We start from the raw sequence: 43,279 nt of genomic DNA on the forward strand, positions 1-43,279 counted from the left end.
ATGAGGTGGTAAAATGCAATCGGAATCTAGAATTAAAAAATAATTGCCCTTGGCACGTTGCATACCATAATTTCTAGAATCGCCAGGACCTGTATTCACCTTGGGCAAATACGTTATATTCAGTTGATTTTCAAAATTGCCAATAACTTCCTTGGAATCCAAGGTAGAGCCATCTTCCACTACAACCACTTCAAAAGGGCCTTTATAAGTTTGGTGCAAAAGACTATCCAAGAGTTCTTTAATCTCGTTGGGCCTATTGTATACGGGAACAATAAAAGAATAAACTAAATTCATCACCTGCTTACTAAACAACACGGCCACCCTTATTCTTCAGGATGGCCATTGGGTTGGTATATAGTTCTATTCTGTAAAATGGTCTATTACCTCTTGACTGACCCCGGTATTGGAAAAACCGCCATCGTGGAAAAGGTTTTGCATGGTGACTTTCTTCGTTAGGTCAGAGAACAGAGAAACAGTGTAATCTGCACAATCCTGAGCTGTTGCATTGCCCAAGGGCGACATTTTATCCGCATAGCTTATAAACCCATCGAATCCTTTTACCCCCTGCCCGGCAGTGGTAGGTGTTGGGGATTGTGATATGGTATTTACCCTTACCTGTTTTTCCTTTCCAAAGAAATATCCAAAGCTTCTTGCTACAGATTCTAAATAGGCCTTGTTATCTGCCATATCGTTATAGTCTGGAAAAGTACGCTGGGCAGCCATATAAGTTAGGGCAACGATACTACCCCATGCGTTCATAGCATCTGCCTTATATAGGCTCTGCAATACCTTATGGAATGAGAGTGCGGATACGTCCCAACCTTTGGCCGTGAAATCATATTTTTCATCCGTGTAGGCTCGGCCCTTACGCACATTTACGGACATCCCGATAGAATGTAATACAAAATCCAATTTTCCTCCTAGGATTTCCATGGACTTCTCTACCAGATTGTTCAGGTCTTCTTCACTAGTGGCATCTGCCGGTACGATTTCGGAACCGGTCTTTTCCGCCAATTCTTTTATCTGGCCCATCCTCATTGCAATTGGGGCATTGGTAAGTACAAACGTACCCCCTTCAGCGTGCACGCGTTCTGCCGTCTTCCAAGCAATCGAATTTGCGTCTAGCGCACCAAAAATAATTCCTTTCTTTCCTTTTAATAAATTGTAAGCCATTTGGTTTGTGTTCTTGGTCCCATTTAAATTTGGGATAAATTAATGCCCAAAGATATTTAAAAAAGTAAGAATTAAGCAGACCATGGACATAAGTCGCAACTTTAAGACAAGTTAGCGCCATTTTTAGATGGGCAAATGGCGGGCCTATTAGTTTAAGAGTTGTTTTGCATGTGCTATTGCCGAATCCGATAGTGCTTTTCCTCCCAACATTTCGGCGAGTTCTACCACCCGTTCTTCTTGGGATAAGGGCTTCATTTTAGTGTTGGTAATATTTTCGTGATCTTCCTTGTATACCTTAAAATGATGATCACCTTTGGAAGCCACTTGTGGTAAGTGGGTAATTGAAAAAATTTGCATACTATTACTCATATCGGCCATTATATCTCCCATACGGTTGGAAATCTCTCCAGAAACCCCTGTATCGATCTCATCGAACATCATAGTGGGCAACTGCTCATATTTTGCCAAAATGGATTTAATCGTCAGCATTATCCGAGACAATTCCCCTCCGGATGCTACCTTTTTCAATTCTCCAAATGCCGTTCCCTTATTAGCCGAAAACAAGAAACTGAGGTCGTCTTTGCCATTACGTTTAAAAGTATCCGCAGGACTCAGCTCTATTTTAAAAGAAGCATTGGGCATGCCGAGAGTAGCCAATGTTTCCTCTAACTCTTGCTTTAATTCTGGTATAACGCTCTTTCGTTTAGACCTTAGTATATTGGACATAGCCTCCAATTCTTGCCTCAAAATTGCTAATTCGTTTTCCTTCTCCGTAATATCTACCTCTATATTCTCTACTTTACCAACGGTCGTCTCAAGTTCTTCTTTTATGGACAGTAGGGCTCCAATGTCTTGGACCTTATGTTTTTTCTGAAGGTCGTACAACAATTGTAGTTTGGTATTTACCTCTTCCAAAAGCTGTGGGTTTATGGTTACCTTGTCTTGCAAAAGACCAAGTTCTGCAGAAATATCATCCATTTCTATGAAAACGGATTTTACACGATCGTGCAACGCCTCGTATGTGCTGCCAAACGATGCCAACCTGCTAACTACCTGCTTAAGTTCCGTTAGTGTTCCTAACGCACCCATTTGCTCATCATTAAGTATTTGATGACCTTTGGAAAGCAATTCCATAATGGTTTCCGAATTGTTTAGCAAATCGTATTGGGCTTCCAATTCTTCTTGCATGCCTAGGGTAAGCGAAGCCTCTTCCAATTCTTTTAGTAAAAAGCTATTGTAATCGTGCTCCTTAGTGGCATTTTGCTGAAAATCCAACAACTGTTCCAAGGCGCTACTGGTAACTCTATAATTTATTAGTTTTTCGTTGTAGTCGGCCAATCGCTCCCCATTATTGGCCAGTGCGTCTATTACCTTCAATTGAAAATCGTTATCCGCCAATTGCAGTGTTTGGTGTTGCGAATGTACATCGATCAACCGGTCACCCAGTTGTGAAAGTACTGCCAAAGTAACTGGAGAATCGTTTACAAACGCCCTAGATTTTCCGCTGGGTAGTATCTCGCGCCGAATAATGGTGCTCGATTCATAATCCAAGTCATTTTCATTGAAAAAAGGTTGCAGTTTGTATTTGCCGATCTCAAATTCGGATTCAACAATACATTTTTGTTCCTTGACACGGAGAGATGATAAATCTGCACGTTTTCCCAGTACAAGTGACAATCCACCCAATAAAATGGATTTACCGGCACCAGTTTCGCCCGTAATCACAGTAAAACCATCCGTAAACGAAACGTCTAGATGATCTATAAGGGCATAATTTTTTATTACGATTGAAGTAAGCAATATGTTTTATCTAGTATTGCCGTAAAGATAATTTATATTCCAATGGAAAAGAATGGGGGTCAATAATTTATTTCATTCCAAGTGCTGGAATAAAAAGGAGCAATATTATTGAGCGTTTCCTTAAGTTTTACAATATCTACTTTGGGACCATCGGAAAATACGTTTCTGATTTCCTCGGATTTGGCATCGAAAAACGTTTGTATAAGAAATGCGTTGGGCCTACGCTTAATCAAGGTTTGAAAAAGTCGCATACTTCCGGAGATCACTTGTTTTCCCGTGCTATTATTGTCCGCTAAAATATCCAGGCCTTTTCTATGGTAGTTGTACATGGCTATCCTATACTCCCTGAAGGTATTGGAGAGCAAATTGTCTACCAATTCAAAACGTGTACGCTCCCCCGTAGATTGGCTCCATCCCGTAAAACTACTTCCCTGTGCCTGGGTAACTATTTGTTGAGCCTTTTTATAAAGGTCATTACCACCTTCGAGGGTAAAGGTATCTGCATCCAAGCCTAATATTATGTATACGTAGTAGGTGATTACTCCCACCAAATTTGAGTCGAAAACATTTTCATTGTATACCAGCGGCTGAAATTCTATATATTCAAAATTGAATTGATCGTCCTTGTAATTGAAAATTGGACTTTCATAGGAAGTATTAAAAACTGGCCTGGAAGACTGCAATTGAATGTTGGCCTTAAACCTGCTAGATTCAAATTCCGTAACCGTAATAAACATTCTGGCATTTACCCGTTCGTTTTCCAAATACGTTCTATTTGTCCATCTACTCTTGTTGACAAAATCGTTAAGGGAACGCTCCAAGGTCTTAAAAACTTGCTGATTCGTTTGGCTAACCTGATCGGAATTTACCGTAATTACGCAGTTAAGCTCCTGAGCTCTAATAATCAGAGAGAAAAACAAACAAAAAAAGATTGTAAAAATATTACGCATTGATCCTGCTTATAATTTCATTTAAGATATCCAATGCAACAGCTGCCTTGGTCTTAACATCAAACGTTTTAATATCCAAATTCTTATCTATGAAGGATATTTTATTGGTTGCCTTGCCAAAACCCGCCCCCGCGTCGTTCAACGAATTTAGAACAATGGCATCCAAATTTTTCTTTTTAAGTTTTCCTTTGGCATTTTCCACTTCATTTTCCGTTTCCAAGGCAAAACCAACAAGGAACTGTTTGTTCTTTTGTTCCCCAAGGGAAAAAAGGATGTCTTTGTTTTTAACCAGATCGATGGCCAGCTCGCTTTCTTTTTTCTTTATTTTTTGATCGGCTACGGTTTTTGGTTTGTAATCGGCAACTGCAGCCGCACAGATTGCAATGTCCACATCCCTATAATGCTTGTGAACCTCCTTGTACATTTCGTCTGCCGATACCACCTTAACCAAAGTAATAAAAGAATGTTCTACTGTTAGATTGCTAGGGCCCGATACCAAGATTACTTCCGCGCCTAAATTGGCTGCCACCTTGGCAAGTTCAAAACCCATAAGGCCGGAGGAATGATTGCCAATAAATCTCACCGGGTCTATGGCCTCGTAAGTTGGACCTGCAGTAATCAATACTTTCTTACCACTAAGGGGTAGATCTTGGGATAAAAAATTGTTTAAAAAGGCTACGATATCCTCGGGCTCTGCCATTCTTCCCTCGCCATGCAGGCCGCTTGCCAATTCACCGGTGCCTGCGGGTATCATTAGGTTACCAAAAGATTGTAATTTTTGGAAAGTTGCTTTGGAAGCAGGATGTTTGTACATATCCAAATCCATGGCCGGAGCGAAGAAAACCGGGCATTTAGCGGACATATAGGCTGCAAGCAACAGATTGTCGCAAGTGCCATTGGCCATTTTGGACAAGGTGTTCGCCGTTGCCGGTGCTATAACCATTAAATCTGCCCAAAGGCCAAGTTCTACGTGGTTGTTCCAATCTGTTTGCCCTTCTTCCTCGGTATTCACAAAGGATGATAGTACGGGATTCTTGGAGAGGGTCGCCAAGGTAAGGGCAGAAACAAAAGAACCGGCGCTTTCTGTCAAAATTACCTTGACATTGGCGCCGGATTTTATAAGCAATCGGACAAGAAAGGTGGTTTTGTAAGCGGCAATCCCCCCAGTAATTCCCAAAAGGATATTTTTGTCGCGTAACATTTCCCTATGCGTCTTTCTCCGTATTCCTGTAGTAAATTTTATCCTCTAACCACTCCATTACTGCAAGAGCGTGTGGTTTAGGTAATTTTTCGTAGAATTTTGAAACTTCGATCTGTTCTTTATTTTCAAAGACTTCTTCCAAGCTGTCGCTATAGGTAGCAAACTCTTCAAGCTTTTCTAAAAGTTCCTTTTTAATTTCAGAATTGATCTGCACCGCCCTTTTTGCAGCTATAGATATAGCTTCATAGATGTTATCGGTTTTTTCATCAAACTCGTTCTTGTTGATGGTAACCGTTGAAACCGGGGCATTAGAATTTTTCAAATCATTCATATTCATCTTTCTAAAGATTAATTACTTGTCTTTGTAGCTATTTGGACTTTATTTCTTTCTCAATTTTTTCCAAGAGATTATCTGCTTTTTTGGCGTATTTGGTCTCTGGAAAGTATCTTTTTAATGTATTATAGGCACTTTTGGCCGTTTCCAATCTTTCGGGCTTTTTATCGTCCGTACTGTTCAATGCCAAGTTGGTAGTAGCCTCTACCTTATAATATAGCGCATCTTCCCTATAAATGGATCCAGGATTATCGGACACAAAATTATCCAAGGCCGCTACCGCCGAAACTAACAATGGAAAGTTAAACTCTCCCAATTTGTTGTATTGTTTGGCAATCTCTATAGATTTCTTTTCTTTTTTGGTAGTTAGCTCCTGGGCCATTACGTTGGCTTCGGGGAAAAATTCCGAATCGGGGTAGGTATTAATGAAGTTCTGCAATTTCTGCAAAGCCTTGTCAGTATCTGTCTGATCCAATGAATATTCCGGGGAAAGCATATAATAACTTTTAGCCCCTATAAAGGCCGCTTCCTGTATTTTATCGCTCTTTGGATACGATTTTATAAACCGTTCGAACTGGTAGCCAGAAAAATTATAGTCTTTAATCTTAAAATAGGAATTGGCAAAAAAGAACATTACCCTTTCACCCTGAGGTTTGCCCACATACTTTGGCGCAATCTGCTCGAACAGACGATTTGCCCGCTTAAAATCGCCTTCATTATAAAATTTCTCAGCCAAGTCGTACTTTGGTTTTACATCCTCATTCTTAAGTACTTTCTGGTACTCGCTGCAAGAATGCAAAACAGCTGCCAACAACATAAGGGGAATAAGTTTCCTCATTTTTAAAAACATTTTGCAAAATTAGGGATTATCTATGGATATAAAAAACATTTTTACATACGCTAAGGTAGGCCCAAAGCCCTGAAGGTTACAACTCTTTTAGCTAAGTTTTAACTTATATTCCCTTATCCCTAACTAGGCATGAACAGGATAAAAAGCATGCATAAAGGCAACTATTTGTTCTTTGAGGTCTTTAGAGGCTTCCACTAAGGGTAACCGCACCAACGCATTTGAAAGCCTTAAGGTTTCAAAAACAGCTTTTATGCCAGCAGGGTTGCCTTCTTTGAAAATAAGTTCCATACCCTTAAGAAGCGTATAATGAAGGGCGTATGCTTCTGAAGGATTACCGTTAATCCCCAAACGGATCATACTCGAAAATTCTTTGGGAAGACCTTGTCCCAAAACAGATATAACACCTACTCCCCCAGCCAGTACAGTTGGCAAGGCCGTAAAATCATCGCCAGAGATTACCATAAAATCCTCTGGTTTTTGTCCAATGAGTTCCGCTACTTGCAACATATCTCCGGAAGCTTCCTTAATTGCTATGATGTTTTTACAGTCCGTGGCAAGACGAACAACGGTTTGTGGAAGCATGTTGCTGCCAGTGCGTCCGGGCACGTTATATAAAATAATAGGCTTGGATGAAGCTGCCGAGATGGCTTTAAAGTGTTGATAAATACCTTCCTGGGTGGGTTTGTTGTAGGATGGGGACACAGATAGAATTGCGTCAAAATCGTCTAAATCCAATTGCTGCAATTCCGAAACCACAAGGGCAGTATTGTTTCCGCCCACTCCAAGTACCAACGGAAGTTTTCCGCCATTTGCGGCAACAACGGTATGGATTACCAACTCCTTTTCTTGTTGGCTTAGGGTAACGGATTCGCCCGTGGTGCCCAAAATCACCAGATAATCCATTCCACCATCAATGTTATAATGTACTATGCGTGCCAAGGCATCGGTATCTACCGAATTATCTTCCCTAAATGGGGTTACCAAAGCAACACCTGTACCATGCAACTGCTTCATTTCTTAATTTCATTTAGTACCACCAGATATTTACGTAACTCCTTTTTAAAGGTATTAAAATCGTTCATCGAGGTCTTTAAGATCAAATCATTCAACTTTTCATCTACTTCATCAAAACCTACACGTATCCTTGCCCTGGTCTTAATGCTCATTAATTGCAACAAAAGGTTTTCCTCTGTATAGTAATTGATCAACATATCATATTCCCTACTTAGGAACTCCAAGGCATAACTGTTTTCGATAGCTCCGTTCCAACCCAAATCCTTATCCGAAAACACCGGAGTGGCATAAGGAGAATTCTTGTCATAATAATCCTTATAACCAATGATCCTAACGGCATTGGGCCTTAGGGAAAATTCTTCTACAAGATCATAGAACTTATTGGCATCATCAAACTTGTCCAGATCAACAATACAACCCACAGAAGTAATGCCCTTGCTACGCTGCACTACTTTAGAGGTACTGTCCATTTCCTCCTTCAGGTATTTAAGTCCAGATTTGTACTTAAATTTGTCTTTAATTCCCTTTAAAAACATGTACTTTTACATTTCTACAAATGTAATTAATATCCATGCAAATCTAATACGAAGATAAGAAGGATTATGATTTTAAAAATGCAACAAATTGTTTTATTTGTAACAATTATCGGATTTAGCTCGTGTCAGGAACAGAAATCTTCACTTCATCAAATACACGGGCGGCAGTTAACAATTACGGATTCTATTAAGGGTCTAGACTCCATTACCGCTTTTGTGGCCCCCTACCACAATAGAATTAACCAGGTATTGGACAGTCCGCTGGCATATGCTCCTAGAATGATTACAAAAACCGTAGGGAAATACAATACCACCGCCGGAAACCTTATGGCAGATATTGTGTTGGAAATGGCAAATCCCATTTTTAAGGCCAGAACGGGAAAAGAAATTGATTTTACGGTACTCAACCATGGCGGTATCCGCTCGGTAATTTCAGCAGGTAACGTAACGGCCCGTACGGCATATGAAATAATGCCCTTTGAAAATTTGATCGCCGTAGTTCCTTTAAAAGGGAAATCCGTAAGAGAACTGGTCTCCTTTTTAATTGCTTCGGACAGGGCCCATCCTATTGCCGGTATGCAAATTTTGCTCAACAAGGATGGGGCGCTTAAATCGGTAAATATAAATGGTAGTCCGTTTAACGAAAATAGGACCTATTACGTAGCCACTTCGGATTTCTTGGTCGCCGGGGGGGATAATATGGGTTTTTTTAGTGACAATGCCACGGTTACCGATATAGACTACCTTATACGTAACGCCATAATTGATTATTTTAAAAAAATGGACACTATCGCGCCTGTTATTGATGACCGATTTACAAAACTCAACTAACTATGGATAGAAGATCTTTTATCTCAAATACGGCAGCTTCGGCCTCTTTTTTAGGACTGGGCGGACTCTCCTTAAACTCTTGTATTGGGAGTGCCAAAAAGCAAATTACCATATTACATACCAATGATGTGCATAGCCATATAGACCCATTTTCCGAAGCACATTCGGAGTTTCCCAATTTGGGAGGGTTGGCGCGTAGGGCAAGCTTGGTCCAAAGTATAAGGGAGGAAAACCCCAATACACTTTTGCTCGATGCTGGAGATATTTTTCAGGGTACTCCTTATTTTAATTTTTATGGTGGGGAACTGGAGTTTAAGTTAATGAGTATGCTAAAATATGATGCGGCTACTTTAGGGAACCACGATTTTGACAATGGCATAGACGGCCTCTTTGCACAACTACCACATGCCAAATTTGATCTTATTACCGCAAATTACGATTTTAGTAACACCATCATGGATGGATATACGAAACCCTATAATATCTATACGGTAGATGGTCTTAAGGTAGGTATCTTTGGCCTGGGGATTGCCTTGGATGGCCTTGTTACCAAAAAATTATATAAAGAAACCAAGTACTTGGATCCATACGAAATGAGTCAGGAAATGAGCAGGGTACTCAAGGAACAGGAAAAATGCGACTTGGTGATTTGCTTATCACATTTGGGATATGAATACGAAGACCCAAATAGGGCCAGCGATCTTGCATTGGCGGAAAAAACCGAAAACATAGACCTCATTATTGGTGGGCATACTCATACCTTTTTAGACAAGCCTACCATAAAAAGAAACTTAAAGGGAAAGAATGTGCTGGTAAACCAAGTGGGCTGCTATGGCATTAATCTTGGTAGGATTGATTTTTATTTTGATGGCGAAGAAAAGGTAAATGCAGATGGTGTAGCCATTAGCGTTTAACCCATTACTACATTTACATTTCTAGCGACTTGTAATGAAGGACTATATCATAACCCATACCGAAAAGCAAGATTTGAAGGTAATCTGCTGGATGTTCAATGAAGCCATCGTTTACCAAAAAAGAAACAACTATCCCGTTTGGCCTCCTTACGACTCCAACATACTGGCCAACTATATTGTAAAGAAGGAACAACGCAAAGTTGTAGTTAACGACCAGATTGCCTGCGTATTTAGCGTTTGTTATTCCGACCCTTTAATTTGGAGAGAAATGGACGGGGACCCTTCGGTATACCTGCATCGGCTTGTTGTAAACCCAAACTTTAAAGGGCAACGTAATTTTGAGAAGGTACTGAAATGGACCATCGCACATGCAAAACAACTAAAACTTCGATTTATACGCATGGATACCTGGGCAAATAACCCACCCTTGGTAGACTACTATCTTAGTTTTGGCTTTAAAGTAGTTGAATACTTTACAACCCCAGATGTAGCCGAATTACCCATACAACAGCGAAAGAATGAGGTGGTGTTGCTTGCCATGGAAATTTGAATACCAAATTGCTACGTGATTCTTTTTTGGTTTTTTGGTGCTGTCCAGTTTAGCTTCCCTTCAAGACATAGTTAACCAACTCTTGCCCCTCTTCTTTCAGAGTACTTTTGGGGTATTGCCTGTGGGCCCGTCTATACCAGTATTTTGCATTCCAATCGTCTCCTTCTTTTCTGTGCAGGTAAGCGTGGATCCAATTACCTACAACTCCCGGAATATCTTGTGCTATATTGTGCGATGCCTCCCAGTTATCCTTAGCGTCCCACCACAATGCCCTAAGTTCCGCGGGCCAATCTCCCAACGGTTCGGAACCATCCAAGGTTTCCATAAATTTTTTATAGTTTTTCGGTAACATGCTTGTTTGCTTTGATAAATAAAAATAGGTATTCGTACTAAAATTACCTCCTTTCGTCCAATACGCCTTGATTTACTTCTTTACAATTGTTTATTTACAATGTACAACCGACTAATTTACTCATTAAACACAACCATTATGATTAAAAAATCAATTACGCTCGCAATGATCGGTATAATCGCCATAGGGTCATTGTCACAATTAAAAGCACAAGACGAAGCGGCGGAAAGTCCTATGTGGGAATCTATTATCCTGACTCCTGACAACACCAAACTTAAGATTTTGGGAGAAAATATGAGGAAGCACAACCAAAAATACCATAGCGAAGATGGCCCATACAAAGCCAATGTGTTCAATATAGCTAGTGGACCGAATATTGGAAAATTAGTATGGATGATGGGTCCTCTTAAATATGCACATTTAGATTCCAGACCAGCAGAGGGGGGCCATGACGAAGATTGGAGGGATAACGTAATGCAATACGTGAAGAAAATTCAGAATGGTGAATATTGGAAGGGAGATGTAGCGCTTTCCAATACAGAAATGCTAACCGGGGATGCCTCCGTATATCCTATCCTTTTTGTACGATATTGGGAGTTAAATTTAGAACATGCCCATGGTACCCCAAGATTGTTAAAATTAATCAGTGAAACCATAAAAGGCATGGAAAAAGAGTTTCCATGGGGGGTATACTACAATGAATTTAGACAAGGCACAAAAATCGGAAGACATGTGGCTACCGTGGGATTCTCAAAAAAATGGGCCGAATATGATGTGGACCTAAATTTTAAGAAAACCTTCGAAAAGGTACATGGTGAGGCAGCTTGGGATCCATTCGTAAGGGATATGGATATGCTACTTGATGACTCATGGGACGAAGTCTGGACCTATAACAAAGAACTTAGCGGCAAATAACGGCCTACCAACAAACCAGCACCAACATTAAGACCTCTTCGGGGGTCTTTTTTATACCATAGCCAAAAAGTCGTCCTCGGATATAATCGGTACCCCAAGACCTTCGGCCTTGGTCTTCTTACTAGGCCCCATATTGGCCCCTGCCACTAAATAATTGGTTTTGGAAGATATGGAAGACCCTACCCTACCCCCATTGTCCTCTATCAATTTTTTTAACTCGTTTCGGCTTACCTTTTCAAAAACACCCGAGACCACAAACGTTTGCCCTTTAAGTTTCTCTGTCTGGTTTAGGAGTTTCTCGGCCGAAAGTTCAAACTGAAGACCATACTCCTTTAAACGTGTGATGATTTTCTGGTTTTTTTCGTTTTGAAAAAACTCCACGACACTGAAAGCAATGCGTTCCCCAATTTCATCCACGGCTACCAGTTCTTCGCTAGATGCGCTCATCAATGCATCTATATTTTTATAGGCTTTTGCCAATTTTTTTGCAACGGTTTCACCCACAAATCGTATTCCCAGGGCAAAAAGCACACGCTCGAACGGAATTTTGACAGATGCCGCAATTCCATTGACCAGATTTTCTGCCGATTTTTCCGCCATACGTTCCAAAGGCAGTACTTGTTCTTTGGTCAGTGTATACAGATCCGCGTAGTCTTCTATAAGCCCTTCCTTAAAAAGTAGTTCCACGGTTTCGCCTCCTAGTCCCTCAATATCCATGGCTTTGCGCGAAATAAAATGTTGTATTCTTCCTGTAATCTGAGGCGGACAACCGTAATAGTTGATGCAGTAGTGCTTAGCATCCCCTTCGGTACGTTGTAAAGGGGTGCCACATTCCGGGCATTCAGAAATATATTCAGTAGGGGTAGAATCATCCGGACGTTTGGATAAATCCACAGCAATAATTTTAGGTATAATTTCTCCGCCTTTCTCCACAAAGACCGTATCCCCTTCCCGTATATCGAGCTTGGCAATTTGATCTGCATTATGTAAAGACGCTCTTTTCACCGTGGTCCCGGCCAAAAGCACGGGCTTAAGATTTGCCACGGGGGTAATTGCCCCTGTACGCCCCACTTGATAGGTTATCTCATGGAGAACGGTAGACACCTGTTCTGCTTTAAATTTATAGGCCATTGCCCATCTAGGTGCCTTGGCGGTATATCCCAACTCCTCCTGGTATTGGATTTTATTGACCTTTATGACCACCCCATCCGTTTCGTAAGGTAGATCGTGTCTATGGTTATCCCAGTGCTCCACAAATTGCATTACCTCATCGGTGGACTTACAAAGTTTGGCAATAGTGGGTACCTTAAAACCCCATTCCCTGGCCTTTTCCAACATCTGAAACTGAGAGGTAATACCGGTGTTATTACCAACAATACTATACAGTAAACAATCTAGCGGGCGTTGTGCCACCAAAGCACTGTCTTGTAACTTTAAACTTCCAGAAGCGGTATTCCGCGGATTCATATATGGATCTTCACCTGCGGCTATGCGCTCTTCGTTCATTTTGGCAAAACCATCGAGAGTAAGGATAATCTCTCCCCGTATATCAAACTTTGGAGGATAATCGCCCTGTAATTTTAAGGGCACGGATTTTATGGTCTGTACATTGGTGGTAGCCTCATCACCCTGAAATCCATCTCCCCTGGTAACGGCCTTTACCAATTGTCCATCCTCATAGGTTAGGCTTATGGAAGCACCATCATATTTTAGTTCGCAAGTAAATTCTACCTCCACATCCCCCAATATGCGTTGAATGCGCTTTTCCCAGTCCAACAGATCTTCCTTGGAATAGGAGTTGTCCAAAGAGTACATACGATGCTCGTGCACAATGGTTTCAAAATTCTTGGTAACGGCTCCGCCTACTCTTAAGGTTGGGGAGGTAGGATCGTGAAATTCCGGGTGTTGAGCCTCCAAAACTTGCAGTTCTTTTAGTTTGATATCAAATTCGTAATCCGATATCGTAGGATTGTCCAACACATAATAATTATGGTTGTGCTGTCGCAATTCTTTGCGCAATTCCTCTATTTGTTGCTTAGTGTTCATTAAACCTGTTCTTTTTTTATCCATTTAGGCACGTGCATGGGACTATATTGTCTCATCTGCTCCAAGAGGCTTTCCACATGATCGTCTACCAAAATCATATGATAGTTCTCCTTTTTTACGAAGCCGCGGTCTACCATAGTACCCAACATTTTCAGCAAGGGATCATAAAAACCATTCGTATTTAAGATGGCAATAGGCTTTTGATGCAACCCCAATTGCGCCCAGGTGAGCATTTCAAAAAATTCTTCCAAGGTTCCATAACCTCCAGGGAGCATCATTACCCCATCTGAAAGCTCGTGCATTTTAAGTTTGCGTTGATGCATATTTTGGGTGATGATCAATTGTGAAAGCCCCGTATGAAACACCTCTTTTATTTTTAGAAAATCTGGAATAACCCCAATAACCTCCCCTTTGGCCTGCAACGCTCCTTGAGCCAACTTACCCATGACCCCAATTTTTGCAGCCCCGTACACCAAAGTGATATTTTGTTTGGCAAGGGTTTGGCCCAATTGATATGCATGATCTATAAATAAGGGATTGTCCCCCTCACTACTTCCACAAAAGACTACTATACTCTTCATAAGTAATTTTTATTCACTTTTACCAATTAGGTTTGTTATCCTCACCCAATTACCCCCTTCAACATCCTATCATTGCCGAAAATATCTTTTCGCAGTTCAATTTCCAAAAAATTCTGCGCTTCTAAAAGCGCTACCGTTTCCTTTCCCAAATATTGATTGATTTCAAAATAAAGAATACCACTGGTGCTTAGCTTTTTGGCTGCCAAACTTGTTATGCGTTCGTAGAACAGTAAAGGTGATTCGTTAGGGACAAAAAGTGCCACCTCGGGTTCAAAATCCTTTACATTTTTGCGCATTGCCCGTTTTTCCGAAAGTCTTACATATGGCGGATTGGAAACGATGATATCGAAGGTTTCATTTAAAGGCTCCGCGGTTAAGACATCTGCCTCTATAAACCTAATTTCCACGGCATTATTGATAGCGTTTTCCTTAGCTAATTGCAATGCTTCGCTAGAAATGTCCATCGCAACTACCTTGGCACCCGGCAGGTTTTTTGCGAGAGTAATGGCAATACACCCGCTACCTGTGCCAATATCAAGTATTTTCAAGTTGTATTGTCTTTCGCTAACAGGGATCGATTCTGCTGCCGTTTTGTTATGTTTCTTTTCAATATCCTCCAAAATCCATCTTACAAGTTCTTCCGTTTCGGGCCTAGGAATCAATACATCTTTATTTACCTTAAAAGTTAGGTCATAAAAATAGGTCTTACCCAAAATGTACTGAACCGGGGTTTCTAGTTTTAAAGCATTTAGTCCTTCAAACAATGGTTGTTCCTCCTCTTTGGACACAATTAGGTTGGGCTCTAACGCCAAAACGAAACGTTCTAGACCCAGATAATGGGAAGTCATCAAATGGAAAAAACTTTCCACTTCTTCCGTTTGGTAGAGGGAGTCTAACTCTTTATGGAATATATTTTTGATCTCTTTTAAGAGCATTTATGAAGCTTTGTTTATACTATCTGGAATAGTAATTCAATATCTTTTAGGTTGCTTATATACCTAACTTCCCTATTAAACCACCGTTTTTCACTAGGCCCAAATTTAGATGCTCTTTATCATCCACACCGGGCAAGAAAAATGGCCGGTATTTCCCATAGGTGCATCGATATATTGGAACCCGGTCTTTACGTATAATTTTTGGGCAGCTTTCATATAGGGCATAGTCTCCAAATAACACTTTTCAAAACCGTATTCCTTGGCACGCTCCAAACAAACTTCCATCATTTTGGCACCAATACCCCTACCCCTTGCGCTTTCCAAAAAATACATTTTTTGCAATTCGCAGACATTTTCTTTGGAGCCCTCCAACTGGGCAATCCCGGAACACCCCACTATTTTCCCTGCCATCTCGGCAACAAAGTATGTGGCCTTGGGCACATTGTAATTTTCGAACATTTGGTCTAGCGCCTTATCAGCATAGGCAGTACCTACTTTTGGCACACCCATTTCTATTAATACCTCCCGGATTACTTTGGCAACTTCCACATTATCTTGAAGGGTTATTTCCCGAATGGTTATGGCTTTCATATATACAAATCAATATCTCTTCAATTGTTCTATTTTTGTGCTGTGAAGATACACGAAAAATATATTTTGCGATGTATACAATTGGCCAAAAATGGCGTAGGCACCACCTTTCCAAATCCAATGGTCGGCAGCATCATTGTGCACAAGGGGCGTATTATTGGCGAGGGCTTCACAAGCCCTTATGGTGGGGCACATGCCGAGGTTAATGCCATTAATTCCGTAAAGGACCAATCCCTATTAAAAGAAGCGACCCTATATGTAACTTTGGAACCCTGTTCCCATTTTGGAAAAACACCACCCTGTGCAGATTTAATAGTACGGCAAGGTATCCCAAATGTGATTATTGGTACTTTGGACCCAAATAGCAAGGTAGCTGGCAAAGGGGTTAAAAAACTCCGAGAAAGCGGTTGTAATGTTATTGTTGGGGTTATAGAAGGCGCTTGTAGAGAACACCATAGAAGATTTCTCACCTTTTATGAGAAAAAACGGCCTTATTTTCTTTTGAAATGGGCGCAGACCGAAGATGGATTTATAGCCCCTGAGCACACCAAAAGAAACAACGACCCTCAACCATATTGGATTAGCGGTGTAAGATCTAGACAGTTGGTACACCAATGGCGTAGTGAGGAACAAGCTATTTTGGTGGGTACAAATACGGTAATACAAGATAATCCGAAATTGGATGTGAGACATTGGCATGGAAATTCACCTACACGTATAATATTGGATAGGGATCTAAAAATTGATGCCCGTTTTAATGTATACAACGGAAAGGCAAAGACCATAATAGTTACTGGCAATGAAAATATTGGAAACAATATGGACAATGTGGATTATGTTGGAATCGATTTTTCACAAAACGTTATAAAACAATTATGCGAAGTATTGTATGCCCATAAAATTTTAAGTGTGCTAGTAGAAGGAGGTGCCCAAACATTGCAAACTTTTATAACTGCTGGTATTTGGGACGAAGCCCGTGTCTTTATCGGCAAATCTAATTTTGGCAAAGGGTTGAAGGCTCCTATTTTAACCGAACACCCAGTGAACATTAAAAATATTGATGGCGACGCTCTAAATATCTACAGAAATGATTAAAAACATCATCTTTGATTTTGGGGATATTTTTATCGATCTAGATAAACCCGCCACCCAGTTGCAAATGATGCGATTTGGTTATGAAGGCCTTTCCACAAAGGTGTTAAAATTGGCTATGGATTATGAACAAGGACTTGTTACTACCGATAGTTTTATCACCAATATGATCAAATTTTTTCCCAAGGCCACTAAAAAGGACCTTATTATGGCATGGAATGCCATAATACGATACTTTCCGGATTATCGGCTTGAATTTATTGAAAATCTGGCCACAACAAAACGTTATCGCCTTTTTTTGCTTAGCAATACAAATGCATTACATATAGATCAGGTAAAACATAATATGGGAGTAGAAAAATATCAGCGGTTTAAAAATTGTTTTGAGCAATTTTACCTCTCCCACGAAATTAACCTTAGGAAACCTAATGCTGAAATTTACCAATTTGTGCTTAGGGAAAACGGTCTAGAGGCCAAAGAAACCTTTTTTGTGGATGATACCAAGGAAAATACACTGGCAGCAGAGCGCTTGGGTATCCGGTCTTGGAATCTAAAAGTAGGCCAAGAAGATGTTATAGACCTTAACTTAAAACTAAACTATGTTTGACCTGGCCTTAAGTGTGCTTTTTTCTAGTTTGATCTTTGTTATTTTCAAACTTTTTTCAAACTATAAGGTAGAAACATTCTATGCCATTATTGTCAACTATATGGTGGCGTGTCTAGTAGGACTCTTTTTTTACAAGGGCGATATAGCTTTAACGGAAATCCCTACTAAACCCTGGTTTTTAGGTACTGTGGCACTTGGCCTCCTTTTTATTTTGGTCTTCAACATTATGGCCCAAACCTCCCAAAAAATCGGCGTCTCGGTGGCCTCAGTGGCAACCAAAATGTCTTTGGTGATCCCTGTACTTTTTGGTTTGTTCCTGTATGAAGAAAAACTGGGAACCCTAAAAGGAATCGGAATTGTTTTGGCTCTTGCTTCGGTATATCTGGCCTCTGTAAAAGAAAAGACAATTTCGATAAGCAGAAATGCCCTATTGTTGCCTTTATTGGTTTTTATAGGATCGGGACTAATAGATACCAGCATAAAATACCTGCAAGCCACTTACATCTCTAACAATGAGTTTCCTTTGTTTTCTGCTACGGTATTTGCTTCAGCCGCTTCGGTTGGTGCTGCAATTGTATTGATAAATGTGTTCCGTAAGCCATTGGGGTTTAGTCTTAGAAATATTATTGGGGGCATTGTTCTAGGGGTACCTAATTATTTTTCAATCTACTTTCTACTTAAAGCCTTAAATAATGAGGCACTTACCAGTGCATCTATATTTACCATTAATAACGTAGCCATTGTAATGTTATCTACCTTGCTGGGTATTGTTCTTTTCAAGGAAAAAATAAGTACAAAAAACTGGGGAGGAATAGCCCTGGCCATAATCAGTATTTTTTTAGTAGCCCTGTTTTAATGGAAAATGGAACAGATACTTACAAGACCCTGCTAGCACCCTCTTCAGAGGTAATACTGAAGGAACGGAAAAGTAAGTTCTATGCATATGCATTTCCCCTGACCTCCGAAGACCAGGTAAAAGAAATAATCAACACCTTAAGAAAGAAACATTATACGGCCAACCATGTATGCTATGCCTGGCAACTAGGTGTGGAAAACCCAAGATATAGGGCCAACGATGACGGCGAACCCAATAATTCTGCTGGTATGCCCATTTATGGACAAATACAGGCGTATGGCCTAACCAATGTGTTGATAGCGGTAGTCCGTATTTTTGGAGGTGTTAAGTTGGGGATCGGCGGACTTATAAGTGCCTACAGAGGTAGTGCCAAAATGGCCATAGAGGCCTCCGATATAGTGACCTTAACGCTTAAAGTAGCGATACGGATAACTTTTGAATATGCGCTTATGGATAAGGTTATGCGAATTATTAAACAATATGGATTGGAAATTGCTACCCAACAATTAGAAGTACGTTGTGATTATAGCCTTTTGGTAAGAAAACAAATGGCTCCCAAAATCATAGAAATTTTCAACCAAACATTGGGAGTAACCCTTCATGCAAGCAATTAGGTATTTAGCTTTTCCAAGATATAATCTGGACATTTCATGGGTCTTTTCGTTCGCATGTTGATGAATGCCAACACAGTATGTCCTTCCACCAAAATTTCCTTGGCTTCGTTGTATATTTTATAGTCGAATTCTATTTTAACAGCAGGTTCTTTTTTTAGTATGGTAACCACGGTGATAAGATCATCATACACAGCCGATTTCTTAAAATTTAAGTTTAAGGAAATTACGGGGAGCATTATTCCGTTTTCTTCCATGCTTTTGTAGGAAACCCCCAATTTTCTTAACCATTCCACTCTTCCCATTTCCAAATACTGGGGATAGTTACCATGATAAACCACTCCCATTTGATCCGTTTCACCGTATCTTACCCTAAAAGAAATTTCGTCTATATTCATATTTTTTCAAGTAAAAAGCATATATTTAATGATTACAGAATAGCAGCTTGGAACATGCAAAAAAAAAACAGAAAATTCAATGCTAAATCATTTTTTTTTTAGCTTTTTTGTTCACATATTTGTCACCACCGAAGAGGTAGTCCAATCTACCACTTAGAACCAACTAACATAGTCACTAACCAACAAAATAAGATTTAAATTTAGAAATGAGTGTTACTGCTAATTCCGTATGGAACAATTGTTTGGCTTTTATCAAGGATAATATCCAACCGCAGGCATTCAAGACTTGGTTCGAACCTATTAAGCCGGTAAAGTTATCAGAAAATGCCCTAAGTATTCAGGTACCCAGTAAGTTTTTTTACGAATGGTTGGAGGAGCATTATGTTAAATTGTTAAAAGTTGCCCTTACCAAAGAACTTGGAGATCATGCAAAATTGGTCTACATAATAAAGATGGAGAACACCTACGGCAATAGAGAACCTTTTACCGAAAAAATACCTAGCTCAAATCGGGGCGGTGTTTCACCGCAAGAGTTGGATGTACCCATTAAATCTAAAAATCCGGAACTTAAGAACCCTTTTGTTATCCCCGGAATAAGAAACATAAAGATAGAATCGCAACTTAATCCAAATTACAACTTCGATAACTTTCTAGAAGGGGATTCCAATAGGCTGGCCAGATCGGCAGGGATGGCAGTGGCCAACAAACCAGGAGGTACATCCTTCAATCCCTTGTTGGTTTTTGGAGGTGTGGGGTTGGGAAAAACGCATTTGGCACATGCCATTGGTGTTGAAATTAAGGACAAATATCCTGAAAGGACCGTGCTTTATATTTCTGCCGAAAAGTTTACACAACAATATATAGAGTCCGTAAAGAAAAATACACGGAACGATTTTATCCACTTTTATCAACTTATCGATGTATTGATAATTGATGATGTACAGTTCTTGTCTGGTAAATCGGGTACACAAGATGTTTTCTTCCATATTTTCAATCATCTCCATCAAAATGGAAAGCAGGTAATACTTACATCGGACAAGGCTCCTGTAGATATGCAAGATATTGAACAACGTTTGTTATCGCGTTTCAAATGGGGACTTTCTGCGGAATTACAAAATCCGGATTATGAGACCCGTATCTCTATTCTTAAAAACAAATTATATAGGGACGGTGTTGAAATGCCCAATGATATTGTGGATTATGTTGCAAAACACATAAAAACGAACATTCGAGAGTTGGAAGGTGCCATTATCTCATTGATAGCACAATCATCTTTCAATAAAAGGGAGGTAACTTTGGAATTGGCCCAACAGGTTGTTGAGAAATTTGTTAAAAATACCAAACGTGAGGTTTCCATAGATTACATTCAAAAAGTAGTTTCGGATTACTTTGATATGGATGTGGCTACCCTGCAATCCAAAACCAGAAAAAGACATATTGTACAGGCACGCCAGCTGGCAATGTTCTTTGCCAAAAAATTTACAAAAGCTTCTTTGGCCAGTATAGGCTCCCAAATTGGAAAAAGAGACCATGCCACGGTACTTCATGCCTGCAAAACGGTAGATAATCTTGCGGAAACGGATAAGCAGTTCAGAAAATATATCGACGATTTAACAAAGAAATTTTCATAACCCATTACAATGAAAATTAAGGTTTTAATGGTATGCCTAGGTAATATATGTAGGTCGCCCTTAGCCGAAGGTATTCTCCAAACAAAAACAGATCCAAAGCATATTTTTGTCGATTCTGCAGGAACAGCAGGTTATCACGTAGGCAAAAAACCGGATATTAGATCTATTGAGGTGGCAAAAAAGCATAACATCAATATTGAAGGGCAACGCTGCAGAAAATTTACCAAAGAAGATTTTATCGCCTTCGATTTCATCTACGCCATGGATATGAGCAACTACAACAACATCTTGTCCTTAGGCCCTAGCGAGGAAGATGCCAAAAAAGTAAGATTGCTATTGAATGAGGTAGATTTGGGTATTAATGAAGTACCGGATCCTTATTATGATGCCGACGAGGGTTTTGAAAAAGTCTTTAGTTTGATTGATACCGCTTGTACCGAAATTGCCAATCGTTTAAACCAAGAACATATAGCTTAAATGGCCAACTTTGACAATACCAAAGGCAGATTATACTTGATTCCTACCACCTTGGGGGAAAATGAGCCCTTGGAAGTGCTTCCAATCTCCATAAAAAGGGCTATTGAAAATATTGATTACTACATTGTTGAAAATGAAAAATCTGCCCGTCATTTCATTAAAAAAGTAAGCTCTAACAAATCGCAACCTAGCCTACATATAGAACTCTTGAACAAATTTACCGAACCCGAAGCCATTCCAGGTTTTTTAGAACCTTGTTTGGCCGGTAAGCATGTTGGTATCCTTTCGGAAGCTGGATGCCCGGGAATAGCTGATCCAGGGGCGGATGTGGTTAGAATTGCTCATGAAAAAGGTATACAGGTGGTACCACTCGTTGGCCCCTCCTCTATTCTGTTGGCCCTAATGGCCAGTGGCTTAAACGGCCAGAACTTTGCCTTTAATGGATATCTACCTATAGATACTGCGGAAAGAAAGGCCGCCATTAAAAAAATTGAGCGTACTTCTAAGGAATTGGACCAAACCCAAATATTTATTGAAACTCCCTACAGAAATGACAAGTTATTGGTAGAATTACTGAGAACACTTTCTAAAAACACCTTACTGTGCATCGCCGCAGATATTACGCTAACGACAGAATACATTGCTACTAGAACTGTTTTGGAATGGAAAAATGTGTCTGTAGAACTTCATAAGCGGCCTTCGATATTTATTATCCAAGCATAAAAAAAGCCTTGACATTTACGCCAAGGCCCCATTTTCATATTTATAAACTAATCTTAAACTTTTGGGTTACGTTTTGGCGGTACGTTAGAAATATCGTAACCAGAGAACTTCTTAATATAAAAAGCAATATTGGTTCCATAAGCATCTTTAACGTCAAACTTGCCATAAGAGCGTAAGTACTTCTTCACATTACCGGCACCAGCCAAATGGGCCGCAGCCAAAATACCCGATTCCGTAATCTCTACACCTCTAATACGCTTGCCTACAAATCTGTTAATATCTCTGCGCAAAATCCATTTGTTCCTTGCAATATTGATTTGAAACACTTTTTCTTGGAGTGCAGGATCGTTCAGGAAAACAGTGGCATTGTAAACACCCATCAATTGTAATGTTCCTACACCGAACTGATATTTTCCTAAATAACCTAATGTATTAATAATGAAATAGTTACCACTAGACTCTTTAAAAGCCAAGGCCTCTTTGAAACCGATATAGGAGCTTCCCAAAAAGGGAGGTACTACCAATGTGGTCTTAACAATAGTTTTGTTTTTGGGGAACAAAACTTCAGTAGGTTCATTTACTTTAAGCGTTTCTGGCACCACAAAAGTTTCCTTTGTTTTAAAGCCAAAACTGATTAAAATAAATATCATGATAAGAGGACAAACAGTGCTTATCCACTTTCTCATATTGTTGTTTTCTTAAGACTTACAGCAAAAAAGCGCCTGCTTAAATTTCACCCTACAAAGATACGACCGTTTTTTTCTACCTAAAATGCTTACTACCCAAGATTTTCTTAAAACGGGCTTGTTTTAGTTAAGATGTCTTAAAATCTGGATTAATTACCTATCTATTAACATTTTGTGCATTTATCCATCGGACATATTGCGCTTTATTTCGGTTATGTTGTGCCAAAGTCTTGGCAAATTTGTGAAACCCGAAATTCTGAACATCGGCTACAAAATAGAGATAATCATGGGCCTCGGGGTTCAAAACTGCATCTACCGCCGAAATATCTGGCATAGCAATGGGTCCGGGGGGTAGGCCCGCATATTTGTATGTATTGTAGGGGGAATCTAATTCCAAATCCTTATACAACACCCTTTTAATAACCCGATCAAAATCTTTTGAATGTAGTTTTAAAGCGTATATAACTGTAGGATCTGCCTGCAATAACATATTCTTTCGCAAGCGGTTTAAATAAACCCCCGCCACTCGGGGTCTTTCGGACACTTTTACCGTTTCCTTATGCACTATAGAGGCTAAGGTAATTACCTGTGCCGGCGCTAACCCTAAGGTCCTGGCCTTTGCTTTACGATCTTGGTTCCAAAACCGGGTATACTCTTTATGCATTCTATTCCTAAAATCCGCAGCTGAGGTATTCCAGAAAAGTTCATAGCTATTGGGAATGTACATGCCTAAGGCATTGTCCGGTGCAAAATTTTTGTCGCCTAAAAACTTTCTATCCTTGAAAGCTGATAATAGGGTTAAACTATCGGCCTCAATTTGGACGGCTATTCTTCCAGCCAAATTGGCCAAGGTCTCCTGATTGTTAAAAGAAACTTTAACCGGTATGTTGTTACTGCGTAAAGTGTTGATAATTTCGTTATTGTTCATCCCTTTTTTCAAAGCGTATTTACCACCTTTTACGTTGTCCATATACCCTTTTCTCTGCGCAACTTCACGAAAAGAATCAATGTCCTTCAGCAAAGGTTGCAAGACGTTCGCCACTTCTTCAAAATTGGCATCGGAGGGTACAAAAACAAAAGCCTGCTCATTGGTAAAGGAAGTATTGGGAGAGAAAATAGCGCTATATACCATATATGAGAAGGCGCCGCCCGCGATAAGACCAAGAAATACAACAACCAGTACAATTTTCTTTAAATACATCAGTTTTTTATGTTTTGTAACAGTATTTCATTTTTAAAGGTTCCGTTGGAAAAAATCCAATCTTTTTTAACGCCCGCTTCTACAAAACCCATTTTTTTAAACAGGTGGATGCTGGGTTTATTGTCTTCCATAACATTGGCATACAACTGTCTCAGGTTTAAGTTTTCAAAAGCATACTTTATCAGTATGGAAATGGCTTCGGCTCCTACCCCTTTGTTTCTATCCTCTTTATCTAGCACAACGATACCTATACCGGCCCTCAGGTTCTTAGGGTCAAAATCGAAAAGGTCTATAAGTCCCAGCCGTTTATCATTATGATTGCAGATGCAGAGTCGTAATTGCTTTACTTCATAGATATCCCTATGGGCATTTTCCAAGTACAATTTTAATACTTGTTTGGAATAGGGTGTTGCAGTACCACTTACCTCCCAAATGTCCGTGTCGTTTTCCAACGTATAGAGAAATTCTAAATCTTCGGGCTCCAAAGCTCGCAAAAAGATGTGGTTTCCCTTAAGGCTCAACATTCTATTTCACCTTTAAAGACCTGTTTTGCCGGTCCGGTTAAATACACATTGTGGTATCCTTTTTCACTTTTATTAAATTGTACCTTAAGATTACCACCTGGTGTTTTAAGCGTAATGTTTTCTGCCTGCGTTTGCCCGCTATGATGCATGGCTACGGCAACTGCGGTAACCCCGGTTCCACAAGATAACGTTTCGTCCTCTACTCCTCTTTCATACGTACGGACGGAGAAAGAAGTTTCTTGGGGTTCCACAAAATTAACATTGCTTCCTTTTTTTCCGTAAATGCCATAGCGTAATTTTTCGCCCTCCTTTGCCACGTTTAACTCTTGTAGGTTCTCTACCAATTGCACATGATGTGGAGAACCTGTATCTAAAAAAGTATACTTGTCCTTTTCTTTTATTTCGGTTACATCTTGCATTTGTAGGCTCACCAAATCGCCCTCTATTGTTGCATTATGAAGTCCGTCCACGGCGTTAAAACTGGCCTTGTCGTCTATAATACCCAAATGCTTTGCAAAAGCCACCAAACATCTACCTCCGTTTCCGCATAAGCTGCTAGGATTACCATCCGAATTGTAATAAACCATTTTAAAGTCGGATTCATCATCATTCTCCAATAAAATAAGACCGTCCCCTCCTATCCCAAATCGTCTATCACATAGCGATGCCACTAGGGCCACATCTTTTTTTGGAAAAAAACCGGTTCTGTTGTCGATCATAACAAAGTCGTTTCCGGTACCCTGATATTTGTAGAAAGTAAGTATCATAACTGGTATTGAATTGCAAAGATATAACTTTATTAAGGGTTTTTTAGCAGTTAAAAAGTCGTTAAACACTTCTTCACAAAAGTGTAAATCTGTTATTTTTACGACAGATTTTATTAAAACCCATATAAATTATGAAAAAAATTGCTAGTCTTTTTTTAGTCTCCTTATTTGCAGGGGCAATTACTTTGGGAGCTTACAAACTATTTTTTGAAAAGGTGAACTATACGATTGTTTCGGAAAATTCCGAAGCTCCCGTTTTCGCTACCAGCTATACGCCCACTTCGGCCAGAGGGTCTGGCATTAATGAGGTTGACTTTACGGTAGCGGCCCAAAATACGGTAAATGCCGTGGTGCACGTAAAAAATGTTACCGCCGGAAGAGGGCCTTCGAGCATTGCAGAGTTTTTCTATGGATCTGGCGAAAGCAAAAGACCGCAGGTAGGTACTGGTTCTGGAGTAATTATTTCTCCCGATGGCTTTATAGTTACCAATAATCATGTGGTAGCCCAGGCCAATCAGTTGCAGGTTACCCTCAACAACAACAAAACGTATGATGCCGAGTTGGTAGGTACCGATCCTAATTCCGACATCGCATTGATAAAAATAGATCCTAAGTTAAAACTACCATATTTGGCTTTCGGGGACTCCGATAATGCCAAGATCGGGGAATGGGTTTTGGCCGTTGGTAACCCTTTTAACCTAACTTCTACCGTAACAGCAGGTATCGTTAGTGCCAAAGCTCGGGATTTGGGAAGAAGGCAATCTTTTATACAGACAGATGCGGCTGTTAATCCCGGAAATAGTGGTGGTGCCTTGGTAAATACCAACGGTGACCTAATAGGAATTAACACGGCAATTTCCTCCCAGACCGGATCTTATGTTGGTTACTCTTTTGCCGTACCAAGCAACATTGCCAAGAAAGTAGTAGAAGATATCATGGAATATGGTAATGTACAAAGTGGTATATTGGGAATTAGGACAGCGCCCATAAACTCTCCCTACGCCATTGAAAAAGGTATTGATGAAATTGATGGTGTCTATATTGAGAGTGTTGAGGAAGATTCTGGGGCGTACGATGCTGAACTGCAGTCTGGTGACGTCATCAAAGGTGTAGACCATGTTGAAATACATAAGTTCGCAGATCTTACAGGGTATATATCTTCCAAAAGACCCGGAGATACCATAAACGTTACCGTAGATAGGGATGGCAAAAACAAAACCGTTTCGGTAATGCTGAAGAAAAGACAGACCTTGGTTGTACCTGTAATGGGCTTTGAGGTTAAAGAGCTATCCGATAAGGATAAGAAACAATTTAAGACCAAAAAAGGTGTGAAAATTACAGGTGTCCCAGAAAGATATAGAGGTTATGGGTTGGAGGGTAAAGTCCTTATCTTTGTTGACGATGAGGAAATTGATGACATCCAGGATGCAAGAGCGCTTTTTGGCAAAATCTCCAAATATTCCAAAACTAGTATTACCATGCTCAATGAAGACGGAGAACGCGAAAGGCTTATCTTTCAATAAAGGAAAAACAACTTCAAAAAAGCGCCTTAGCAGGGCGCTTTTTTTATTTACAAAATAGTTGGGCGAAAACGTTTGAAATATATAATTTTGCAAAAAAATTCAACAACTCTAACACCACCTAATGAGTCCTATTAAATCGTACGAAAAAGAATTGGCTTTTCAGGCCGACAGAAGAAAGGCCACTACAGAATTCATTAAAATTATTAGTGATCTTTGGTATGATAAGTCTATCGAAGTTGTACTGTTCAAAAACCAGATCATCGATAAAAATGTAAGCGATATCATAAACCTGCACGAGTATGCAGGGGAATTTGTGCAGAAACCGATTTCCATATTTGATTCCGTAGAAATTCTAAGGGCAGTAAACGATATAAAATTACCTCCCTCAAAATTGGATATCGGCAAACTTACGTACGAGTATCATGCGGAAGACAATAATCATCATAATGTTAAGGCATTTGTTTTGGATAAACTTAAGGATGCCGGATCATCACAAGAAATTAAACCCAAAGACGTAGTGCTCTACGGATTTGGAAGAATAGGCCGTCTTTTGGCCAGAGAACTCATGGCAAAGACCGGGAAGGGCAACCAATTGCGCCTGCGTGCTATAGTTACCAGAGGTACCATTACCAAGGAAATTCTAGAGAAAAGGGCTACCCTGCTACGTACAGATTCTGTACATGGGCAGTTTATGGGTACCGTAGATACGGATTTTAAGAATAAGGCCCTGACCATAAACGGCACAACGGTACGCATTATCTCGGCAGATAAACCCGAAGATATAGATTATACCCAATACGGTATCTCCGATGCCCTTATTATTGACAACTCCGGGGCATTTAGGGATAAAGCGGCCTTGGGCAGGCACTTAAAATCTAAAGGAGCTGCAAAGGTATTGCTTACAGCACCAGGAAAGGAAGTACCCAATATAGTGCATGGTGTAAACCAGAAAGAGTTTGATCCGGATACAACAAAAATATACTCCGCAGCATCCTGCACAACCAATGCCATAACCCCAGTATTGAAGGTCATAGAAGATTCATTAGGTATTAAAAAGGGCCATTTAGAAACCATACATGCTTATACCAATGATCAAAACCTTGTAGACAATATGCATGGCAAATACCGACGTGGACGGGCTGCAGCCCTTAATATGGTAATTACGGAAACCGGTGCCGGTAAGGCAGTCGCCAAGGCATTGCCCATACTAAAAGGGAAACTAACTTCAAATGCCATAAGGGTACCCGTGCCCAATGGCTCTTTGGCAATCCTAAATTTAGAGGTAAAAAACAAGACATCTAAAGACAGTATCAATACCATTGTAAAGAAGTACGCCTTGGAAGGTGATCTTGTAGAACAGATTAAATACTCACTGAGTAACGAACTGGTATCTTCGGACATTGTGGGTACCTCCTCCCCCGCTATTTACGATAGTAATGCAACCATAGTTTCAGACGATGGCAAAAATATTGTTCTATATATTTGGTATGATAATGAGTATGGATACTCTCATCAAGTTATTCGGTTGGCAAAGTATATTGCAAAAGTAAGGAGATATACCTACTATTAATATGGTTAAAGGTTTTAATGGTGAACCAAGCACCTTTTTTGGAGCGGTTTTCTTACGCATTATTACGTTATTTCCAATTTTTTTTCTTAATTGATATTATTGAATTACTTTAGCCTCTCTCTAAATCATTATTAACAGTAAGCATCATAAACATGAAAGGCATAAGAACACTACTTATCGTAATTGCCGTATTGACCTATAACATACAATTTGCGCAAGAATCTGAAGAAAAACAGCTGTCATTGGACAGTGGTCCTATTAGCAGTCAGTTCGAATTTGTTTCGAAAAAATCAGGTAATTATCGTGCAGAAGGTAAAGCGTATGAAGTTGTACGGGTTATTTATCTAGATAAACTTAGGAAGAATGTATTGGATTCATTGAATGCATCCAGTAAGAAAGCCGCAGAACTTAAGGCAACCATTGCCGGGCACGAGGCTACTGTTGCTTCACTTAACAAAAGGCTCGATGAAACCACCAGTAACCTTAACAATGTTACGGAAGAAAAAGATAGCATGTCATTTTTAGGGGCCCTGGTCTCCAAAGGCACCTACAACTTTATACTGTGGACCATCATCGGTGGCCTGCTCCTGCTATTTTTACTTTTCGTATATAAGTTTAGGAATAGTAACATACTTACCCAAGAAGCCAAAAGTGCCCTCTCCGAATTGGAGATCGAATATGAGCAACACCGAAGAAGAGCATTGGAGCGCGAACAAAAAATTAGCAGGGAACTCCAAGATGAGATAAACAAATACAGAAAATCCAAATAAATGTTAAAGCCTCTTTCTTAGAGGCTTTTTTAGTTAACTTCGATTTATCTCCTTCTCTATAGCCTTTCATGCATAAGCTATTGAGAAAGAAAAGCCTCAATATTACTGTAACATTACATTTTTGGTTTCATCCATTATTTAGGATGCCTATTTTTTGTGGAAATGGTTCTAAACCCTTAATGGATGATGCTTAAAAATTTATTTCTCTTTACCCTAATCAGTTTTTCCTTTTTTACCCTTAGTGCCCAACAAACTATAAATGGCAGCGTAGCCGGAGATGATGGTACTCCTTTGGCATTTGCCAACGTATTGCTACAACAAGAAACGGATTCCATTTTGGTAAAAGGTGCCATCACAGACGAAAATGGCAATTATTTGTTTGAGAATATCAGTCCTGGAAATTATATAATCACCGCAAGCACGGTAGGTTTTGAAACCAAAACCACGCCCCCATTTCAACTTGGTCAAAATACGGATTACACGGTCCCTAATATTGGTCTAACGGCGGGTTTGGCTTTGGATGAAGTAGTGGTGCAAACCACCAAGCCCCTATATGTGCAAAAAATAGACAGAATGGTCATTAACGTGGAAAGTAGTATTGTTTCCGCAGGTGCCTCTGCCTTGGAGGTTTTAGAAAGGTCGCCAGGTGTTATTGTAGACAGGCAAAACAGCAGTATATCGCTTTCAGGAAAGAGTGGAGTGGTAGTAATGATCAACGGAAAAATTAGTTATATGCCCCAGGACAGTTTAGTGCAACTTCTGGAAGGGATGAGCTCCGACAATATTGAGACGATAGAACTAATTACAACACCCCCTGCCAATTTTGATGCAGAAGGAAATGCAGGTTTCATAAATATTGTTCTCAAAAAGAGGGCAGACCTTGGCCTAAATGGCACCTATTCGCTTTCAACGGGCATAGGAAACGGGACCAACATATCCAACAACATTAGTTTTAACTACAGAAAGGACAAAATAAATCTGTTTGGCAATTATTCTTTTCTTAGGGATAGCCAGGGTCAACAGTTCGATTTTTCGCGTAGTTTCCAAAACCAGAACAATCTTCCTGCAACGTTGCGTACGGTGTCGGACAGAGACCCAGTTCAGAGAAATCACAACTTACGTTTGGGGCTAGATTATCAAACTTCCGAAAAAACAGTAATCGGGGTACTGCTAAGTGCTTATGACAATAAATGGACCATGGATGCATTAAACAACAGCATCGAAACAGAAAATAGTTCACCCATTTCTTTTGTAGAGCTTATTACCACAGAAAGAAACCAATGGCAGAATTTTAGTTCTAACCTAAATTTTAAACACAACTTTACTGATAATAAGTTTATCAGTTTCGACTTGGACTATTTGCATTATTACGATGAGAATCCGACGGATTACGTCAATAGTTTTTTTGATGGAAATAACTCCTTACTTAGGGAAGAGCTTACCAATAGTGATAAAACAACGCCCATAAACATTGTGGTGGGAAAAGTAGACTACAGCAATCAATTGAACGATAACATAAAAATTGAGACCGGTGTAAAAGCGGTTGTTTCAAACTTTGAAAATGATGTTTCCGTGGCAACTTTTGATGGACAGGCATTTGTGGAAGACCCAACATTGACCAATAAAAGTAATTTAGATGAGCGTATTCTTGCTGCTTATAGTGCAATGGATTATAAACTTAGCGACAAAACCTCCTTTAAATTGGGGCTTAGGTATGAGCATACCGATTCGGAGCTAGATACAGAGACTGGTGGAAGGGTGGTAGATAGGGAATTTGGTAAATTGTTCCCAAGTGTTTTTGTTTCCCATGCAGTCAATGATAGTCTTAGTTTTAATGCTTCATACTCCAAAAGAATAACACGCCCCACTTTTAACAATTTGGCGCCCTTTGTAATCTTCTTGGACCCCACCACCTTTATCTCCGGTAATTCTGCACTTCAACCATCCATATCCAATGCTTTGAAATTTGACACTAACTATCGTAACATTTTGCTGTCTTTTCAGTATACCATTCAGGATGAACCAATTTCCAACTTTCAGGAAAGGTTCGATGATGCTACCGGAAGGCTTTTCTTTGAAGCCGCCAATAACGATGAGAGTAGATTGTTCACTATTACCCTTGGACTCCCGATAAATGTGGTTAGTTGGTGGAAAATGCAGAACAATTTTATTTATCAGAATACACAGGTAGATGCGGTCTTAAGAGGGGACTCTTTTAGTTTTGAACAAAACTCTTTTAATGCAAACAGTTCGCAGACATTTACTATTGCCGAAGATTTTACTGCAGAAATCAATCTAAATTATTTTGGCCCCGGACTATTCGGAATTAGGAGTTTCGATGGTGTTTTTGGGATGAATATCGGTTTTCAGAAGAAGTTTGGTGATAAATGGGGCACACTCCGTTTTAGTGTAAATGATGTTTTGGAATCTTTTGAATTTACCGGTAGGACAACTATTCCCGAACAAAATTTAAATACGGTAAACACTTTTGATTTTAGCAACAGAACTTTTACCTTAACCTACTCCAGAAATTTTGGAAACAGTAAATTAAAATCGGCACGTCAGAGAGGCACCGGATCAGATGAGGAAAGAAGACGTGTAAATTAGAGGGTACCGCTATGAACATTAAAAGAGCTACTTTAGATGATGTAGACCTGTTGGCACCAATGTTAGATGCCTACAGGGTCTTTTACAAACAGGACAGTGATATACGGGCCTGTAGATTATTTCTGCAACAACGCTTGGGCAACGATGAATCTGTTGTTTTTTTTGCCCAGATAAACAACACTCCAGTAGGGTTTACACAACTCTATAGGTCCTTCTCTTCCGTTAGTCTAAAGCCCGTTTTTATTCTAAACGACCTTTATGTGGATCATGGGCATCGAAAAAAAGGCGTTGGCGAAGCTTTATTAAATGCAGCTAAGGACCATTGTATCACTAAAAAATTTAAAGGTTTGGCTTTGGAGACAGCCAAGGACAATCCGGCACAAAAACTCTATGAACGCTTGGAGTGGCAAAAAGATTCGCAATGTTTTCATTACTTTTGGACCGCTCCCATATCCTAATTCGCTTTAGGACCGAAAGCACAAAGTAAAACTATCCTATGCGCATCGATATAATTACTGTACTCCCCGAGCTATTGAAGAGTCCCTTCGAGGCTTCAATACTCAAAAGGGCCATAGATAAGGGCCATGTAGAAGTACATATGCATAACCTGAGGGACTATACCGACAAGAGTTACAATCAGATAGACGACTATCAATTTGGTGGTGGGGCCGGTATGGTTATGATGATAGAACCCATTGATAAATGTATAGCAGGTTTGAAAGCAGAACGTTCTTATGACGAGGTAATTTATATGACCCCCGATGGGGAAACCCTACATCAAAAAATGGCGAATAGTCTATCGCTCTTAAAAAATATTATTATCCTCTGCGGTCACTACAAAGGTGTAGACCAAAGAGTTAGGGACAAATTGATCACTAAAGAGATTTCCATAGGCGACTATGTATTATCTGGCGGGGAACTGGGAGCGGCAGTTCTTTGCGATGCGGTAATACGGTTGATTCCAGGGGTATTGAACAATGAAACTTCTGCACTGACAGATACTTTCCAAGACGATCTTTTGGCACCGCCAGTATACACAAGACCTGCCGAATACAAAGGAATGAAAGTCCCAGAGGTACTGTTAAGCGGTAACTTTCCGGAAATTGAGAAATGGCGCGAAGCCAAAGCCTATGAAAGAACGGAAAAACGTAGACCCGATTTATTGAAATAAGAAAAATGAACGAAAACATTCCCGTATTGCTTTCCGTAGGTTCTTTTCTCCATGCTGTAGGGCAATTGCTTTTATTGGTTATTTCCGTTATACTTTTCCTTAAGCAAAAGTCTTTTGCATCGATACTGATGTTGCTGGGGATCTCCTTTTCCGTACTCTTTGGCATTGGTGGTTTTGTGATGTTGACCCTAGCCAGTAAGACCGGCCCGGAAGCCATACTAAGGATACAAGGTATATTCTCTATTATCAATGGAATCTCCCATTTGGTATTTGCCATAGGTGTTTTACTATTGATTTTAACAGTGATAAAAAAAATGAATGGTTCTATGAATAGTGCCAAATAGCTCCTTCTTAAAAAAGCACTATTTCCCTTGTTGGTAAACAATTATTATCTATTTTTGCAGTCGGTAAAATCAACCTCTGACGAAAATCGTGAATGTTGGTTTTAAATAATTGAAAACCATACAAATGGAAGCATTAATAAAATTTGTTGAAGACGAATTTGTTCCTAAAAAAGAATTTCCCAAATTCTCTGCTGGTGATACCATCACCGTTTATTATGAAATTAAGGAAGGAGAAAAAAAGCGTACCCAGTTTTTTAGAGGGGTTGTAATCCAAAGAAGAGGTAGCGGTTCCACAGAAACGTTTACTATTCGTAAGATATCTGGCACCGTAGGTGTTGAGCGTATTTTCCCTGTAAATATGCCCGCCCTACAGAAAATTGAGGTCAATAAAAAAGGTAAAGTACGTAGAGCTCGTATTTTCTACTTTAGAGGTCTTACCGGTAAAAAGGCAAGAATTAAAGAAGTACGTGCTTAATACTTTAAAATTAAAGAGATTAAAAAAACCGAAAGCAATGCTTTCGGTTTTTTTTATAATACACTTACTACAGTTAACACTCAAAAGCTCTTAAAGTAGTTGTTATAATAGATACACAATCTAATAATTGTTCTTCCGTCATTACCAAAGGAGGTGCAAAACGGATGATATTGCCATGAGTAGGCTTGGCCAACAGGCCATTTTCCTTCAAGGCGATGCAAATGTCCCAGGCCGTTGTGCTTTCTTCAGTATCATTTATTAAAATGGCATTTAAAAGCCCTTTGCCCCGTACGGCGTTGACAATATTACAAGTAGGGATAAATGCATTTAGCTCTTTACGGAATAATTCACCAAGCTCATACGCATTTTGTGCCAATTGCTCCTCTTTTACAACGTCTAGTGCGGCTATACCCACTGCTGCAGCTATTGGATTACCACCAAAGGTACTTCCATGATTACCCGGACGTATTACCCCCATGATGTTATCGTTGGCCAAAACACCGGAAACCGGATATACACCACCAGACAACGCTTTTCCTAAAATCAAAATATCGGGTTTTACCTCGGGTGTACCACTGCAATGCTTGTTCTCACAGCCACAGTTTCCGCAGGTGGCCAACAACCTTCCTGTACGGGCTATTCCCGTTTGCACTTCATCTGCTATAAAAAGTACATTATACTGCTCACAGAGTGCTTTAGCAGCCTTTAAATAGCTTTCTGATGGAACATAGACCCCTGCTTCACCTTGAATGGGTTCTACCAAAAAACCGGCCACATTCGGGTTCTCGGACAAAGCGGTTTCAAGAGCGGTTAGATTATCATATTCAATTTTGATGAACCCTTTCGTATACGGACCAAAATTCTTTCGGGCAACTTGATCATTGGAAAATGAAATGATGGTTGTGGTACGCCCATGAAAATTGTTCTCACATACTATGATCTGTGCTTTATTCTCCGGAATGCCTTTTTTCTCATAAGACCATTTCCGGCAAAGTTTTAAAGCTGTTTCCACAGCTTCGGCACCTGTGTTCATCGGAAGTAGTTTATCAAAACCAAAGGTTTCCGTGGCGTACTTCTCAAATTTACCCAGCATATCGTTATAAAATGCCCGGGACGTAAGTGTTAATGTTTGGGCCTGATTGGTCATGGCCCCAATAATTTTAGGGTGACAATGTCCCTGGTTCACCGCCGAATAAGCAGATAAAAAATCGTAATACTTCTTTCCTTCCACGTCCCATACGTGCACTCCTTCTCCCCTGTTTAATACTACAGGGAGCGGATGGTAATTATGAGCTCCGTGTTTTTTTTCCAATGCAATGGCATCTTGGGTGCTTGTTGTTTCCAAAACTGACATAACCTAGAATATTTTAAATAAAACTTCAGTAATTCCTTCTTAGGGAGAGAAATCATCCTACGTAGAGGCTGCAAATTACTAAATATTTAATCAATCCTAACTAGAAACAACGAAGATAATTATCCCTATAATTTATTGGTTAAGGCAGATATTTGTAGTTCTAAACGCTTTAATTCCCGCAGCAAATCGTTTTTATCCATTTGCATCCATACATATAACTTTAGCATCCCCATAACTATCATACATAAGAAACCGGCTGCCGACCATTTAATTAGCTCATTGGTTACATCGGTATTAAAAAATGCTACAATACAGTACACAAACAAAACAAAAATTACCAGATGTACTATATTCATAATTATCGCCAACCAACCCATTTTGCCCCTATAAACCTCATTGATTTTACCGAAAAGATTCTGTTCTCCCAATTCATCATAAAATTTTGCCTCTTCCTTGGTAAGTGCCTCTTTTATAAGCTCGTCTATTTTTTCTGTGTTTTTTTTCATCCTACTTATTTTTTAAAATTGATTTTAATTTTTCGCGTGCATGGAAAAGCCTAGATTTTATGGTCCCCACGGAAACATCCAAGACACCGCTCATTTCCTTTAGCGAATATTCCTCCGTATAAAATAGCCTAATCACAATTTGTTGATCCTTAGGTAATTGTTTTATAGCTTTTTGGAGTCTTAAGATATCCGCTTCCCTATCGCTTGTATTTTCCTGTGTTTCGTATGGTTGTGCGGTTTTGGAGTAAACTTCTAGGTTCTCCCTTGTTTTTTTACCCTTTTCCAGGTAGTCCAAGGATTTTCTTGTAACAATTCTTGTTGCCCAACTTCCAAAGCTGTTTGGGTCTTTTAGGCCAGATAATTTGTTCGCCATAATGCCCCAGCAGTCTTGCACAATATCCTTAGCTACTTCGGCATCATGTGTATACCAATACGAGTGCCTACATAGCTTAAGATGATATCTGTTTACCAGTAGCGACAAGGCCTTCTGGTTGCCAGAACGGTATTGCAACACCAAGAGTCCGTCGAAAATTTTATTGCTTTTTTCCATACTGCGTACACCTTTAAGACCGGAAAAAGGACAAAAGGTTCAACTTTTTTCAAAGTATTTGATCCTATTAAAGATAAGTGTTATAATTTCTGCTTAAATACATTCCTATTAGTACTTTTGCGCTATGCGAAAAAGGAACAAAAGGCAAGTCTTTGAACACGTAGAGGTATTGGATGCAGGTGCCAAGGGAAAAACAATTGGCAAAGCTCCGGACGGAAGGGTTATTTTTCTGACCAACACAGTACCTGGCGATATTGTTGACGTGCAAACGACCAAAAAAAGGAAAGCCTACTTTGAGGGTATTGCCACCAATTTTCATTCGCTCTCCGACAAACGTGTTGCCCCGCAATGCCAACATTTTGGAGTATGTGGAGGGTGTAAATGGCAACATATGGGCTATGAGCACCAACTACGATACAAACAAAAGGAAGTAATCAACAACCTTACTCGTATAGGACATTTGGACCTACCGGAGGCTTCACCAATCTTAGGGGCCAAAAACCAATATTTTTATCGCAACAAAATGGAGTTTTCATTCTCGGATAGCAGATGGCTAACGTTAGATGAGATAAATTCCGATCAGCAAATTAAGGATAAAAACGCCTTGGGTTTTCATATCCCGGGCATGTGGGATAAAATTTTGGATATCGAAAAATGCCATTTACAAAGGGATCCTTCCAACGCCATAAGGCGAGAGATCAGAGATTTTTCCATTAACAACAACCTGTCTTTTTTTAACCCCAGAAACCAGAGCGGCCTGTTAAGAACACTTATGATACGAACATCGTCTAATGGTGAACTAATGGTACTATTGCAATTCTTTAAGAATGATATCGAAAAAATAAACCTGCTGTTAAATCATGTTATCAAGGTATTCCCAGAGATTACCTCTCTACAATATGTTGTGAATCAAAAAAAGAACGATACCATTTATGACCAGGAGGTCATCTGCCATTCGGGAAGAGATCATATCATAGAGGAAATGGAAGGGTTACAGTTTAAAATAAATGCAAAATCATTCTATCAGACCAATGCAGAACAAGCGTATGAACTTTATAAGATCACTAGGGATTTTGCAGGTTTAACGGGGACAGAAATAGTTTATGACCTATACACCGGCACGGGTACCATAGCACAATTTGTCTCTAAAAAGGCAAAAAAAGTGGTTGGCATAGAGGCCGTGCCCGAGGCCATAGCCGATGCAAAGACCAACGCCATGGCCAATGGCGTTAAGAATGTAGATTTTTTTGCCGGCGACATGAAAAAAATTCTAAACCAAGACTTTATTACTGCCAACGGTGTGCCAGATGTTATCATAACCGACCCCCCAAGGGATGGTATGCATCAAGACGTAGTGAAACAAATTTTAACCATCTCGCCAAAAAGAATTGTTTATGTAAGTTGTAACACTGCCACCCAAGCCAGGGATCTTGCCTTAATGAAAGATGATTATGTTGTTGAAAAAATACAACCAGTAGATATGTTTCCGCAAACACATCATGTAGAAAATGTTGTACTTTTGGAAAAGCGCCAAGCCTAATTGCTAATGGTAAATACGAAGATTTTTTATGCGTAAAATAAGGGTACTATTTTTAATACTGTTGGCAATGTATTCTTTTGCGGCATGTGAAAAAGATGACATCTGTGTGGACGGCGATACTCCTCTATTGGTAATTCGGTTTTATGACGTAGCGGACACCACCCTGTTAAAGAGTGTATCTGGCCTGGTTGTGAGCGGTCTTGCTTCTGATGGATCCGTGGTGGGGGTTATTCCTAATGCGGGCACAGATTCTATAGCAATACCTCTTAGGATAGGCGAGGCAAGCACTTCCTTCATTTTATCAAGAAACCTTACTCCAGACGATGAGACCACGGAGAACATGGATACCCTTGCTTTTGATTACGAAACTCAGGAGGTATTCATTTCTAGGGCTTGTGGATTTGTTGCCAATTACAATAATCTAACGAATACCTTGACCACGGATTCCGACAATTGGATCCAAGATATAACAATAGTAACCCCCTCAGTGGAAAATTCAACTACGGCCCATGTTAAAATATTTCATTAGTAGTTGCTTCGGTTTGGTTTTCTTCCTTGGGCAGGCTCAGAGCAAGCCCATTGACCTGCAACCAAAAGATACCGTGGTCTATAAACAACCTTATGGCTTAAGAGCGGGAATTGATTTAAGCAGACCGGTACTTTCTTTTCTTAATGATGACTATACCGGACTGGAAATTGTTGGGGATTATAGAATTAGCCAACGGTTGTACGTAGCTGCCGAGTTGGGAAATGAGAAAAAGACCCAGGAAGAAGAATTAACCAATGCTTCGAACGACCTCCAAGGTATATTGTACAACTACACTACTTCTGGTAGTTATATAAAACTTGGTGTGGATTATAATACCTATGAAAATTGGTACGGCATGAACAATTCCATTCATATTGGGGGTCGTTATGCTTTCAGTAGTTTTAGTCAAACATTAAATAGTTTTAATTTTTTCGACAGCAACAGATTTTTTAGTCCAGATGATTTTGTCCCTGGGTCATCCGAAGCTCAAGAATTTGATGGGTTAAATGCTTCTTGGCTCGAAATCGTTTTTGGTATGAAAGCAGAACTATTTGCCAACATCTATTTGGGTGCCAGTGTACGTTTAGGTTTTTTGATCACCAACACCGAAGATGAAAATTTTCCCAATCTATGGATTCCAGGATTTAATAAGGTAACGGATGACAGTAATTTTGGTGTAGGATATAACTATTCTATCACCTATTTCCTTCCACTTTATAAAAAGGCCAAAAAACCGAAGAAAGAAGAAGAAAATCAGGAATAGGTCATAGTTCTCGCATACCTTTCATAAAAGCCCATTTCATCATTATTTTTTCGCCATCATCCGTTTTAATTGCACCAAATTTGGGAGCTAAAATGTTCGCTGCAATGGCCGAGGTAACCGCCAAAAAAATACGACTTATAGGAAAATAATGCCCTAAGGCCAACCGGATAACCACAAATAGTGCGGCAAACCCAATGAAATTAAAAAGTAATGCCTTGTATTTTGGTCTCATTCTTTAATGGTCTTATTATATTTAGCTTTCTTGCTACCAGCATACATAACATATTTTACCAAGCGAGATTCTAAATGACTATTAAACACTTTGATCTTTCTAGATGGACGTAATCCTACAAATTTTAGAGCTTCCAAATTTGATGTAATAAGCCAGGCATCAGTTCCAGGGTATTTTTGCTTTAGGGTATCTCCTATATTTGAGTAGAAAGTCTCCATTTCTATATTAAGGCGTTCCCCATAAGGTGGATTAAAAACCATATGTAGCTGGCCTTCCGTGTATTTTTCCGTTTCAAAAAAGTTTTCACGCTCAACGGTAATGTATTCAGATAAATTTGCATTGCTAATATTGTCCTGTGCTTTTCGTACAGCCGATGGCGCTTTATCATAACCCCCGATCTTATACCTAAATTCCCTCGTCTTATTAAGGCTGCTTTCCACAATTTTATCAAAAAGATCCTCGTCAAAATCATCCCATTTCTCAAAAGCAAATTCTTTTCTGTTGATATTGGCAGGAATTTTACAGGCTATCATAGCCGCTTCGGTCAAAAAAGTACCACTGCCGCACATAGGGTCCAAAAAATCGCATTGGCCATCCCAACCGCTTAAGAGCAATAAGCCGGCAGCCAAAACTTCATTAATGGGTGCGATGTTGGTAGCGGTTCTATAACCTCTATGGTGTAGCGACCTACCCGAGGTATCCAAAGCAACATTGCATTGATTCTTTTGAATATGGATATTTAATCGAACATCAGGGAACTTAATATCAACATCGGGCCTTCTACCTACCGTATCACGGAACTTGTCAACAATGGCATCTTTGGACTTTTGGGACACATATAACGAATGGGTAAAATTTTCGGAATTTACCGTGGTATCTATGGCAAAGGTAGTATCTGCCGTTAAATAGGCAGACCAATCCATATCATATATTTTTCGATAAAGATCTTTTTCGTCCCTGACATAAAAGGAATGAATAGGCTTCAAAATTTTTATAGCGGTCCGTAAACAAAGGTTGGCTTTGTACATAAATCCGGTATCACCATCAAAAGATACGTTCCTAACACCTTCTACCACATTACTTGCCCCAAGATTGCGTAATTCCTTAGCAAGAATTTCCTCAAAACCGAATAGGGTTTTGGCAATCATTTTAAAATTATTGTTCATACGATTCCAAAAGAATACGGCAAAAATACATTAATTTTAAACCCTAGGGTGTACTTTCCAAAATTATACCAACAGCTAATCTATAGTCTATGATTTATTTATTACCCGTTTTGGCGGTATTGCTAAGTTTTGCCTTTGTATTGGCCACAAAACCTAGAATTAAAGGTGCTTTTAAGTTGTTACTACCCTTTAGCGGAGCATTTCTATTGGCCCTTACTATTTTTGAACTTTTCCCTGAAGTATATCTTAATGGTGACCCAAAGACCATTGGACTATTTGTGATGGGTGGTATTTTGTTGCAAATATTTTTGGAGTTTTTCTCCAAGGGAGCAGAACATGGCCATGTTCATCTCAACAGCCAAAGCGTAAAATTTCCATGGTTACTTTTTATAAGTTTATCTATACACTCCTTATTGGAAGGACTCCCCATAGAGGCACATGGTACCATTCTATATGGTATTTTGGTACATAAAATTCCTATTGCGATTATTTTAAGTATCTTTTTACTGCACTCCAAAATTAGATTGTCCTATGCAATTTTGTTTATAATCCTATTTTCTTTAATGACCCCACTAGGGACTTACCTCGCGGTAAATATGGATTTTGTATCTATCTATAGAACCCCAATAACGGCCCTGGTTGTTGGTGTGCTACTTCATATTTCCACTGTAATACTTTTTGAAAGTTCTGAAGGTCATTCCTTTAACCTAAGGAAACTTGTCGTCATTATACTGGGCATAGCTATTGCCTATCTATTGTAACAAATACCTTGAATATTGGTGGATTTTATACCTAAATAACTGTATAATAGATCATTAACCAATGACTAATAGCTCCACCCAAAACAAAAAAGTGCCATATGAGATGATTATAAGGGATTTTACGGATGGCATAAAAAACGATCCCCAAGGTATAAAAAAAACCACCTAAGAAAAGTAGTTGAATGCCTAAGGTTGATATTACTTCTCTTAGATTTTGGAAGTCGAATGCTATGAGCCAGCCCATAGCCAAATAAAGTAAAAGCGAAACATATTCGAATCTGCCGGTAAAAAAAAGTTTCAGAACCGTTCCTACGGCTGCTATTCCCCAAACCAAATAAAAAATCAGCCAGCCATTACCTTCAACCAATGTTATTAAGGCTACAGGCGTATAGGTCCCCGCAATAAGGAAGTAGATGCTTATATGATCTAAAATTCGCAATCTTTGCTTTAGGGAAACTTTCGATACCGAATGATATAATGTAGATGCCGAGAAGAGCATAACAAGGGACAGACTATAAATTATGATGCTGGCCGTGGCAAAATCACTTTTGTTTGTATTGCGTTCCAAAAGAATGAAAAAACCGATTATCCCCAACAAAGCCCCAAAACCATGGGACAAAGCATTTAGCCTTTCCTCTTCTTGATATGATAAAGCTTTCATTGAATTACTTAGTAAGAGCTATTCATTTACTTATAACGTTTGCCGTGCTTAATTACCATATCCACATTTTGCAATAAACTTATATACCTTAATACATCGCCATCTACTGCAATAATATCTGCATATTTCCCAGGGGTGATGGTCCCTACTTCATCAGCCACTCCCATCCAAAGGGCTGGCCAATAGGTGGCGGAACGTATGGCATACATGGGGTCTATTCCAAACTCGTTCACCCAGACATCCAACTCGTTCCATGTAGATTGACTATGAAATTTCATGGGTATACCGCTATCCGTTCCGATCATGAGAACAACACCGGCATCCAACAATTGATTTATTTTCGTTTTTAATGTTGGCTTTCTAGAAGGAGTCAACTGAAAATAGGGAAGTCTATCCGGGTGCGCTATACTCTTTTTGATATCTACGATTACACTATCGGGTAAACCCAAATGCCAGGAATCATTATCCAACTTTTCATGGTTGTCCCTAACATATTCATAGTTGTACAAGCCTTCTACGGTTGGGCACCAAAATAAAGGTCCCTTGTTCATTTGCGCGGTACGCTCTTTTATCATTTCCATTACATCGTCGGGATATTTTGGAGCAGAGGACAATCCGGTATGTTCAAAGCAATCGGCCCCTACTAGCAGTCCCCTCCGTATTTCTTCTGGTCTGTGGCCATGGGCTACCACTTTTAAGTTATTCTTATGTGCTTCATCTACTACCGCTTTTAGCTCTTCCATGGTCATTTGATCCTGATCTATCAACTTAATGACATCCACTCCGGCCTTTGCAAGTTTTTTTATTTTCTTTCTACCATCTTCAGGGCCATTTACGCCCCATCTAAAATCTTCTGTCCCGGGGTAGGGTTTGTGTTGAATAAAAGGTCCGGAAACATATAAGGTTGCTCCGGGTATTTCTCCCCTATTAATTGCATCTCGTACTGCGATGCTTGCCTCCAATGGGGCACCAAGATCCCTGGCGCTAGTAACACCGGCCATTAGAAGCTGATGTGCGGATGAAGGCATTATAACATCCTTGAACAGGGGTGGATACGTTTTATCCCAGTAAGCATAGTCGGCATGTCCGTTGATCATGGTATGCACATGCATATCCCATAGACCGGGAAGTACGGTCATCCCTTCTGTTGAAATTACTTCGGCATTAGGCGGTATGGGTGTGTTGTCTATGGTGCCAACGGTCTTTATTTTTTCGCCTTCAATGATTATTACACTGTTTTTTATGGGGTGGGAGCCAAAGCCATCCAATAATGTACCTCCTACCAAGGCCTTGATTTGATTTTCTTGGGAAAAGATGGTTAGAGCAAATAGACAAAATAGTAGTGTAATCGTAGTTTTATGCATGGTACTATCCTTTTTTATAAAGATAGCATAAAAACAAAAAAGGTCCCTTGCAAATTGCAAGGGACCTCGAAGAAAGGCGGCGGCCTACTCTCCCACCTGGTGTGGCAGTACCATCGGCGCAGACGGGCTTAACTTCCCTGTTCGGAATGGTAAGGGGTGGGCCCCGTCGCCATGGCCACCTAGATTTTTAACGTGGCGCCCCAAGTTCCCGATGGTATCGGTTCTGGGATCGCGCCCGCGCAATATC

49 protein-coding genes and 1 rRNA gene (1 of these 50 running past the window's edge) are annotated in these 43,279 nt (G+C 39.8%); 23 read left to right on the forward strand and 27 right to left on the reverse strand.

Features of this window, described 5'->3' with window-relative positions; genetic code table 11:
* From ACEQ81_RS11255 to ACEQ81_RS11295, 9 genes are all read right to left on the reverse strand, one after another.
* Positions 1–294, reverse strand: partial view of a glycosyltransferase gene (locus ACEQ81_RS11255; protein WP_411030988.1) — the start only. It extends 729 nt beyond the left edge of the window; the window shows 294 of its 1,023 coding nt (coding positions 1–294); it begins with the start codon at positions 292–294; its stop codon lies off the left edge, out of view.
* A gap of 66 nt (positions 295–360) precedes the next feature.
* A complete protein-coding gene (locus ACEQ81_RS11260; RefSeq protein ID WP_411030989.1) occupies positions 361–1,173 on the reverse strand; it encodes an enoyl-ACP reductase in 813 nt (270 codons plus the stop codon).
* Positions 1,174–1,320: 147 nt separating this feature from the next.
* On the reverse strand, positions 1,321–2,973 hold the full coding sequence (gene recN, locus ACEQ81_RS11265; RefSeq protein WP_411030990.1) for a DNA repair protein RecN: 1,653 nt from the start codon (positions 2,971–2,973) through the stop codon (positions 1,321–1,323).
* 59 nt (positions 2,974–3,032) lie between these two features.
* On the reverse strand, positions 3,033–3,923 hold the full coding sequence (locus tag ACEQ81_RS11270; protein WP_411030991.1) for a DUF4835 family protein: 891 nt from the start codon (positions 3,921–3,923) through the stop codon (positions 3,033–3,035).
* Positions 3,916–5,124: a bifunctional phosphopantothenoylcysteine decarboxylase/phosphopantothenate--cysteine ligase CoaBC gene (gene coaBC / locus ACEQ81_RS11275; protein ID WP_411030992.1), complete on the reverse strand. Its 1,209-nt coding sequence runs from the start codon at positions 5,122–5,124 to the stop codon at positions 3,916–3,918. The genes ACEQ81_RS11270 and coaBC overlap by 8 nt, the downstream gene beginning before the upstream one ends.
* Positions 5,125–5,128: 4 nt before the next feature.
* Positions 5,129–5,461 carry a DNA-directed RNA polymerase subunit omega gene (locus ACEQ81_RS11280; protein ID WP_411030993.1) on the reverse strand — a complete coding sequence of 111 codons (333 nt, stop codon included), beginning with the start codon at positions 5,459–5,461 and terminating at the stop codon, positions 5,129–5,131.
* 31 nt (positions 5,462–5,492) lie between these two features.
* The gene (locus ACEQ81_RS11285; protein ID WP_411030994.1) at positions 5,493–6,308 is read right to left on the reverse strand and encodes an outer membrane protein assembly factor BamD; all 816 of its coding nucleotides are present in this window, start codon (positions 6,306–6,308) and stop codon (positions 5,493–5,495) included.
* A 123-nt stretch (positions 6,309–6,431) separates the two neighbouring features.
* Positions 6,432–7,322 (reverse strand): 4-hydroxy-tetrahydrodipicolinate synthase, encoded by an 891-nt coding sequence (gene dapA, locus ACEQ81_RS11290; protein WP_411030995.1) that lies wholly within the window; start codon positions 7,320–7,322, stop codon positions 6,432–6,434.
* The gene (locus ACEQ81_RS11295) at positions 7,319–7,858 is read right to left on the reverse strand and encodes a DUF6913 domain-containing protein (RefSeq protein ID WP_411030996.1); all 540 of its coding nucleotides are present in this window, start codon (positions 7,856–7,858) and stop codon (positions 7,319–7,321) included. The genes dapA and ACEQ81_RS11295 overlap by 4 nt, the downstream gene beginning before the upstream one ends.
* Before the next feature lie 78 nt (positions 7,859–7,936).
* Here ACEQ81_RS11295 and ACEQ81_RS11300 point away from each other — a divergent pair, with 78 nt between their 5' ends.
* The 3 genes from ACEQ81_RS11300 to ACEQ81_RS11310 are packed head-to-tail and all read left to right on the forward strand — an operon-like array spanning position 7,937 to position 10,153.
* Positions 7,937–8,689 carry a 5'-nucleotidase C-terminal domain-containing protein gene (locus ACEQ81_RS11300; RefSeq protein WP_411030997.1) on the forward strand — a complete coding sequence of 251 codons (753 nt, stop codon included), beginning with the start codon at positions 7,937–7,939 and terminating at the stop codon, positions 8,687–8,689.
* A gap of 2 nt (positions 8,690–8,691) precedes the next feature.
* A complete protein-coding gene (locus ACEQ81_RS11305; RefSeq protein ID WP_411030998.1) occupies positions 8,692–9,603 on the forward strand; it encodes a bifunctional metallophosphatase/5'-nucleotidase in 912 nt (303 codons plus the stop codon).
* Between the two features lie 34 nt (positions 9,604–9,637).
* A complete protein-coding gene (locus tag ACEQ81_RS11310; protein WP_411030999.1) occupies positions 9,638–10,153 on the forward strand; it encodes a GNAT family N-acetyltransferase in 516 nt (171 codons plus the stop codon).
* A 49-nt stretch (positions 10,154–10,202) separates the two neighbouring features.
* Here the strand turns inward: ACEQ81_RS11310 and ACEQ81_RS11315 are convergent, their stop codons facing one another.
* Positions 10,203–10,505, reverse strand: a complete 303-nt coding sequence (locus ACEQ81_RS11315) for a hypothetical protein (RefSeq protein ID WP_411031000.1) — start codon at positions 10,503–10,505, stop codon at positions 10,203–10,205.
* 138 nt (positions 10,506–10,643) lie between these two features.
* On the opposite strand from ACEQ81_RS11315, the gene ACEQ81_RS11320 reads away from it, so the two are divergent.
* Positions 10,644–11,420, forward strand: a complete 777-nt coding sequence (locus tag ACEQ81_RS11320) for a hypothetical protein (protein WP_411031001.1) — start codon at positions 10,644–10,646, stop codon at positions 11,418–11,420.
* A gap of 51 nt (positions 11,421–11,471) precedes the next feature.
* On the opposite strand, the gene ligA is transcribed toward ACEQ81_RS11320, so the two are convergent.
* From ligA to ACEQ81_RS11340, 4 genes are all read right to left on the reverse strand, one after another.
* Complete coding sequence (ligA, locus tag ACEQ81_RS11325) at positions 11,472–13,466, reverse strand: NAD-dependent DNA ligase LigA (RefSeq protein ID WP_411031002.1); 1,995 nt, start codon at positions 13,464–13,466, stop codon at positions 11,472–11,474.
* Positions 13,466–14,047 carry a TIGR00730 family Rossman fold protein gene (locus tag ACEQ81_RS11330; RefSeq protein ID WP_411031003.1) on the reverse strand — a complete coding sequence of 194 codons (582 nt, stop codon included), beginning with the start codon at positions 14,045–14,047 and terminating at the stop codon, positions 13,466–13,468. Before ACEQ81_RS11330 ends, ligA begins: the two co-directional genes overlap by 1 nt.
* A gap of 41 nt (positions 14,048–14,088) precedes the next feature.
* Complete coding sequence (gene prmC / locus ACEQ81_RS11335) at positions 14,089–14,982, reverse strand: peptide chain release factor N(5)-glutamine methyltransferase (RefSeq protein ID WP_411031004.1); 894 nt, start codon at positions 14,980–14,982, stop codon at positions 14,089–14,091.
* Positions 14,983–15,087: 105 nt separating this feature from the next.
* Complete coding sequence (locus ACEQ81_RS11340) at positions 15,088–15,573, reverse strand: GNAT family N-acetyltransferase (protein ID WP_411031005.1); 486 nt, start codon at positions 15,571–15,573, stop codon at positions 15,088–15,090.
* Between the two features lie 42 nt (positions 15,574–15,615).
* Between ACEQ81_RS11340 and ribD the strand changes: the two genes are divergently transcribed.
* The 4 genes from ribD to ACEQ81_RS11360 are packed head-to-tail and all read left to right on the forward strand — an operon-like array spanning position 15,616 to position 18,742.
* Positions 15,616–16,668, forward strand: a complete 1,053-nt coding sequence (ribD, locus tag ACEQ81_RS11345) for a bifunctional diaminohydroxyphosphoribosylaminopyrimidine deaminase/5-amino-6-(5-phosphoribosylamino)uracil reductase RibD (RefSeq protein WP_411031006.1) — start codon at positions 15,616–15,618, stop codon at positions 16,666–16,668.
* Complete coding sequence (locus ACEQ81_RS11350) at positions 16,661–17,272, forward strand: HAD family hydrolase (protein ID WP_411031007.1); 612 nt, start codon at positions 16,661–16,663, stop codon at positions 17,270–17,272. The genes ribD and ACEQ81_RS11350 overlap by 8 nt, the downstream gene beginning before the upstream one ends.
* Positions 17,265–18,128 carry an EamA family transporter gene (locus ACEQ81_RS11355; RefSeq protein WP_411031008.1) on the forward strand — a complete coding sequence of 288 codons (864 nt, stop codon included), beginning with the start codon at positions 17,265–17,267 and terminating at the stop codon, positions 18,126–18,128. The genes ACEQ81_RS11350 and ACEQ81_RS11355 overlap by 8 nt, the downstream gene beginning before the upstream one ends.
* The gene (locus tag ACEQ81_RS11360) at positions 18,128–18,742 is read left to right on the forward strand and encodes an IMPACT family protein (protein ID WP_411031009.1); all 615 of its coding nucleotides are present in this window, start codon (positions 18,128–18,130) and stop codon (positions 18,740–18,742) included. The genes ACEQ81_RS11355 and ACEQ81_RS11360 overlap by 1 nt, the downstream gene beginning before the upstream one ends.
* On the opposite strand, the gene ACEQ81_RS11365 is transcribed toward ACEQ81_RS11360, so the two are convergent.
* Positions 18,739–19,137 (reverse strand): acyl-CoA thioesterase, encoded by a 399-nt coding sequence (locus ACEQ81_RS11365; protein WP_411031010.1) that lies wholly within the window; start codon positions 19,135–19,137, stop codon positions 18,739–18,741. The genes ACEQ81_RS11360 and ACEQ81_RS11365 overlap by 4 nt on opposite strands.
* A 206-nt stretch (positions 19,138–19,343) precedes the next feature.
* Between ACEQ81_RS11365 and dnaA the strand changes: the two genes are divergently transcribed.
* Genes dnaA through ACEQ81_RS11380 form a run of 3 tightly spaced genes read left to right on the forward strand, consistent with a single transcriptional unit; the run spans position 19,344 to position 21,968 of the window.
* On the forward strand, positions 19,344–20,768 hold the full coding sequence (dnaA, locus tag ACEQ81_RS11370; protein ID WP_411031011.1) for a chromosomal replication initiator protein DnaA: 1,425 nt from the start codon (positions 19,344–19,346) through the stop codon (positions 20,766–20,768).
* 9 nt (positions 20,769–20,777) lie between these two features.
* Positions 20,778–21,245 carry a low molecular weight protein-tyrosine-phosphatase gene (locus ACEQ81_RS11375; protein ID WP_411031012.1) on the forward strand — a complete coding sequence of 156 codons (468 nt, stop codon included), beginning with the start codon at positions 20,778–20,780 and terminating at the stop codon, positions 21,243–21,245.
* Entirely contained in the window at positions 21,246–21,968 is a 723-nt protein-coding gene (locus ACEQ81_RS11380) for an SAM-dependent methyltransferase (RefSeq protein ID WP_411031013.1), read from the forward strand.
* 53 nt (positions 21,969–22,021) lie between these two features.
* Here ACEQ81_RS11380 and ACEQ81_RS11385 read toward each other — a convergent pair whose 3' ends face one another.
* From ACEQ81_RS11385 to dapF, 4 genes are all read right to left on the reverse strand, one after another.
* Positions 22,022–22,654, reverse strand: coding sequence for a hypothetical protein (locus tag ACEQ81_RS11385; protein WP_411031014.1), 633 nt, complete (start codon positions 22,652–22,654; stop codon positions 22,022–22,024).
* Positions 22,655–22,811: 157 nt separating this feature from the next.
* Positions 22,812–23,855, reverse strand: a complete 1,044-nt coding sequence (mltG, locus tag ACEQ81_RS11390; protein ID WP_411031015.1) for an endolytic transglycosylase MltG — start codon at positions 23,853–23,855, stop codon at positions 22,812–22,814.
* Positions 23,855–24,379 (reverse strand): GNAT family N-acetyltransferase, encoded by a 525-nt coding sequence (locus ACEQ81_RS11395; protein WP_411031016.1) that lies wholly within the window; start codon positions 24,377–24,379, stop codon positions 23,855–23,857. The genes mltG and ACEQ81_RS11395 overlap by 1 nt, the downstream gene beginning before the upstream one ends.
* Positions 24,373–25,146, reverse strand: a complete 774-nt coding sequence (gene dapF / locus ACEQ81_RS11400) for a diaminopimelate epimerase (protein ID WP_411031017.1) — start codon at positions 25,144–25,146, stop codon at positions 24,373–24,375. Before dapF ends, ACEQ81_RS11395 begins: the two co-directional genes overlap by 7 nt.
* Before the next feature lie 131 nt (positions 25,147–25,277).
* On the opposite strand from dapF, the gene ACEQ81_RS11405 reads away from it, so the two are divergent.
* From ACEQ81_RS11405 to rplS, 8 genes are all read left to right on the forward strand, one after another.
* On the forward strand, positions 25,278–26,669 hold the full coding sequence (locus ACEQ81_RS11405; RefSeq protein ID WP_411031018.1) for a S1C family serine protease: 1,392 nt from the start codon (positions 25,278–25,280) through the stop codon (positions 26,667–26,669).
* 121 nt (positions 26,670–26,790) lie between these two features.
* Positions 26,791–28,239 (forward strand): glyceraldehyde-3-phosphate dehydrogenase, encoded by a 1,449-nt coding sequence (locus tag ACEQ81_RS11410; RefSeq protein WP_411031019.1) that lies wholly within the window; start codon positions 26,791–26,793, stop codon positions 28,237–28,239.
* 152 nt (positions 28,240–28,391) lie between these two features.
* Positions 28,392–29,009 (forward strand): tRNA (guanine-N1)-methyltransferase, encoded by a 618-nt coding sequence (locus ACEQ81_RS11415; protein WP_411031020.1) that lies wholly within the window; start codon positions 28,392–28,394, stop codon positions 29,007–29,009.
* A 183-nt stretch (positions 29,010–29,192) separates the two neighbouring features.
* Positions 29,193–31,616 (forward strand): TonB-dependent receptor domain-containing protein, encoded by a 2,424-nt coding sequence (locus tag ACEQ81_RS11420; protein ID WP_411031021.1) that lies wholly within the window; start codon positions 29,193–29,195, stop codon positions 31,614–31,616.
* Positions 31,617–31,627: 11 nt separating this feature from the next.
* Positions 31,628–32,074 carry a GNAT family N-acetyltransferase gene (locus tag ACEQ81_RS11425; RefSeq protein WP_411031022.1) on the forward strand — a complete coding sequence of 149 codons (447 nt, stop codon included), beginning with the start codon at positions 31,628–31,630 and terminating at the stop codon, positions 32,072–32,074.
* Positions 32,075–32,112: 38 nt separating this feature from the next.
* Entirely contained in the window at positions 32,113–32,787 is a 675-nt protein-coding gene (gene trmD / locus ACEQ81_RS11430) for a tRNA (guanosine(37)-N1)-methyltransferase TrmD (RefSeq protein WP_411031023.1), read from the forward strand.
* A gap of 5 nt (positions 32,788–32,792) precedes the next feature.
* The gene (locus ACEQ81_RS11435) at positions 32,793–33,131 is read left to right on the forward strand and encodes a hypothetical protein (protein WP_411031024.1); all 339 of its coding nucleotides are present in this window, start codon (positions 32,793–32,795) and stop codon (positions 33,129–33,131) included.
* A 124-nt stretch (positions 33,132–33,255) separates the two neighbouring features.
* Positions 33,256–33,606, forward strand: coding sequence for a 50S ribosomal protein L19 (rplS, locus tag ACEQ81_RS11440; RefSeq protein ID WP_411031025.1), 351 nt, complete (start codon positions 33,256–33,258; stop codon positions 33,604–33,606).
* Positions 33,607–33,679: 73 nt separating this feature from the next.
* Here rplS and rocD read toward each other — a convergent pair whose 3' ends face one another.
* The 3 genes from rocD to ACEQ81_RS11455 all read right to left on the reverse strand — a co-directional run bounded on the left by rocD (position 33,680) and on the right by ACEQ81_RS11455 (position 36,016).
* Entirely contained in the window at positions 33,680–34,960 is a 1,281-nt protein-coding gene (gene rocD / locus ACEQ81_RS11445) for an ornithine--oxo-acid transaminase (RefSeq protein WP_411031026.1), read from the reverse strand.
* Positions 34,961–35,085: 125 nt separating this feature from the next.
* Positions 35,086–35,466, reverse strand: a complete 381-nt coding sequence (locus ACEQ81_RS11450; protein WP_411031027.1) for a DUF6768 family protein — start codon at positions 35,464–35,466, stop codon at positions 35,086–35,088.
* A 1-nt stretch (position 35,467) separates the two neighbouring features.
* Positions 35,468–36,016, reverse strand: a complete 549-nt coding sequence (locus ACEQ81_RS11455) for an RNA polymerase sigma factor (RefSeq protein WP_411031028.1) — start codon at positions 36,014–36,016, stop codon at positions 35,468–35,470.
* 124 nt (positions 36,017–36,140) lie between these two features.
* Between ACEQ81_RS11455 and rlmD the strand changes: the two genes are divergently transcribed.
* From rlmD to ACEQ81_RS11470, 3 genes are read left to right on the forward strand one after another with little or no spacing between them, the layout of a single operon-like run.
* On the forward strand, positions 36,141–37,556 hold the full coding sequence (rlmD, locus tag ACEQ81_RS11460; RefSeq protein WP_411031029.1) for a 23S rRNA (uracil(1939)-C(5))-methyltransferase RlmD: 1,416 nt from the start codon (positions 36,141–36,143) through the stop codon (positions 37,554–37,556).
* Positions 37,557–37,584: 28 nt separating this feature from the next.
* Positions 37,585–38,085, forward strand: coding sequence for a DUF6452 family protein (locus ACEQ81_RS11465; RefSeq protein WP_411031030.1), 501 nt, complete (start codon positions 37,585–37,587; stop codon positions 38,083–38,085).
* Entirely contained in the window at positions 38,066–38,848 is a 783-nt protein-coding gene (locus ACEQ81_RS11470; RefSeq protein WP_411031031.1) for a DUF6048 family protein, read from the forward strand. The genes ACEQ81_RS11465 and ACEQ81_RS11470 overlap by 20 nt, the downstream gene beginning before the upstream one ends.
* A gap of 1 nt (position 38,849) precedes the next feature.
* On the opposite strand, the gene ACEQ81_RS11475 is transcribed toward ACEQ81_RS11470, so the two are convergent.
* Positions 38,850–39,080 carry a hypothetical protein gene (locus ACEQ81_RS11475; RefSeq protein WP_411031032.1) on the reverse strand — a complete coding sequence of 77 codons (231 nt, stop codon included), beginning with the start codon at positions 39,078–39,080 and terminating at the stop codon, positions 38,850–38,852.
* On the reverse strand, positions 39,077–40,246 hold the full coding sequence (locus ACEQ81_RS11480; protein WP_411031033.1) for a class I SAM-dependent RNA methyltransferase: 1,170 nt from the start codon (positions 40,244–40,246) through the stop codon (positions 39,077–39,079). The genes ACEQ81_RS11475 and ACEQ81_RS11480 overlap by 4 nt, the downstream gene beginning before the upstream one ends.
* A gap of 89 nt (positions 40,247–40,335) precedes the next feature.
* Here ACEQ81_RS11480 and ACEQ81_RS11485 point away from each other — a divergent pair, with 89 nt between their 5' ends.
* Positions 40,336–41,007 (forward strand): ZIP family metal transporter, encoded by a 672-nt coding sequence (locus tag ACEQ81_RS11485; RefSeq protein WP_411031034.1) that lies wholly within the window; start codon positions 40,336–40,338, stop codon positions 41,005–41,007.
* A gap of 31 nt (positions 41,008–41,038) precedes the next feature.
* Here ACEQ81_RS11485 and trhA read toward each other — a convergent pair whose 3' ends face one another.
* From trhA to rrf, 3 genes are all read right to left on the reverse strand, one after another.
* Complete coding sequence (trhA, locus tag ACEQ81_RS11490; RefSeq protein ID WP_411031035.1) at positions 41,039–41,668, reverse strand: PAQR family membrane homeostasis protein TrhA; 630 nt, start codon at positions 41,666–41,668, stop codon at positions 41,039–41,041.
* A 26-nt stretch (positions 41,669–41,694) separates the two neighbouring features.
* The gene (locus ACEQ81_RS11495) at positions 41,695–43,032 is read right to left on the reverse strand and encodes an amidohydrolase family protein (protein WP_411031036.1); all 1,338 of its coding nucleotides are present in this window, start codon (positions 43,030–43,032) and stop codon (positions 41,695–41,697) included.
* Between the two features lie 71 nt (positions 43,033–43,103).
* A 5S ribosomal RNA gene (gene rrf / locus ACEQ81_RS11500) occupies positions 43,104–43,215 on the reverse strand.
* Positions 43,216–43,279: the final 64 nt, after the last annotated feature.

The organism is Spongiimicrobium sp. 3-5, from assembly GCF_046557915.1.
Taxonomy (GTDB): Bacteria; Bacteroidota; Bacteroidia; order Flavobacteriales; family Flavobacteriaceae; genus JBHEBG01.

Excerpts from the sequence above, each read along its gene's own strand:
- ACEQ81_RS11260 (WP_411030989.1), bottom strand. The coding sequence starts at position 1,173 with ATGGCTTACAATTTATTAAAAGGAAAGAAAGGAATTATTTTTGGTGCG.
- ACEQ81_RS11270 (WP_411030991.1), bottom strand. The coding sequence starts at position 3,923 with ATGCGTAATATTTTTACAATCTTTTTTTGTTTGTTTTTCTCTCTGATT.
- coaBC (WP_411030992.1), bottom strand. The coding sequence starts at position 5,124 with ATGTTACGCGACAAAAATATCCTTTTGGGAATTACTGGGGGGATTGCC.
- ACEQ81_RS11280 (WP_411030993.1), bottom strand. The coding sequence starts at position 5,461 with ATGAATATGAATGATTTGAAAAATTCTAATGCCCCGGTTTCAACGGTT.
- ACEQ81_RS11285 (WP_411030994.1), bottom strand. The coding sequence starts at position 6,308 with ATGTTTTTAAAAATGAGGAAACTTATTCCCCTTATGTTGTTGGCAGCT.
- dapA (WP_411030995.1), bottom strand. The coding sequence starts at position 7,322 with ATGAAGCAGTTGCATGGTACAGGTGTTGCTTTGGTAACCCCATTTAGG.
- ACEQ81_RS11295 (WP_411030996.1), bottom strand. The coding sequence starts at position 7,858 with ATGTTTTTAAAGGGAATTAAAGACAAATTTAAGTACAAATCTGGACTT.
- ACEQ81_RS11300 (WP_411030997.1), top strand. The coding sequence starts at position 7,937 with ATGCAACAAATTGTTTTATTTGTAACAATTATCGGATTTAGCTCGTGT.
- ACEQ81_RS11305 (WP_411030998.1), top strand. The coding sequence starts at position 8,692 with ATGGATAGAAGATCTTTTATCTCAAATACGGCAGCTTCGGCCTCTTTT.
- ACEQ81_RS11310 (WP_411030999.1), top strand. The coding sequence starts at position 9,638 with ATGAAGGACTATATCATAACCCATACCGAAAAGCAAGATTTGAAGGTA.
- ACEQ81_RS11315 (WP_411031000.1), bottom strand. The coding sequence starts at position 10,505 with ATGTTACCGAAAAACTATAAAAAATTTATGGAAACCTTGGATGGTTCC.
- ACEQ81_RS11320 (WP_411031001.1), top strand. The coding sequence starts at position 10,644 with ATGATTAAAAAATCAATTACGCTCGCAATGATCGGTATAATCGCCATA.
- ligA (WP_411031002.1), bottom strand. The coding sequence starts at position 13,466 with ATGAACACTAAGCAACAAATAGAGGAATTGCGCAAAGAATTGCGACAG.
- ACEQ81_RS11330 (WP_411031003.1), bottom strand. The coding sequence starts at position 14,047 with ATGAAGAGTATAGTAGTCTTTTGTGGAAGTAGTGAGGGGGACAATCCC.
- prmC (WP_411031004.1), bottom strand. The coding sequence starts at position 14,982 with ATGCTCTTAAAAGAGATCAAAAATATATTCCATAAAGAGTTAGACTCC.
- ACEQ81_RS11340 (WP_411031005.1), bottom strand. The coding sequence starts at position 15,573 with ATGAAAGCCATAACCATTCGGGAAATAACCCTTCAAGATAATGTGGAA.
- ACEQ81_RS11350 (WP_411031007.1), top strand. The coding sequence starts at position 16,661 with ATGATTAAAAACATCATCTTTGATTTTGGGGATATTTTTATCGATCTA.
- ACEQ81_RS11355 (WP_411031008.1), top strand. The coding sequence starts at position 17,265 with ATGTTTGACCTGGCCTTAAGTGTGCTTTTTTCTAGTTTGATCTTTGTT.
- ACEQ81_RS11360 (WP_411031009.1), top strand. The coding sequence starts at position 18,128 with ATGGAAAATGGAACAGATACTTACAAGACCCTGCTAGCACCCTCTTCA.
- ACEQ81_RS11365 (WP_411031010.1), bottom strand. The coding sequence starts at position 19,137 with ATGAATATAGACGAAATTTCTTTTAGGGTAAGATACGGTGAAACGGAT.
- dnaA (WP_411031011.1), top strand. The coding sequence starts at position 19,344 with ATGAGTGTTACTGCTAATTCCGTATGGAACAATTGTTTGGCTTTTATC.
- ACEQ81_RS11375 (WP_411031012.1), top strand. The coding sequence starts at position 20,778 with ATGAAAATTAAGGTTTTAATGGTATGCCTAGGTAATATATGTAGGTCG.
- ACEQ81_RS11380 (WP_411031013.1), top strand. The coding sequence starts at position 21,246 with ATGGCCAACTTTGACAATACCAAAGGCAGATTATACTTGATTCCTACC.
- ACEQ81_RS11385 (WP_411031014.1), bottom strand. The coding sequence starts at position 22,654 with ATGAGAAAGTGGATAAGCACTGTTTGTCCTCTTATCATGATATTTATT.
- mltG (WP_411031015.1), bottom strand. The coding sequence starts at position 23,855 with ATGTATTTAAAGAAAATTGTACTGGTTGTTGTATTTCTTGGTCTTATC.
- ACEQ81_RS11395 (WP_411031016.1), bottom strand. The coding sequence starts at position 24,379 with ATGTTGAGCCTTAAGGGAAACCACATCTTTTTGCGAGCTTTGGAGCCC.
- dapF (WP_411031017.1), bottom strand. The coding sequence starts at position 25,146 with ATGATACTTACTTTCTACAAATATCAGGGTACCGGAAACGACTTTGTT.
- ACEQ81_RS11405 (WP_411031018.1), top strand. The coding sequence starts at position 25,278 with ATGAAAAAAATTGCTAGTCTTTTTTTAGTCTCCTTATTTGCAGGGGCA.
- ACEQ81_RS11410 (WP_411031019.1), top strand. The coding sequence starts at position 26,791 with ATGAGTCCTATTAAATCGTACGAAAAAGAATTGGCTTTTCAGGCCGAC.
- ACEQ81_RS11415 (WP_411031020.1), top strand. The coding sequence starts at position 28,392 with ATGAAAGGCATAAGAACACTACTTATCGTAATTGCCGTATTGACCTAT.
- ACEQ81_RS11420 (WP_411031021.1), top strand. The coding sequence starts at position 29,193 with ATGATGCTTAAAAATTTATTTCTCTTTACCCTAATCAGTTTTTCCTTT.
- ACEQ81_RS11425 (WP_411031022.1), top strand. The coding sequence starts at position 31,628 with ATGAACATTAAAAGAGCTACTTTAGATGATGTAGACCTGTTGGCACCA.
- trmD (WP_411031023.1), top strand. The coding sequence starts at position 32,113 with ATGCGCATCGATATAATTACTGTACTCCCCGAGCTATTGAAGAGTCCC.
- ACEQ81_RS11435 (WP_411031024.1), top strand. The coding sequence starts at position 32,793 with ATGAACGAAAACATTCCCGTATTGCTTTCCGTAGGTTCTTTTCTCCAT.
- rplS (WP_411031025.1), top strand. The coding sequence starts at position 33,256 with ATGGAAGCATTAATAAAATTTGTTGAAGACGAATTTGTTCCTAAAAAA.
- rocD (WP_411031026.1), bottom strand. The coding sequence starts at position 34,960 with ATGTCAGTTTTGGAAACAACAAGCACCCAAGATGCCATTGCATTGGAA.
- ACEQ81_RS11450 (WP_411031027.1), bottom strand. The coding sequence starts at position 35,466 with ATGAAAAAAAACACAGAAAAAATAGACGAGCTTATAAAAGAGGCACTT.
- ACEQ81_RS11455 (WP_411031028.1), bottom strand. The coding sequence starts at position 36,016 with ATGGAAAAAAGCAATAAAATTTTCGACGGACTCTTGGTGTTGCAATAC.
- rlmD (WP_411031029.1), top strand. The coding sequence starts at position 36,141 with ATGCGAAAAAGGAACAAAAGGCAAGTCTTTGAACACGTAGAGGTATTG.
- ACEQ81_RS11465 (WP_411031030.1), top strand. The coding sequence starts at position 37,585 with ATGCGTAAAATAAGGGTACTATTTTTAATACTGTTGGCAATGTATTCT.
- ACEQ81_RS11470 (WP_411031031.1), top strand. The coding sequence starts at position 38,066 with ATGTTAAAATATTTCATTAGTAGTTGCTTCGGTTTGGTTTTCTTCCTT.
- ACEQ81_RS11475 (WP_411031032.1), bottom strand. The coding sequence starts at position 39,080 with ATGAGACCAAAATACAAGGCATTACTTTTTAATTTCATTGGGTTTGCC.
- ACEQ81_RS11480 (WP_411031033.1), bottom strand. The coding sequence starts at position 40,246 with ATGAACAATAATTTTAAAATGATTGCCAAAACCCTATTCGGTTTTGAG.
- ACEQ81_RS11485 (WP_411031034.1), top strand. The coding sequence starts at position 40,336 with ATGATTTATTTATTACCCGTTTTGGCGGTATTGCTAAGTTTTGCCTTT.
- trhA (WP_411031035.1), bottom strand. The coding sequence starts at position 41,668 with ATGAAAGCTTTATCATATCAAGAAGAGGAAAGGCTAAATGCTTTGTCC.
- ACEQ81_RS11495 (WP_411031036.1), bottom strand. The coding sequence starts at position 43,032 with ATGCATAAAACTACGATTACACTACTATTTTGTCTATTTGCTCTAACC.